Origin of the sequence: Psychrobacter urativorans (assembly GCF_904846675.1) — a bacterium.
In the GTDB taxonomy this organism is placed as follows: Bacteria; Pseudomonadota; Gammaproteobacteria; order Pseudomonadales; family Moraxellaceae; genus Psychrobacter; species Psychrobacter urativorans_B.
This window is the reverse complement of record NZ_CAJHBT010000018.1, coordinates 1-55,711: the sequence shown is the minus strand read 5'-3', so window position 1 is coordinate 55,711 and position 55,711 is coordinate 1. Positions and strand designations below refer to the sequence as shown.

Here is a 55,711-nt window from a genome sequence, read left to right as displayed (position 1 = left end):
CTCGGGAGTGTAGTTTCGTGTTTTCATTGTCGTATTCTCTCAGATTGTTGAGTCTCCGACAATACCGGGGCGGTTCAGAGTGATTCATAGGTCAGCTTATCTTTTCGAGGCTGAAGTTCATCTAAAATCTGGCAAATCGTTCTTACTACCTCAATATTCTGCTTCTCATTGTGCCCACCTATATTATAGGTCTCTCCAATAGTACCTTGGGTCACGACTTTATAAAGTGCTCTAGCGTGATCTTCGACATAGAGCCAATCCCGTATTTGGTTACCTTTACCATAGACTGGCAATTCCTTACCCTCTAAAGCATTGAGAATCACTAAAGGAATAAGTTTTTCAGGAAAGTGATAAGGGCCATAATTGTTTGAACAATTAGTGATAATAACTGGTAACTTGTAAGTTCGATACCAGGCGCGTACTAAGTGGTCTGAGCTGGCTTTTGATGCAGAGTAGGGAGAGCTTGGCGCATAAGGGGTGGATTCAGTAAATAAATCAGTAGTATTGTCCATATCCCCGTAAACCTCATCAGTTGAAATATGATGAAATCTAAACTGTGATCGTGCATTATCATCAAGACTTTGCCAGTAATGACGAGCAACCTCTAATAAAGTATATGTACCGACGATATTGGTATTGATGAATTCAGCTGGGCCATCAATTGAACGATCTACGTGAGACTCTGCAGCCAAATGCATAATTAAGTCTGGTTGGAAGCTGTAGAAAGCTCTCTCTAAGTCTTTAGCGTTACAAATATCTATTTGCCTAAAAGTATATCTGGGATTTTGATCGATATCAGCAAGTGACTCTAGGTTACCGGCATAGGTTAGCTTGTCAATATTAAAAACTTGATCCTTAGTGTTTTGTATAATGTGGCGTATAACGGCGGATCCTATGAATCCAGCACCACCGGCTACTAAAACTTTCATTGCCAAACCTGTTTATTTTGGTGGAATAGTGTGAAATAGTAATGATCTAACCTGCAAATCATTCTCAAAAAGAATATTACTCATCGTATCGAAAAAACGAAGGCTTGGGTAAAGAAAAAATATAGAGCAGCGCTTGGATTAGATTACTGTATTGTTATACATGTCCAATTAACATTGGGAACACCAGTAATAGTAACGATCGTCAAGCAGTAGTCAGTAAAATGCTACCTATTTAGGATACAATGAATAAACCTATAGATAATATCTTATCTATAGGTTTATTCAAAAAATAGTTGTTATCAGGAAATAATACCTCTAAATATCTGAATGCTATAGCATACATATTTTCAGATCATGAAAATAGTGAATACGCTAAGGCAGATAAAACGATTACAACAGTGCCGCCTATTGCTCTATTACGCCAGCGTATTTTTTGCCGTTTAAGCTTAGTTTGACTACGGCTGGCTTGATATTGCTCAATATAAACGTCACCATCATAGTCTTTATCGAAGATTTTTATATAACCGGGCTTGAGTGGTTCAACAGTCAAAGTGTCGCTAAGCTTATCCATAGCGGCATCAAGACTGTCTTGATCGACCTGTATGCGCTTGCCATTCACTTGCTCAATAATCCATTGGTTAACAAGGTTAACAGTATTAACGGTATTCTTAAAGAACATCGTACTTGCCAGATAGTCATGAGACATCTCTGCCATACCTTTGGTCTTATAAAATGCAACATCAGCAGTGATATGATTAAAATAATCTAATGGTTTTTTTACGAGGGCATCTGCGTCTAAATATAGGATGTTTTTGTCTGGAAACTGTTGTAAACACTCCAAAATAAAATGCGGCTTGATACGAGTATTTGCTTCCCAGTATCCCGCATCTTTGACCTGTTTAAAGTAATAGTTTAAGTTAAAATCATCAAGAGATTGTTTTAAAGATAAAGCCTGATTGCGATAGCTGTCGGTATAAAAACAACACACAATAAAGCTATCTGTGGCGCTCATGTTGGTAAAAGATAAAGGCTGCGCAGATGTCGTCATGGGTCACTCTATAAAAAATTGAATAGGAATAAGTTTTTCGAGAAACTCTAGAGGATATCAATCCACCATTTGGACTTATCATCTCTATGTAGTGCTCGCAAAGTAGAAAAAGCACTATTATTGGTTTGCAGTTTATCAAAAACAAATAGTAACATAGTAGCTGCCAGTTTATCAGCGTCATAGAAATTTTCGTAGCGGCTACGCATATGTTTTAGCGTATCATCGGTACCAATACGAAAATAGGTGAGACCTTCATATAAAGGAAGATCGCTGCGATAGAGCGCGTCAACTTTATCGGCAACCAGTGGCAGGGGTTCAGAATTAGGATTCTGTTGTAAAAACTGCTCGGTTTCATAGACCTTTAAGGTATTTATTAAGGTAGTGACATTCATCAAAATAGCGGCTCTGGTCGTATCAGTTGTGTGATCGATAAAAGTATCACAAGCAGAGATGACCCAACGTAACGATAAATTGTTCAATAAATAATCCGTTTCTGTTATCCATAACCTTTCAAATTCAGCAAAGGTTTCCTCAGGTTTGTAATTGCGACGAAGCAGTACAATAATTGTCGCATGATAAAAGCACAGCTCTGATTGGCCAATGAATTGATGCTTTAAGTTGTTTAAATGACCTTCTAAATCTTTGGTTCGAGGTTTGGGGGACAACGCCATAGAATCACACATTGTTATGGTGATAATTGACGCCTTCATCTCATCGGTACTTTTGTCATTAAAGGTCTTAACAACCTTACCTGCATTCAGTGTCTTTTCACTTTTGAACAGTGAAACGAGTTTACGCTGCCATCCTGAAGGTGCTGTCATCTCATTCGAGCCCTGCTAACGAATATAATAATATTGAATTGCTTGATAGGGATAGTTTGACAAATATTACGTCATTAATCCACTCATCCCTAGTATTTATCTTGAAAAACCTAAGCTATAATTAACCAATTAATTATCTGATTGATAAACCTGTTTAGTATACCAACTATAGCATCATATTAAGAAAATATATTAAGGCATCTATGAGCAAACCCATTATTCTACTAATATTAAAAGCGTTAGAAGGGCGCGGTGCCGAACGTATGGTAACAACATTGGCGCGTGCTTACGTAGAGATGGACTATTGCGTTCATGTGCTCTGCCTAGAAGATACGCAGGAGATGCCCCTAGATCCTCGTGTTCAACATCATGTTGTGCCCTACAATCAGCTACTTTTTGAGGAAGAGTCTGAGCCAGCAGCAGCATATAAGACAGTTGCGAAGCGCATAGACAATTATGTGCTTGAAAATATAGGAGTGCCGGATTTAATACTGGTTAATATTTACAAACTCAATTGGATTATGGCTTATAGTCAGCTACCAAGTATTGTGAATGTGTTGCATACGGCGCTATCCAAGCAATTCCAAGATAAGTTGGCAACCGAACCGGCACAAATCATTGCGCATTTAAAAACGATTTATAGTGCTCATCCTTGTAGCTGTGTCAGCGATGGTGCGCGTCAGGATTTGCTGGCACTTATAGGCAATCTGAATAGAACGACGACGCTTTATAATCCATGTGATGTCAATGAAATTAAAAAAGCAGCCGCGCAGCCGTTGGCTATCGAGCAGTTTGGTTTGACGGTTAAGGAATATATGATTCACGTCGGGTCATTCGATACGATGAAAAACCATCAAGATTTGTTGCAAGCATATGCTAAAACAGAGCGAAAGCAACCTTTGGTATTGGTGGGTAAAGGCAAACTTGAAAATGAGATTAAACAGTTGGCTATTCAACTTGATATCGACAACTGTGTTAAGTTTTTGGGGTTTCAGGCCAATCCTTATCCATTAATTGCCGACGCAGCTTTGCTGGTACTTACCTCTAAGTTTGAAGGGTTTGGCTATGTTATAGTCGAGGCGCAAGCGTTGGAGGTGGCAGTGATTAGTACGGATTGTCCGTTTGGCCCAAGAGAGTTATTACCTGAGAAAAACTTGGTTCCTGTAGGCGATATCGAGGCGTTAGCAACACTAATGAATCAGGCCATAACCAATCTAGATAACTATAAAGTAGCATTCAACCAGCAGCTGTTGCCTCACCATATCGCTCGTCAATATCTAGAGTTCGGTCAGGTTACAGAGTGAGAGAGACTCATATTTGTATTTAGGTTTAAGCCTAAAGAATAGTATTAATCAAGACTATCGAATAACGCTTTAGAAACAGGAGAGTGATTGATAATGGGGACGCCATGTTCTTTATAGACTTTACCTAACAAGTTAAATGATGGCACGATACGGTCACTGATGGCTTTATCAAGTTTGCTTGGGGCGCTATTGTCTTCGTTTTCATAAAACCGTGGTTGATTGCTGTTGAGCAAATCGATTCCATAAAGATGAATGGCCGAGGCATGGCGTGAGAATGCTAGCTGCGTCGCCACATAAGCGACGGTTCCCGCTTCTACGAAGCCATAAGTTATATTAAGAGAGACGCCGATAGCAGCAGAGTTAAGGCTATCGTCAATAATAAAATTGGGATGATTGGTGAAGTAAGTTAAAGGTTTTTTATTATTGAGCAGCTTCTTTCTAAACGCCAACTTACTAAATAATAGCTTATTTGATTTAACGCCCCACGGTCTGTCTACGGGGTATAATACGCGCATGGCATCATGGTAAGTGCGCATGATATCAGGATGAGTTACGGCCATTGCTTCGAACACGGCTAAGGTCGCGTACAAGGGCTGGCCAGTATAATATTTTTGTAAAATTTCAGGTTGATGGTTGATAAAGCGGGCATCACTAATCACATAACCTACGACATCGGTAAAGTTATGTTCCTGAATGAGACTGATACTACCGTTGACAAAAATAGTGGGCGTATCTTGCAGGCCTGAGAAGGCTATATTAGCTATAGAAGGGCCGGAGGCGATAATATTTACCGCTTGCTGATGTAGGTTTTGCTTTGACTCATCGGCATTAAAAGCCTTGATAGTGATAAGTTGGTTACCAATGTCAAACTCAACAGTAGGAGGTAGTCTCGAATTTAACGACATATTGTTTTCCGATAGTTGCTTTTAGCCGCTGCTTTCAACTGCTATTTTTAATTTAACTGTCTTGTTAAATTATATTTCCTAAATCATTAAGATGCTGATAGATTGAGACATGTGGACAATTCATTGCCAATACGGTGTGAGCCATGGACTGGGCTTTACATGGCGATACCATTTACCGCCACTACCAGCGATAGCATCAGGTGGATTAATCTCACCGTGAAAAATGATAATTTTGGCGCCATCAGGCAGTTTTGGCGCACGTATAATGTTAAAGGGAATGGGCGCGATACATTGGTATTTAAAGCTAACGCACCACGTTTTATCCCAATATTCTAAATGATGATGCTCACGTAAATAGTTGGATAAGTAAGCCTGCTCGTGGCGTACTTGCTGGCGAATAGTATCAAAGTTACGCTCAAAGTTAGCCAGTAAGTCAGGGTAGGTGTGCATGCCGATGTTAAAGCGATATACCGAACTGTTGCCAATCATCCGCCACGGTTTTTTCCAGTCACGAATGATGACCACGCTATCTTTATGCTCAGCCTCATAAGTAAAGAAACTGTCAATATTATCAACGATGACGATATCAATATCTAAAAATAGTGCCACGCCTTTGAGATCATAGAGCTCAGGCTGAAAGGTGGTGAGCTTTTTCCAACCGCGTTCGGGCAGACCTGAAGGTAGATTCAGCTCAGGTATTGGGTAGCACTGTACTGCAGGATCAATACCGGTACTGTCGTCAGTTAAACAAACCATTTGAAAGTCTAAGGTCAAATGGCGATTGACCATGTTGTATAGGCGGTTGACGTATTCAGAACCATACTTATCACCCCATTTCATACAGATAATATAGCGGCGCTCAGATGCTTTGTCATTAGCATCTTCGTGCTTATACGTTGTCGATGAGGTGGTGGTTGCGTCAATTGCCATGATGTACTCGTATTGATAGGGAGTGATTGAGATGAACAGAAGGCTAAAAAATATCTACCAACTTTAGCATAATTTATATGTTCGAACGTTTAAACACTGGTATCTTCATAGCGGTGCATTGTTATCATGATCATGTGCGTCATTTGTTTTGTTCGCTGTTGCTTGCGTCGTTATCCATAGGGGAATAGGCATCAGAGCGCGAGGTATGGGTGGCACGGACAAAATCTGTTAGTGCGCTTTCAGGGGCATTATAAGGATTGCCTAAGATGGGGATTTGTTTAAAGCGCCGATAGCCCCACATATAATGACTGCAGTTTTCTTTTATCATCATCTCCATCGCTTGGTTTAGAGCATAGGTAGAGATAGAGGCATTGCGATCATAAAGGTCAGGGTCATCGAGCTTATAACAATAAATATCAAAACCGCGACCATCAATACGGCGGATGCAAGATACACCGACTAGGGCGCACTTGGTTTTGCTAGCAAGTTTTGATGCAAGGGTACTGGTTAAGGTTTCAACACCGAAAAATGGCACCACCTCACCGCCTGAAGGATCAGGGACGTGGTCAGGTAAAACGATGCTAAAGCCGCCTTGTTTCAGGGTTTTAAATATGGCTTTGACGCCGCTACCGTCGGTTGGGACTAGGGTTGCGTTGAGGCGCGAGCGTCCTTGCAGTACAAAGCTATTGGTGAGTTCACCCTTAACGGGCTTGTACATAATAGTTGGCGCGCCAAATTGATTGAGCCAAGCGTTCATCATCTCCCACGTACCCAAATGTGGCACGATGGCGAGCATACCATTGGGACTGGCCAGTCCCTCTAGCAATATGTCTTGATTATGGATATCGCGAATTTGCGCAATACTCCATTTTGGTGCCATTGCCCAACTTTTAATGGACTCAACACTGCTGAGGCATTGGTTGCGAACAATATCTTTAATTAAAGTTTGTTGTTGATGACCAGATAAGTCCGGTGCGACCAGCGTCATATTAATCTTAATAGTACGCACAATACTTAAGTCCGGCAGCAACATCATGATCCAAGCAACAAAACGTGCCAACATCTGTAGGACAGATAGTGGCACGTATTTAAACACTTGATACGGATTCATGATCACTCACATTGTAGTAGATTATATGATGGAAAATAACAGAGCAACCTTTTACCCGCTAAAAAGTTGCACCGTAATATCAAGCATTGTCGCTGAAAATTAGACTGTAAAAAGTATTTGCGCATAATCCAACTATTTACTGAGCAGGTTTGCTAGCATCGGGCTGAGCTTTTTCACGCAGTCGGATACCGAGTTCGCGTAGCTGTTTGTTATCTACTTCAGCAGGCGCTTTAGTCAGCGGATCTTCAGCCGTTTTGGTTTTTGGGAAAGCGATTACATCACGGATAGAGCTTGCACCTACCATTAACATAATCAGTCGATCCAAACCAAAGGCTAAACCACCATGCGGCGGCGCACCGAATTTTAGCGCGTCAAGTAAGAAGCTGAATTTGTCTTCGGCTTCTTGCTCATCGATACCTAAGGCTTCAAATACGGCTTGCTGCATCTCAAGAGTATTGATACGTAAGCTACCGCCACCGATTTCAGTACCGTTTAATACCATATCATAAGCGATAGATAGGGCAGTCGCTGGGCTGTCTTTTAGCTCAGATACTGAGCCTTTAGGCTTAGTGAATGGATGGTGCATTGAGGTCCATTTACCATCGTCAGTCTCTTCAAACATTGGGAAGTCAGTGACCCAAAGTGGTGCCCACTCGCAAGTGGTCATCTCAAGATCCAAACCAATCTTCTGACGTAGTGCGCCCATTGCATCATTCACGACACTGGCTTTATCCGCGCCGAAGAAGATGATATCGCCGTCTTCAGCACCAGTGCGGTCAATTAAGCTAGCCAGCACGTCATCGGTCATATTTTTGATAATTGGTGATTGCAAACCAGATTCTTTATCGACACCGTTATTGATATTGCTGGCATCGTTGACTTTGATATAAGCCAAACCACGCGCACCATAAATACTAACAAACTTAGTGTATTCATCGATGTTTTTACGGCTTAATGAACTACCGTTAGGAATACGCAGTGCAGCAACGCGGCCTTTAGGATCGTTAGCAGGGCCTGCGAATACTTTAAAATCAACGCTTTGCATAAGGTCTGCAACATCGACTAATTTTAATGGAATACGTAAGTCAGGCTTGTCTGAAGCATAGTCACGCATTGCTTCGGCGTAAGTCATACGCGGAAACTTATCGAACTCAACGTCCATCATAGTTTTAAATACATGCTTAATAAGACCTTCGTTGACATTCATGATTTCTTCTTCATTCAGAAAAGAAGTCTCAATATCCACTTGGGTAAATTCAGGCTGACGATCCGCACGTAAATCTTCATCACGGAAGCATTTGGCAATTTGATAATAACGGTCAAAACCTGAAATCATCAATAATTGTTTAAACAGCTGTGGTGACTGCGGTAGGGCAAAAAAGTTACCTGGACGTGTGCGTGAAGGGACTAGATAGTCACGAGCGCCTTCAGGAGTCGCGCGAGTCAAGATAGGGGTCTCAACATCCAAGAAGCCATGATCGTCTAGATAACGGCGAATCGCTGAAGTGGCTTTGGCACGGAATACCATGCGATCTTGCATTTGCGGACGACGCATATCAAGGTAGCGATATTTTAGGCGTAAGTCTTCTGATACCGTCATATTCTCATCATTCAATGGGAATGGCGGGGTTTCAGACTTGGCCAATACTTCAATCTCTTTGCCTAGTAGCTCGATTTGACCACTGGTCATACTAGCGTTTTCAGTACCTTCATAACGGCGACGAACGCGACCCGTAATTTTAAGCACATACTCAGGACGTACCGCATCGGCAGTAGCAAAGGCTTCTGGGGTATCTGGATCGACAACCACTTGCAAAATACCAGCGCGGTCACGCATGTCTAAGAAAATCACGCCGCCATGATCGCGGCGACGATGTACCCAGCCGACGATACTAATGGTTTGCTCTAACAGGTTTTCGGTTACCGCGCCGCAATATTCATCGCGGTATTGGCTGTGCGTTGTCATTTCATGTTGCGTCATAATACTGTCCGTCATAATAATGGTTATCCAGTTGTCAGCCCAATTCAAAATTCGAATTATAATAATTTAAAGCATAATAATGCAGCCACTACTATTTGATTTCAACCAATGCTAACCCGTCACCATAAAATTAATAGTAATTAAACCTGCCCCTACCATAATGACGATCAGCGCCAATCGGCAAGCAAAGTTGATAATTTAAAAGCTGGCCTTAAGTAGGGTGGCTATTTTAATATCGCTATTTTAAAGTCAATAAACGTTATTTATAGACCATTAAAGCTATCATTAAAAAATAGCATACACAGCGCGATTAAGACCCATGGTCATCACGTTGACTGCAGAAAATTTGGTATAAACGCATATTATGCCTAAACTGCCTTTGTTATACAACTATACCGACACAATCAAGAGACAGGAATACGCTATAATCGGACTATTTATTCAATAATGTTAGCAATTGTTTAAATATTATCTTCGTGCTTGAAAACCCACTACTTTGCGCACATATCAAGCTACCCTGTATAAAAATCATTAACAAAAATACGGTCACTATTTTAATTATTAAAGGAATTATCTTTATGCTATTTCATCCAGCCAAAAATCCTGTTGAACTTAAAGTCATGCATCTTAATAAGACCCAAGCGCAGCGCCGTCAAGACTTAGTAGAGGCAACCCAAGGTAAGGCAGCACTCAAGCAATTCAAAAAACGGACGGCTAAAGAGAATAAGAAAGCACTAAAGAAAAAGGCTAAGGGAAAACATGACAGCCATCAAGTTTTTGTGCTCGACTTCGATGGTGATATTAAAGCCACAGCGGTCAAGCATTTGCGTGAAGAGATTAGCACTCTAATAAGTACTGCCAATGAAGGCGATGAAGTGGTCGTACGTCTTGAATCAGGTGGCGGCTTGGTACATGGTTATGGACTAGCAGCCGCACAGTTAGTACGTCTGAAAGATGCTGGACTGAAATTGACGGTATGTGTGGATAAAGTGGCCGCCAGCGGTGGTTATATGATGGCTTGTGTTGCTGATAATGTCATTGCAGCTCCTTTTGCCATAATTGGTTCAATCGGGGTGGTATCACAATTGCCTAACTTCCATAAATGGCTAAAAAATCACGATGTCGATTATGAGCAGTTCACGGCTGGCGACTATAAGCGCACAGTAACCATATTTGGCGAAAATGATGCCGAAGACCGTGCTAAGTATCAAGAAGAGCTGGAACAAACCCATCAGCTATTTAAACACTTCGTCAATCGCTATCGCGCCATGCTGGATTTGGATAAAGTTGCGACTGGCGAGCATTGGTATGGTGAAGATGCCGTGCATCTCAACTTAGTAGATAGCTTGCAAACGTCTGACAGCTATATTCTAGAGCTGATGGACGATAATGAAGTCTATGTGCTGCATTCACGCCAAAAGCCAACCTTGGCAGAAAAACTAGGTCTGTCGCAAGCGGCTGAAGCGGCGTTAAGCATCGCCGCTGATAAACTCCCAGAAACCTTGATGCGCTTTGATTATAACAGTCGTTTAAATATTTTAAAATAAGGGTGGTTGATACTAAATAGCTTCTAATATTAATTAACAATTATTCATATATCTTTTAATTATCTTAAAGGCGTGCCCTTGTCGGTCGCGCCTTTTTGCTGTTTGTTGATTGGGGTTATGCTATAAATAGTCAGAGTCAGTTTTATCTCAAAACTAAAACTAAAACTAAAACTAAAAGTGTCCAACAAGGAAGAGGAGTATAACTATGTCTACAGCATCTACATTAATGTTTACCGCCACCGAACACGGTCAGTTTATGCACGAGCAGATCAAGGACTTTATTGAAACCCATATTGAGCCAATAGAAGCGCAATTTTGGCAAGACTGTCATGAGCAAAACCCCGATGGCAATTGGCTGAATTGGAAGTGGCCAGAAGCGTATGAGACGTTGCGAGAACAAGCACGCACTGCAGGGCTTTGGAATATGTTTTTGCCGGATGATGAATTAGGTGCTGGGCTGTCAGTCACAGATTACGCGCCTATTGCTGAGCTGACTGGACGCAGTTTACTTGCGCCGTATGTTTTTAACTGCAATGCCCCCGATAGCGGTAATATGGAACTATTGTGGCGTTATGGTAGTTCTCAGCAGCAAGACCAATGGTTGACGCCGCTATTAGCAGGCTCAACGCGCTCAGTATTTTGTATGACTGAGCCGGATGTCGCCTCCAGCGATGCTACTAATATGCAGGCAACTGCTGTGGTCGAGGGTGATGAGATTGTCCTTAATGGCAGCAAATGGTGGTCATCTGGTCTTGGCGATCCGGCTGTTAATTTGCTGATTGTGATGGCCTATACGCCTGATGACAGCAAAGACCGCCATCATCAACACTCTATGGTATTGGTTCCGGCAAAAACAGCAGGGGTCAATATTGAGCGGATGCTAAAAGTATTTGGGGATTATGATGCGCCGCATGGTCATGGCGAAGTTAGCTTTACCGATGTACGTGTGCCTGTCAGCAGCTTTATTGGCGGGCCGGGGATGGGCTTTGAGATTGCGCAAGGTCGCCTAGGACCAGGACGTATTCATCACTGTATGCGCTGTGTTGGCGCGGCGGAGAAGTCATTAGAGCTGGCGATTCATCGCGGTATGAAGCGTACGGCCTTTGGCAAGCCCTTATTAGAGCTAGGCGGTAATTTAGAACGTATCGCAGAAGCGCGTATTAAAATTGACCAAGCGCGTCTACTGACTTTATATGCGGCACAAAAAATGGACAGCCAAGGAACAAAAGCGGCATTAACTGAAATCTCAGCTATTAAAGTGGTTGCGCCCACCGTACTTCAAGAAGTGGTCGATATGGCGATTCAGATTTATGGCGGGATGGGCGTTTGCCAAGATACGTTACTACCAAGCTTCTTTGCGCAGGCAAGAGCGCTACGTTTAGCCGATGGTCCTGATGAGGTGCACAAAACGATGATTGCCAAACTAGAGTTAAAACGTCATGGCTTTCGCCGTCCTTCTAAGCCTTAATTGATTAATGATTAAAATAGCCTAAGTAAATAACTAAATACTTGTAAAACAATAAAATATTTTATGCCCACATGATAAGGAACATCAAATGGCAACTAATAATGCTAATGTGACTGTTAAGAGTGATAAGCAGAGCGGTGATAATAAAACCACGACAAATGCTAAAGTCTTAGATAAAGGCGGCGCTGTCCGTGACGGCGAAGAACTCGATGCGCAAGCGGTGAGTAAATGGTTACGTGCGCAAGATATTGATGTCAAAGGCGCGCCTATCGTCACTCAGTTTTCAGGCGGCGCATCTAATTGGACCTATCGCCTGCAATATGAGAACCAAGATCTAATCTTACGCCGTCCACCGAAAGGCACTAAAGCTAAATCTGCCCATGATATGGTACGTGAATATACCGTTCAGCAGGCGTTGGCTGATGATTATCCGTATGTACCAAAGATGATCGGGTTATGTACTGATGAGGCAGTCATCGGCGCCGATTTCTATATTATGGAGCGCATGGAAGGCATTATCCCGCGTGCTAATTTACCTAAAGAGATTGAGCTTGATCCTGCGCAAACGCGTGATTTATGTACCAATGTCATTGATGCTTTGATTGAGCTACATCAAGTAGACTATAGCGACAACCCTGAACTGGTCGCGTTAGGTCGCGGTGACGGTTACTGCGAGCGGCAGGTCAGTGGTTGGGATAAGCGTTACGTCAAGGCCAAAACGCCTAATGTGCCCAGCTTTGCATTGGTGCGTCAATGGCTTGGCAAGCATACACCAGCCGATAGTAGAACCTGCGTGATTCATAATGATTGGCGCTTTGATAATGTCATTCTAGATGCCGATGATCCTACCAAAGTTATTGGCGTTCTCGACTGGGAAATGGCAACAATTGGCGATCCTTTAATGGATTTAGGCAGTGCGCTGGCCTACTGGATTGAAGCCGATGATAATATCATCATGCAACAATCACGCCGGCAGCCGACGCATCTAGAAGGTATGATGACCCGTGATGAAGTGGTTGATTATTACCTTGAAAAGACGGGTTTGCAGATTGATAACTGGACATTTTATGAAGTGTTTGGCTTATTCCGCTTAGCGGGTATTGTGCAGCAGATTTATTATCGCTACTATCATAAGCAGACTACCAATCCTGCCTTTAAAAACTTTTGGATTATTGTGCACGTTTTACACGCTAAATGTCTTAAGCTGATTGCTAAATATGAAGGCGATGCGCTGTTTACGACTCATGTACAGCCGCACTTACAAGATATGGGCATTGATGCCGCCACTATTGATAAGCTACCGAGCCCTGTACAAGCAGTTATTGAAGGCATTTTGCCAACAGGTTATTTTGAGGATAGCGCTAAGGAAGCTGAAGATCAAACTTCTAAACCGTCTAAAGATTGAACTATTTAAAGGCTAGACTGTTTAAAGGAATAGCGTTTTGAAGAAAGCCATCTAAACAAAAAAATAGGTAATACCGTTATGACCACCATCCTTTTGGCACGCCATGGCCAAGCATCATTTGGACAAGAGAACTACGATCAGCTCTCAGAGCTAGGCAGTATACAGGCGCGTCTGCTCGGTAAGCACTATGCAAATACACAGCGCCGCATTGATGCTATTTTTACTGGTAGCTTATCGCGTCAGCGTGACTCTGCACGCTATTTTTGGGAAACTTATCACCCATCAATAGTCGCTAGTGGCGAAGTACCCATACTTGATATTGAAACGCCGGATAGCTATGTGCTACCTATATTTGATGAGTTTAATCATAAAGATGTGTTTATGAAGTCTGACCCTATCTTTACCAGCCAAGCCGCTGTAGCCGCAGAGCTTGCCAAAGCGGATGCGCCAAAAATACGTTTGGCAGAATTGTTTGATCGAGCCATGCAGCGCTGGCATGGCGGTGACTATGATGATGACTATGTTGAGAGCTGGCCGCAGTTTAATGTCCGTGCGCAGCAAGCGCTTGAACAAATACGTACACAAATCACCCATCTCAATCATTTAGGAGACGATAGTACTGTATTGGTATTCACCTCAGGGGGTGTGATTGCCGCTATTACCGCCAAATTACTACAACAAGGTAGTCAAACTGCCTATCAGCTCAATAAAAGTCTAGTCAATACTGGCGTCACTGCGATTACGGTGCCCGATCAAATACCGCGCTTATTGTCCTTAAACGAATATAGCCATTTATTTGGGGATGGTAAACGTTTTATCAGTTGGCGCTAAGATTAAGAGGGATATTATCGGTAGTAGGGTTATTTTTGATACATAATCACCATTCATATCCTAAGTAATAACTACTATAATACGTTAATTTCAATCTTATATTTTTCGCCTTTTATACTGGTATTGAGACATCCAAAGGACTGCCCATGCAACATAAGTTAATAAACCTAGTGACAAGAACGGCCAAGCAAAGTAAGGATCAGGCGCTCAGTGCCATTCAGCCGTCACGTTATCTTAAAGGCTTAAATAAGCAGCAAGTGGGCCGTAACAAAACGGTTTTAATTACTGGAGCCAGCTCAGGTTTGGGTGAAGGAATGGCGCGACTCTTTGCTAAATTAGGCTATAATCTAGCAATTTGTGCCCGTCGTAGCGACCGTTTAGAGCAATTAAAAGCCGAGCTAATAGACCGTTATCCTGAGATTCATATTGAGTGTCGCGTATTGGATGTCAGTAACTATAATGCCATATTTGAAGTGTTTGATGCTTTTGCTGCCGACTTTGGACAGATTCATCGAGTCGTGGTTAACGCTGGGGTGGGAGAGAGCCGCCGTATCGGTAAAGGTCGTTTTGAGACCAATCGCCGTACTGCGGAGATTAACTTTATCTCCGCTTTGGCGCAGTGTGAAGCGGCTATGAGTATCTTCCGTGCCCAAAATAATGGGCACTTAGTGGTGATATCGAGCATGTCAGCAATGCGTGGACTACCAGCGCATATGACTACTTATGGCGCGAGTAAGGCCGGCTTGGCGCATTTAGCCGAAGGCATCCGTGCTGATATGTTGCTGACTAATCTGCCCATTAAAGTATCTACCATTTATCCCGGTTATATTCGTACTGAAATCAATACCAATGCCAAGCCGCTACCATTTCAAGTTGATGCGGAAACCGGTACTAAAGCGATGGTTGCCGCGATTGAGTCCGGTGCTGAAGAGGCGTGTGTGCCAAGCCTACCTTGGTCAATAGTGGGGCAAGCGATGAAGCATTTACCTTTAAATATGGTTAATAAAATGAGCTAATCGTAATTTATACGTTTAAATAATAAAAAGCGCTATGCATTTAATACATGGCGCTTTTTTAATGGTTCTTGTATGAGTTAAAATAAAGATTCAAGCAATCAAAGTTGAGGATGAGGATGGTCAGCCAAGTGTTTTTCACGTAGCTGTTGGCGCAATACTTTACCAACATTGGTTTTTGGTAGGGTATCGACAAATTCAATATGACGCGGACATTTATAACCGGTGAGGTTGTCCAGCGCAAACTCTTTAATTACCTCTTTAGTAACATGACTATCGGCACGCACCACATATATCTTTACTGACTCACCTTGGTTTTCATCAGGAATACCAATCACTGCACAGTCAATAACACCGTCACAGTCTAGCATTACTGATTCAATCTCATTCGGAAAGACGTTAAAGCCTGAGACCAAAATCATGTCTTTTTTACGGTCGAGCAAGGTGATGTAGCCTCGTTCATCCATACTAATAATATCGCCGGTACGGAAGTAACCGTCTTTAGTAAAGCAGACGAGGTTATTATGATTTAAATAACCAGCGGTAACGTTAGGGCCTTTCATACACATCTCGCCCGCTTGGTTTAGACCGACGCGCTCATCATTATCATCAATGACGATGATATCGACACTCGGTACAGGAATGCCAATGGTGCCATTAAATTTGCGGTCAGTGACCACGTTTGCTGTGCCTGCTGCCACGCCTTCAGTCATGCCCCAACCTTCAATCATCGGACAATCGGTAACGTCAAGCCAGCGCGCAGCAGTTTGTTCCGTTGCTGCCATACCACCTGCCTGCGTAATACGCAGAGCGCTAAAATCAAGCTGCTTGAAGTTAGGCTGGTCCAGCAATCCTTTAAACAAGGTATTAACGGCAGGGAAAATATGAAACGGTTGTTTGGATAAAGTTTTGACAAATCCGGGCATATCACGCGGATTGGGCACTAATATAAAGGTGTAGCCCGAGCGCATACCGAGTAGGCTGAGCATAAAGGCAAAAATATGATACAGCGGTAAAGCCATCACCATATTGATATAGACATCATTAATCTCTGATGTGATAGGGCGGTACCAAGCTTCAGATTGCATGGCGGCAGCGACAATATTGCGCTGAGACAAAATCGCACCTTTTGACAATCCCGTAGTACCACCGGTATATTGCAAAATGGCTCGTTGATCTAATGTCGTTTTGGGATCTTTAAACGGTAAATTCTTGCCTTTTTTGAGAACGTCAGGGAACTTGGTTACTTCATGTTTGGGGTCATTGAGTTTATATTTAGGAACCAGACGCTTAACTTGACGAACCACAGTATTGACCAAAACCCCTTTTAGTCCCATCATATCGCCCATTTTTGACAGTACGATACGCTTGATGGGCGTCTCATCGACCACTTGTTCAAGCGCTTGAGCAAAATTATCGACAATAAAAATAACCTTAGCACCAGAGTCGTTTAATTGATGTCGTAGTTCACGACCCGTATATAGCGGGTTAATGGGGGTACAGACATAGCCGGCACGCAAGATACCAATCATAATAGGTAGATACTGAGGCACATTGGGCATCATCAGCGCCACAATGCTACCTTTAGGCAGTCCTTGTGCTTGCAACCATGCGGCGACTGCGAGCGATGCGGTATCGACATCGCCATAAGTATGCGTAACGCCCATACAAATGCTAATAGGATGCATGCGAAAGCGCTCAAAACAATCCTCATACAACGCCACCAAGCTCTCGTAACGGTCAGGATTGATAGTCTTGGGTACACTCAGCGGATATTGTTCAAGCCAAGGTTTGTTCAATGTCATGATTAGCATCCTCAAAATATAATAGCAGTATGGCAACAAATACCGACAATATAGTAACATAACGGTAATGATAATTAATATCAATAATCAGGAACTTAATAGTATCTAAAAATAGATAGACAAATATAATTTAAGAGGGGTGAAGTAAATGATGAATAATAGTCAGACAGGTAAAATAAGCTGTTGGTAGCGATTAAAAAATCGACGATAAATAAGCAAAGCGCTTGAGGTACAGCCAAGGGTACTGCTCACGCATATCAAAAACATAGTGACAATTTGATAGCGTACGGCTTGGGTAGGTTCGGCGCCGGCGAGAATTTGACCCGTCATCATCCCCGGCAAACTGACGATACCGACCACCATCATAGAATTAAGCGTTGGCGTCATACCATTAATAATAGCCGCGCGAATGGGTGCATGGACTGCCTCATATGGCGTCGCTGATAGTGATAACATCATCTCAATACGCGCCTGCTGCTCATGAAAGGCATTAATAAGCTGATTACTAGTTAAGGAGATAGCAGTCAATGAGTTGCCCAATATTAGTCCTAGTATCGGAATAATAAACTGCGGGGTGTACCATGGCTGCACCCGTAAAATCAACCCAATGGCAATGATAGTAACCAGCACGGCTGAAGCGCTCACAGCAATAAAGGTATCCGTTAATAAACCTTTATAAGCACGTTTGACACGGTTTTTGGCAGCGCCAGCAGCAATCAAGGTCATGATAGTCAAGATAACAAGTACCTCGTACCAGTGTTCACGTGCAAATATCCATGCCAGTATCAGCCCAATAAAGCTTAGCTGTATTACGGTACGAACCGCCGCCATCAATAGCGTAGTTGTCAGCCGTAAGCGCAGTCGCCACGATATCAATATCACCAATAATATTAGGCTGCTGGCAAGCGCCACATCGCCGTAGGTCAGTAATATTTGCAGATTATCAGCGCTGATATCAGTAGGCATGGCGGTATAAACATCAGTCATTCAATATTCCTGCCTGCATATCCCAGTGCTTATCGGCTAACGGCATGATGGCTTGAGTGTCATGCGTAACCCACAGCATGGTGCGTCGTGGTTCAGCCTGTAACCAACTCATTAGCAATTGTATAAGGTTATTAGCGGTTTCGGCATCGAGTGCGGCAGTAGGTTCGTCTAACAACAATACTTGTGGTTGCAGCTGTAATAGCCTCAAGGTATTCACCAATTGCCGTTCGCCGCCTGATAGGTGGGCAGCAGACTGCTGCAAAAATGCCTTGCTACGCTGTAAAAAATCTAACTGCTGGATGTGCCAGTCGATGTTAAAGTAGCCGTGCCGATGCGCTTGCAAGCTATAAGGCAGTTGCAAGTTATCAAGGACACTGCCTTCTAATAGCTGCGGATGCTGCGCCAGTAGTGCCACTTGCGTACGCCACTTAATAGCAAGCGTATCATGAATATTAAGGCGATCATTGTGAGCATTGTGAAGCCAAATATCGCCTGTAGTCAGCGGCGATAATCCTGCTAATACTCGCAATAACACTGATTTGCCGCTACCGGAAGGCCCCGTTAGCACGGTCAGCTGTCCTTGGGAGAGTTGACCACTGGCAGCATTTATTAGGACTTGTTCATCAGTCACGTGACTATTATTAGTTCGATTAGTAGTTCTCTGAGTAAGCTTATGAATAAAGCCATTAGACGCACTTTTAGACGTGTTATCGGTAGCATTGTTAGTATGCATGGCTAGTGGGCGCTTGTTATGCACTCGCACATCGTCAAATACTAATAGCGCGCTATTATTGTTAGAGTCAGAAATCAGCAAGGCTTATTGCTCAGTTGTCTGCTGTGAGATAGCCTGTTGAATGCTATCATGGAGCTGCTTCGGTACCCGAATCGGGCGAATAGGGATGGCACTTGGCACGGTAATAGGTTTATTTGATTTATTATCTGCGTGCTCTGGTACTGAGCTAGGTTTGGTTTGATTTTGTACACAGGCAATGACAATTTTGCTACTACTTAACAAGGTGTCAGCTGGCTTGTCATTTACATTGACGTTTTCAGGAAAATGGCGATGAATACTTTGATAAAATATAATACTGGCAGGTTTCAATTCCACTTTATCAATACGTACACTTATCTCTTCATCTAAGAAAATCGCTTTTTGATATTTTAACTCTGCTTGACTGACCACAAAATGCTGAATTTGACCCTCATCTGTTTGTAAGAAATAAGTGTTCAGACCTAGCGTTGTAAACCAATCACGGCGGCAGTTTTCAAAAAATATCAAATGATTGGCGTGATAGACTATACCGCCGGCGTCTGTATGATTAATATAGACGTGATAATCGACTGCAAATAAGGGCTTCATAGCTGTATTTGCAGGGGCAGTATTTTTTGTGCTGGTTGTAGTAGTGATGATTGTAGACATAAGATAACTCGATAAAATGCTTAAGCATTATAATAATAAGGGTTATATAGTTTCGACTATAAAATAATGATTACATTAGTAGTATAGCTTGCCGATAAACTATAGCAAAATAAACGAACCAGTTTATTAGAAAACCAATTATAAATTCATGAAAATAGGATAACGCATGACCCGCTTTGTTTGTTTTAATATCAATGGTATCCGCGCCCGTCAACATCAGTTAGAGGCAGTACGTGACATAATCGATCCCGATGTGATGGGTCTGCAAGAAACTAAGGTGCATGACGAGCAGTTTCCGCTCGAAAATGTTGAAAGCCTGGGCTATCACGTCGAATATTTTGGCCAAAAGGCGCATTATGGCGTAGCGCTATTATCGAAAGTTGCGCCTATCTTTGTGCAAAAAGGCTTCCCTGATGAAGACGATGAGGCACAAAAGCGCTTTATTCATGCGCGTTATGAGTTGCAAGGTCGTGAGATTGATGTGCTCAATGGCTACTTTCCGCAAGGTGAAAGCCAAGACCATCCGACTAAATTTCCGATGAAGCGTGCTTATTATGCTGATTTGATGCTCTATATTGACACACTAAAAGCTGAAGGCCGCTCACTGATTATAATGGGTGATATGAACGTTGCGCCAGAAGATATCGATATCGGTATCGGTGAGGCCAATGCTAAGCGCTGGCTTAAAAATAGAAAGACTTCGTTCTTGCCTGAGGAGCGCGAATGGTATGAGGCGTTGATGTCACGCGAGCTTACCGATACTTATCGCTTGCATTATCCTACGAGCACTGAGCTATATAGCTGGTTTGATTACCGCAGTCGTGGCTTTAATGATGAGCCCAAGCGCGGTATGCGTATTGACCACATCTTATGCACTCCAGACTTAAAAGATAAATGTACGGACGCTGGCATTAGTTATGAGCTACGAGCGATGGAAAAACCATCAGATCATGCGCCGATTTGGTCTACATTTGACTTAAAATAACGGTCATTGGACAAACGTAATGTTAATAGTTATTGATGATTTTAATAAAAACCAAACAATAAGGATTTTTATATGGCTGTCGGAAATATTGCAATACCTGAAACTATTTATGCTATTGATGGCATCACACTTAGCGCCACCGCTGCAGGCGTGCGCTATAAAGACCGTGACGATTTAGTCATTATGGAAATTCCTGATAGCGCTGCTACAGCGGTTGTCACTACCAAAAATACATTTTGTGCCGCGCCCGTACGTGTCTTGCGTGAGCATTTTGCAAAAACCAGCCCGCGCTATTTAATTACCAATACTGGCAATGCTAATGCAGGTACCGGTGCTGATGGCAAACGCCGTGCTGAAGATATTTGTGCGGCATTAGCGATTAAAGCTGGCGTAGATACTAACGCGGTATTACCGTTCTCCACCGGTGTTATCGGCGAGCCACTCAATAGTGAGGCAATAATAGCAGGATTGGACGCAGCGTTGGCCAATCTAGCCGCTGATAATTGGTTAGCAGCGGCTAATGGTATTCGTACCACGGATACTATTCCTAAGCTTGCTAGCCAAAAAGTTGATATTGCTGAAGCTGTTTCTAATAATAGTACCAGTTACCATATTACCGGTATCTCAAAAGGTTCAGGGATGATTCGTCCCAATATGGCGACTATGTTGGGCTATGTCGCAACTGACGCCAATATTGCTGCTGACTTATTACAAAAGATGCTGAGTGCTATTAATGAGCTGTCCTTTAATCGTATTACTGTCGATGGTGATACCTCAACCAATGATTGCTGCGTATTGATAGCCACCGGTAAAGCCAGCACGCAAATTATTGATAGCCCTGAGCATCCCCATTATCAGCCATTATTTGAAGCTTTGACAGAAGTGTTTGTGCGCTTGGCACAGTTAATCGTGCGTGATGGAGAGGGCGCGACGAAATTTATGATAATAAAAGTAACCGGCGGAAAAACCAGTAGCGAGTGCTGCGATGTGGCTTATGCGGTTGCGCATTCACCTTTGGTTAAAACTGCGTTTTTTGCCAGTGATGCCAATTGGGGTCGGATTTTAGCGGCGGTTGGTTATGCTGGTATCGAAGATTTAGATACTGAGCAAGTGGATGTGTCGCTAAATGAAGTCATGATTTGCCAAAACGGTACTGTCGCTAGCGACTACACTGAAGCGGCCGGTAATGAAGTCATGAGCCGTCCGGAGATTACCATTCATATAGATTTAGCCCGTGGTACGGCAAGTGATACCGTTTATACCTGTGACTTGTCTTATGACTATATCAAAATTAATGCTGATTATCGTAGCTAATGCCTTTATTTGAAAAGTTATCATTATTGATGACTGCCGTTGCATAAGATCAGTTGCAAATACTGACGTTAACTTACAAAGCAGTCATAGAGCATAAGGTTTTATGCGGCTTATACTGAGTGCAGTACAACAATAAGTGGCGCTGTGTGGATACAGCGTCATTGTTAATGCCCAAATGTCAGTGCTCATGTACTTCTGATTATGTACTTCTGAACATACATCTATAACGTTAACGTCATTAACCTAGACGGTTTAAACAAGACAGTTGCGACAAGGCATTAATGATTTATTGGATAAGGCATTAACGATTTAATAGTAATTAACTGAGGAAAAACCAATGAAAAAATTAGCAATGGCAGCATTAGCGACAACTTTTGCATTAGCAGGTTGTTCTACAATGAATTTAGCCGACGAACGCGCTATGGTTGTTGAAGGTCAGACGGTCAACGTTAAAGTTGTAAACATTCCAAGCTTTAAAGTAGAGATTGCACCGCGTAAAGCTGTCTGTACCGTTATGAACACCGCAGGTGCTAGAGTTGAATCTGAATGCTTACAGTATCGTCAAACCTATCAGAAGAACTTCAATACATTAAACGGTAATATTCAAGGCTTTACTTACGAGCCAAACTATCGTTATATATTAGATGTGCGCCAAGAAGCCATTGCTGATACTGCATCAGGTGTGGTGAAGCCAGCTTGGTCTCTAAACGAAATCATCTCAAAGACTGCTGAATAAGGTCTAAAGTCTGTTTATCAAATATTGATGAATAAGTAGTAAATATTCACACAAAAAAGCCTCTAATTCGTTAGAGGCTTTTTTGTGTGAACTGATTTGTGTGAACCGATTACTAAATAGGCTATATTAGCACTGACTATATTTAACGCTAACGCCTTGGCTGGCAGTAGGTATGCGGTTATCAGCATAAATAGCAAGTCCGCCACGCGACGTTTCTTTATAACTGTCTAACATATCAGCGCCCGTTTGTTTCATGGTTTCAACAACTTTATCAAAAGGCACAAAGTGCTGCCCATCACCACGGCAGGCGAGACGCGCCGCATTAACAGCTTTTACCGCGCCCATGGCATTGCGCTCAATACAAGGCACTTGTACCAAGCCGCCAACAGGATCGCACGTAAGACCTAAGTTGTGCTCAATACCTATCTCAGCAGCATTGAGACATTTGGCAGGATCGCCGCCTAAGATTTCGGCTAGTGCAGAGGCTGCCATCGCGCAGGCAGAGCCAACTTCTCCTTGGCAACCGACTTCCGCACCAGAAATTGAAGCGTTTTGTTTGATTAAGCTACCGATAGCGGTGGCATTCAACAAAAACTTACGCGCCCCCTCAATGCTATAACCTGATAAAAAGTCGCGATAATAATGCATGACTGCAGGAATAATGCCAGCTGCGCCGTTGGTTGGGGCTGTCACCACGTTACCGCCATTGGCATTTTCCTCATTGACGGCTAGCGCATATAAGTTAATCCAATCCATTGCCACGAGCTTATCTTCTTTGCTACTAGGCTGATCTTTTTCAGCGCACAGCTGTAAATGTAAGGCTTGCGCACGACGCTTGACATCCAAACCGCCTGGCAATATGCCACTGTTTTGACAGCCGCGTGTCACGCAATCTTGCATTGACTCCCAAATAGCATCCAAGTAGGCAAAGACTTCTTCTTTATTACGGTAATGCAGTTCGTTCGCCAATACCAAGTCGCTGATACTCAGACCATACTCACGGCACTGTTCAAGCAGCTCTGAAGCACTATTGAAAGGGTAGGGAATGACATCAATAGTCGGGGTAGCATGATCCTCATCTGGATTGTTGGCATCTTCATCATTGATGACAAAACCGCCGCCTACTGAGTAATATGTTTGCTGATAGCGGCTACCGTCTCCTAATAGTGCACTAATAGTCATCGCATTGGGATGGTAGGGCAGAACGGTATCCCCATACCAGTGAATATTGCGTTCTGCATCGAAGGCAACACTATGTTTGCCTGATATATTCAGTTGCTTATCAGCAAAAATGGGTGAGAGGTATTGACTGGTAAGCCTAGTATCAATCGTGCTTGGCTGGTGGCCAAGTAATCCTAACAAGATGGCAGTATCAGTAGCGTGTCCTTTACCAGTCGCTGCTAGCGAGCCATATAGCTCAATCTCTAGACCAGTGACCTCAGTCAATTCCGTTTGCTGGAGTAGTGAGGCTAAGAATAAATTAGCTGCCACCATCGGGCCTACGGTATGAGAGCTTGATGGACCAATCCCGATTTTAAATAAATCAAATACACTAATCATAATAATACACCGAAAAAAAGTAAAATAGAGTGAATGCGACTTTTAGCTTATATGCATAGCTGATAGCATATCCTATAGTGCCTGCATAGGAAAAAGACCAGAATCCGCAGAGGGAATATGGTAGACAACAATAGGGAATAAGTAACGTTAGACAGTAAGCCTAGAGCATCAGCTATGAAAAATTTTAAACGTGGTGGTACGGATGACGGGTGAATAATAGCTGTTGTTTATTATTAATTTCCGTTATGATGCTTGGCATCAACGCTCGTGTAACATCCTGTAAGTTGGTTGTCGCTGTAGAATACATTAAGGTGCGAGCAACCGAAGCGGTGCATTTAGTAGAACATATCCGGCCTCATACATCTAGCAGAATATAACAATTTTATAAAAATAACCGCTCTTTTAACAATAAGCCTCCACGATGGCAAGCTGTTAGCATAACAAAGGTTGCAAGTGTAAGTTTAGAGTAGCGGCCGGTCATGATGCGATACGCTAAATAGGATGATACGAACGTTATAATGCTTCTATTTACCCTATATCCATTTCTAGTTATCATTTTCTAGCTATTGTGATCTTATTTTTTAAGACTTCATTAGTTTAGATTAATCAGGAACAGCGCGCATGACATCTGCCTCAGAGCACTCCTCTCAATCAAAGCAATCTTCTAAGTCAACCGAAGACTCTTCAGTGCCAGACGCTACTGGCAGCAATGCAGCAGTGATGAGCTTACCGCACAATCCCGACTTCGAAAATGGTCGTTGGTTCCCAACATGGCGACCCTTCCAAGGGGACTTGGATCGCAATCCTGTCGGGATCAATGAATATCTGCCGCCTACAAAAAGCGTTCTGCTTGGCGTCCAGCATACTTTTGCGATGTTTGGTTCGACGGTACTGGCTCCGTTATTAATGGGGTTTGACCCTAATTTAGCGATTTTGATGTCCGGTATTTGTACCATCATGTTCTTCATGATTACCGGTGGGCGTATGCCCAGCTATTTGGGCTCAAGTTTTGCGTTTATTGGTCCTGTTATTGCCGTTACTGCTTATGCTGGCGTAGGCTTTAATAGTAATCTCAATGTCGCTTTAGGTGGCATTATGGTGTGCGGCATCATTTATGCCTTGGTCGGTTTATTGGTTATCAAGACTGGCACGGGCTGGATTGAGCGTTTGATGCCGCCTATCGTTACGGGTGCGATTGTGATGATTATCGGTCTTAATTTGGCACCGGTGACCATTCAAGGGGTATCCGCCAATCAGTTCGATGCTTGGATGGCGGCGCTGACAGTATTACTTATCAGTGGGGTGGCGGTATTCACTCGCGGTATGCTTAGGCGCTTGCTGTTACTGGTCGGCTTGATATTATCCTATGTCGCCTACTTTGTTATGACTAATGTGCTAGGTTTTGGCATGCCTATCGACTTTAGTGGAATTCAAACAGCCTCTTGGTTTGGGCTGCCCGGTATCCATGCGCCGCGTTTTGAGATGAGCGCCATTATTTTAATTGCGCCTGTTGCTTTTATTTTGATTGCCGAAAACTTAGGGCATTTTAAAGCGGTAGAAGGCATGACCAAATTGCGTGTGACGCCTTATATGGGTCGAGCCTTCTTTGCTGATGGTTTGGCGACCACTTTTTCAGCCGGTTTTGGCGGTACAGGGGTGACCACGTATGCTGAGAATATCGGTGTCATGGCGGTAACAAAGGTCTATAGTACGACTATTTTTGTGATGGCGGGTATTGTGGCGGTCTTGCTCGGCTTATCACCAAAGTTTGGGGCGATTATTCAAACCATCCCACCGGCGTTATTGGGTGGTGCGTCCATCGTGGTGTTAGGCTTGATTGCAATTGCTGGCGCGAAAATCTGGATTGATAGTCATATCGACTTTAGCAAAAATAGCAATTTGATTATTGCAGCGGTTACCGTGATTATGGGCACGGGTAATTTTAGCTTGCATTTAGGAGGCTTTGATTTGGGCGGTATTGGTACGGCGACCTTAACGGCTATCGTGCTTAATACGCTATTTAACTGGCAAAAAAATAATTATCAAAAATAAGCAGTAGCTTACCTATTATAAAAATATGATATCGTTAATTAAGTTCATATTATAAATAGATTAAATATATTAGGGTGAATGTTATATGAAACGAAATATAAAGATGGTTTTATTTTCAGGTTTATTTGTAGTAATAGCAACTTTATTATCTGAGTTTTTAATACCTAAATCAAGCTCACTCACAACACCTATTATAGCTGCTCTATCAGTCTTAATTGTTTGGCCTTTAGCAAAGAAGCTATTTCCAAATAAATCATAAACGTGAATTTACTATAGTCTCATTATTAACTTTACTTATACCTACGCTTATAAAACCGTGCAAAAAACCGATAGCGTCGCAGGTCGCGCGGTTTGGGCTTTAGTGACCCCAAATAAATAGCGAATAAAGTCAGCAGGGCGCCGCTCCATTGTAAGGTGTTGATAGGTTTATCTAGCCAGCTATAATCAATCACTAATGCAGCAATCGGCTCGGTCAATAGCAACAGACCGGTCAACGCTAAGGACAGCTTGGGAATAGAGTAAGCAATTAGCCCCCAAGCTATACACTGCATCACTGCACCATAAACCAATATCCAACCAACCTCAGACCAAGTGTTGGGCAATATATGACCCATGTCAAAGACCAACATTGGTACAATCATCGCTAAGACACCGCCAATACTGATCAGCTGCATGAGCACAAATATCGGTGTCGGTTCGGTATCGTGAGTCTTACGGATAAAGGTCATTGATGCCGCCAGCATTGCCCCTGATACGATACCCGTTATAAAGCCCCATGTCGCATTGGTATTCTGCGCAAACTCAGGGCTACCAATCATCGCCACCCCGAGCATTGCTAAAAACAAACTTCCCAGCTGCAAAATTGACTGACGTTCACTAAAGTATAAAAACCCAATCGCAGCCAAAAAGAAAATCTGTAAGCTGTTAAGTAGGGTGGAGATACCAGGACCGACAGCATAAATACTCTCGTGCCAAAGCGCCAAGTCCAAGCCTAAAAATACCCCTGATAATAAACCAAATACGATGGCGCGTCTTGAGCGTGGTAAGCGTTGGCCCATGAATTTAGCCAGTAGCGTAAATACCACCCCCGAGATAGCAAGCCGCCAAAATGACATCGCCCAGCCGCCAATATCGACATGGGCAACAATCAGGCTGCCTAAGCCAAAAATAATACAACCGATGATTAGGCCGATGGATGCAGAACGTGAAGAGGCGACAGCCATAATTTGTCCTTGTCATTGCCCAACAAGCAATTTAAAAAAGCCTCAATTGTAAAGGTTTTAGAGTCAAACATAAATGCTATCAGCCAATGTTTAATGGAACAAATTGCTGACAAGGTTTATATATTACCGTCACACTCTTACAGGAATAGTATTGGCGTTAATGTCTCTATTTGTTAGCCTAACCACTTAAAATAGCGAGTAATATTACCGTTATTTCATACCTTATACGCCTGATATAAATTCTTAACTTAGGTTTTATTATGTCTCAAAGCCCAATAGGCTCAGCGTCAAAATCATCAAATAAACTATTATCAGTTAATCCATCACGTCTGATTATTGGTACGAGTGTTGTATTAAGTATGCTTTTTACCATGCCAACTGCACAAGCTGCTAGCTGTCAGCTGCCCAAAAGTTATTATAAAAATGTCACTTGTACTGCTAATAGCGGTTATTTTTTAGCATCGAAAGATTTTGGTGCACCTGTGGCGCTGATTGATAGCAGGGGTAAACCTGTCGTCGATTTATCACGCTATCAAAAGGTCGATGCCAATAAGATCGCTGGCGGTCTATTCCCTGTTCTACGCAATAGCCGAGTCGGTTATGTCAATATGCAAGGTCGTGAAGTTATTCCCACTGTCTATGATATGCTGAGTGGTGGACAAGGCTGGGCGCGACCGGTATCTGAGGGGCGAATTGTGGTCAAAAAAGCAGGTAAGTATGGCGTTATTAGTACTAGCAATCAAACTATCGTACCTTTCTCAGCGGCGATTAGTGATATCGATAATTATCGAGGGGGCGTGGCGCGCGTGCGTAAAAATAAGGCGATCAGCTTGCTGGACAAAAATGGCAATCTCATCACCAATCCTAACTCTAAAGGCACTAATCACAATGACAGCGCTCAAGCGTCTGCTACTAACAAAAAACTTGATAAGCCTGCATCTAGAGACAAGATATCCACATTAGCGCCGCCAAAACCTTCAGCTGGCTTTAACACATTGCAGCCCCATCAACAAGATGGTAAGTGGGGATTTGTGGACGAGAAAAATGTGATCATGATTACCTATTCATTTGATGAGGTTCGACCATTTTCTGAAGGATTGGCTGGTGTGCGTGTTGATGATAAGTGGGGTTTTTTGAATTTAGGCGGCGAGCTGGTCATACCTTTTGGCTTTGATGATAACGGTATTATAGCCAGTGATAGCGATAAAGATGCGCCATCGTTTGTATTTAAAAACGGTAAAGCTTGGGTGGGTAGCCTTAAGAATGGCGCAAAAATGTGTATTGATAAAGAAGGAGCGTATGTTAGCTGTAGATAAAATGATAATTAAGAGATAGTTATTATTAAAATGTCAGTGCAAGAAAAGGAGTTAAAGCATAGATTATTTATGTTTTAACTTCTTTTCTAAAACTATTTAATCTAATAAATGGTTGCGAATTAGATCGACTAGATACGGCTGATAATACGCTGGAATATCATGCGCCATGCCTTCGATTAAATAAAATGTCGCATTAGGAATGGTCTTGGCAACTACCCGTCCTTGTGAGGTGGGCAGTAGCCCATCGGCACTACCATGAATGACGATGGTCGGCGCTTTGACTTGCTTGCTAAAGCGACTGATAGAGCCTGACGATAAGATAGCATTGAGCTGCTGCACGGCACCGAGTGGATGAAAGTTGCGCTGATAACGTAGCTTGGCAATTTCACGGACGGTACGCACGTTGACATGCCCCGGCGTACCAACAGTTTTCATAAACCAGACACTATGGCGCACAATATCACGCTCAGAATGGCTCTCAGGGCGATTGATTAGAGTGTATAGCTGCCTAGCTTTTGGCGGTCTCAAAAACGCGCGATTGGTGGTAGTAAACATCAACACCATCCGCTTTACCAAACTTGGGTAGCGGGCAGCGACGATCTGGGCAATCATACCGCCCATAGAGGCCCCAAGCAGGTGGGTGCTACTCAGATGTAACGCCTTAATGAGACGCACGGTATCTTCAGCCATATCCGTCAGATTATAGGCAACCTGTTGGCTTTTATTAGACAGCCCCGTTTGTAGGCGCAGCATCATCTTCAGCTGACTGACGCGCGGTAGACCTTCAATCTGCACTTTGGACGACAGACCGATATCCCGATTATCAAAGCGAATCACAAAAAATCCGGCATCAATCAGGCGCTTGATAAAACCATCAGGCCAAAATACCATTTGTGAGCCAAGCCCCATTACCATCAATAATGGTGGATTATCAGGATTACCGCCAGCTTCAACGCATAAATTAATCCCATCGCCAATATCAAACATGGCTTGATAAAGATGGTCGCTAAGATCGGAGGCTCGCCAATCATGCACACCGAATTTTTGCCATGCCGGCGTCGGATAGCTGACGGCATTTTCAGATGCGTCGGTACCATTAGGATAACTTGAGTTCGTCATAAGCGCTCCTACTTAAAGTTCTACCATCTCAAAATCTAACTTACCTACGCCGCACTCAGGGCATGTCCAGTCGTCAGGGATGTCATCCCATTTAGTACCAGGGGCGATACCTTCTTCAGGGCAGCCAAGCTCTTCATCATAGATCCAACCACAGACGATACATTCATAACGGTTCATATATAATCCTATCAATTATTATCACTTTTACAGTCTGTCAATTTATAGTCAGTAAAGACCACAAAAACGCACGTAGTGTAGCATATAACCGCAATTTTCGTGATTAAGTTTACACTTGTATATTGAGATAAATAAGCAGTTATCAAGTCACTATTTATGATTTATTCTGTTTAAGTCATTGGCTTCTTGCTCGCTCAACCGCACGCACAAAGCCAATTATGTTATGATAACCGGCGTTAACTTTCCTATTTTAGACATTGTTTGTCGCTGTCATATTACTATTCAAGCCATTTAAGTTAAGGGTTATTATGAGTGCTACTGCCTCTACCACACAAGCCAATACATCATCTGTCGCTGCCAATGTGTTAAACACCGATCATCCATTTTGGCAAGTTATTCGTACCGTTCCTAACTTTCCGAAAGTGGGCGTTGATTTTTATGATATCACGCCTTTATTGCGCAGTCATATTAATGAAGTCGTTGATGCGCTGCTTGCGGTATTGCCTGCTGGATTGCTAGATGAGGTAGATTGCTTAGGAGCCGTTGAGGCACGTGGCTTTGTGTTTGCAAGTTTAATAGCAGGGCGTTTGGGTAAAGGCATGATTTTACTGCGTAAACCGGGTAAGCTGCCACCACCAGTTGCGAATAAGGCTTATGCGCTAGAATACGGAAAAGATACCCTTGAGATGCAAAATAATTTGCCACCTGAGCGTGTACTCTTGGTCGATGATATCTTAGCAACGGGCGGCACACTGACCACCGCTTATGAGTTGTGCCAGTCTGCCGCGCATACGGTAGTGGGCGCGCTAGTATTATTAGATTTGGTTGATTTGCATGGTGAGTTTCCGGTGCCGGTTTATACGGTACTGAAAGCTTAGAAAGTTGCTTTTTTTATGGGAAAATTAAACGAATTGATGATATCTTATAAAAAAGTATTGAACCTACAATCTGTATATTATTCATAAGCAAGCACAAGTTTAAAAAATCAATAATTTAGGTTGCTTTGTCATAGTTACTGTGTAGAATTTAAAAAAAGTCTATCTTAGGAGTGAGTTGTTATTATGAATATTTTATTTAAATCCGCCACCTTAACCCTAGCAATAGGATTAATCTCTGCTTGTACCTCGTACGTTCCAGAAGCGTCGTGGTATAAAGATGGGGTAAGTAAACAATCAGCTACAGACCAGTTGGGCTATTGTAGAACAGATGTGAATGCTGAAAATCTTCCAGAAGAGCAAGCAGAGAGGGTGATTGCTTATTGTATGAAGTCTGAAGGTTATTCCTACAAAACAGACTCTGAAAGAAAACAGTATGAAAAAACAAAATCTGAATTAAATCAAAATATTGTTTTCCTCGATAATTAATTCGTTAAAGGTATTTTGTTAAAAGTAGATTATAAAAAAAGGCATCCTCTTAAATTGAGTATGCCTTTTTTATTGTTGTAATTATTACTTTTAGGCTAAGCCCAATATTGAGCTTAGCCGTAAAAACACCTTACTCAATTCAGCTCTAATTGCGCATTGCCGCCAACGTCTGAGCAAGCTCATCGCGCGCCCCAATAAAGCCATCAATACCTTTGGGTAATAAATCTTGGGTTACTTTATCTTGCTGATAGGCTTGGCTAAATTCTTCATGAGTTAAGCTGACGCGCTTCATACTGTCCATTTCCATTGACATGCTCGGAGACATCTGGCGAGTAACGGTGGTATCCATCGCTGCTAACTCGTCAATAAGATTGGGAGCAATAGTCAATAAATCACAGCCTGCCAGCGCTAAAATCTGCTCGGTTGAGCGAAAGCTTGCGCCCATGACCTGTGTTTTATAACCGTGCTGTTTATAGTATTGGTAAATGAGTTTGACCGATTGCACGCCCATGTCATCAGATGCGGGGACGTTTTGGCGACTTTGTTGGTGCTTTTGCCAGTCTAAGATACGACCAACAAAAGGCGATATCAAAGTCACACCGGCATCGGCACAGGCAACTGCTTGATGCTGACCAAATAATAAGGTTAAATTACAATGAATGCCTTGGGTTTCAAGGTAGCGCGCCGCTTCAATGCCTTGCCATGTTGCCGCCATTTTAATCAGCACCCGTTCTGGGTCAACGCCTGCACTTGCATAAGCGTCCATAAATTCCAAAGCTTTATCAATCGTCGCTTGAGTATCGTAGGACAAGCGCGCATCGACCTCAGTTGATACCCGTCCTTCGATTAAGTCTAGAATATCGCAGCCTATCTGAATCGTTAGCGCGTCAATGACCGCATCTACGTTACCTTGATGATTGTTCATTGTATCTGAGAGCGTGGCTTGATTGTCAGGATGAATGAGCGCTTTGGTAATTAGGCTGGGATTGGTGGTCGCATCGATAGGTTTTAGGCGCGCAATGGCGGCCAGGTCGCCGGTATCAGCGACAATGGTAGTCATAGTGCGAAGCTGTTGTAATGCGCTCATCTTATATCCTTTTATAGTCAATTAACGTTTTTCTAAGAGGCTCGTAAATAGCCTTAAACTGTAACATAGTTTCGCATCTGGGTTGGCGCATAGTTTTACTGTACCTGAGCATTTATAGGGTTTACTCCAAGGTTTAGGACATTTCGCATATTTACAGCCATTTACAGATGGGCACTTTGCCTAGTTTTTGCTATAGTAGATGCGGTTAGCCATTTGACCATTAGCTTTGCGCAATTATCTTGGATTCAAATTCTTTACATAGCTGTTTTCGAGTAGTTTTATTTAAATGGCTATTTTTGTCTCATTTAAATAAAAATTCAGTTTGATAGATGTACAATATAAGTAGCTTATGGCGATAAATGGCGCTGTATTATACTAATAATAGGCCAAACAGCCCTATCATTTAACGTTATCACAGTGATACATAACAGATTTAAACAAGGATAAGCGGTTATGAGTGAGCAGTCACCAGAGCAACTAGCAGCCAATTTAAACCAAGCGAACACTGATAGCAGCGAGTCTACTACTGATCAAGAGTTTTTAAATCGCCTACGCCAAAATATTGATGCAGTAGACTGTGAGATTCATACGCTGATTAATAATCGTGCCAAGCTCGCGCAACAAGTAGCGATTGTTAAGAAAGACCATGCCGCCAGTAGCAATGCCGATGCTAGCGTCCGCAATCCTATTTTTTATCGCCCTGAACGTGAAGCGCAAGTATTAAAAGCAGTCATGGCCCGTAATACTGGCCCTATCGCTGATGAAAAAATGGCGAGACTGTTCCGTGAAATCATGTCGGTATGTTTGGATTTAGAAGCGCCGCAGCGCATTGCCTTTTTGGGGCCTTTGGGCACCTTTACGCATGCCGCTGCATTAAAGCATTTTGGTAAAGCTGCTGATACTTTGCCGCTAACGACTATCACTGATGTGTTCCGTGAAGTAGAAGCGGGTACTGCGATGTATGGTGTGGTGCCAGTAGAAAACTCTTCTGAAGGCGTAGTTAATCATACTCTTGACGGATTTTTATCTTCAACACTGAAAATTATTGGTGAAGTTGAGCTGCCTATTCATCAAAACTTTTTAGTGGCTGAGCATACCAAGCTTGACGGTCTTAGCCGTATCTATTCGCACCAACAGTCATTAGCACAGTGCCGTCATTGGCTCGATGTGAATTTCCCTAATATTGAGCGTGTCGCCGTATCAAGTAATGGTGAAGCCGCCCGTCGCCTCAAAAACGAATGGCACTCAGCGGCTATCGCTGGGGATGTGGCGGCTGCAGAATATGATTTGCATAAGCTCTATTCAAACATCGAAGACAATCCTAGTAACACCACACGTTTCTTGATTATTGGTCACGAGTCGATTGCACCATCAGGTCAAGATAAAACCTCTATTGTGGTTTCTGCTCATGATAAAGCCGGCGCGCTTATTGAGATATTAAAGCCGTTATCTAAGCATGGCGTATCCATGACCAGTATTGAGACTCGTCCTGAACGTCCTAATAAGTGGGCGTATGTTTTCTTCATTGATATGGATGGTCATATCCAAGATCCAAATGTCAGCGCTGCTATTGCTGATATCCGTCCTTTAGTTAAAGATGTGCGGATATTAGGCTCATACCCAAAAGCGGTACTATAGTTAGAGTAAATCAATCTTAGTAATGATAAATACCAATAATAGATGAGCAATTACATCTAAGGATAAACCATGCAGTCCACTGAATCGACGCAAACGACAGATTTGAACTCACCACAGCCAACGGTTGCTTATGACAGCATCTTAGATTTAGCACCGTATCAAACGGGCAAGCCAGTTGAAGAGCTAACCCGTGAATATGGCGTATCTGACGTGGTAAAGCTGGCGAGTAATGAGAATCCGATAGGCTGCTCACCTTCTGTGACTTTGGCAATTACTGAGCAGTTGGGGCAGTTGGCGCGTTATCCAGATGGCAATGGTTATTATCTTAAGCAAGGCATTGCTGATTTTACAGGTATAAAGTTAGACTGTATCACCCTCGGTAATGGTTCTAACGATTTGCTTGATATCTTGGCACGTACGTTTGTGGGTGCTGATGACGCGATAGTCTATAGCCAATATGCGTTTGTGGTTTATTCAATGCTGGCGAAGATGCAAGGGGCGACTGGTATTGAAGTGCCAGCGCAGTATTTTGGTCATGACCTTGATGCCATGCGTCAGGCAGTCGCAGACAATGCCAATACTAAGATTGTCTTTATTGCCAATCCTAATAATCCAACGGGCACTCAGCTTGAGCGCTCAGAATTGCGTCAGTTTGTTGCCAGTCTGCCAAGCTCAGTATTGGTGGTATTAGATGAAGCTTATACTGAATATAGCCCAGAAAGTAATAATCGGGCGCTATTAGATGAGTTTGATAATGTGGTCATTGTGCGCACTTTCTCTAAAGCGTACGGACTGGCAGGACTGCGTATTGGTTATGCACTCAGCTCAGCGTCAGTAGCTGGTTTGTTGAATCGTGTTCGCCAGCCATTTAATGTCAGCCGTATTGGATTGGCCGCCGCCGCCGCCGCTCTTGCTGACCAAGACTTTATCGAAACTGTCCGCCAAACCAATCAAGAGCAAATGCGCTGGTTAGAAAAGCAATTTGACGCGTTAGGACTTGGTTTTATTAAGTCATATGCCAACTTCATTATGGTTGAAATTGATGATGAAGATACAGCGACTATTAATCAGGCGCTGCTTGAGCAAGGCGTTATTGTGCGTCCACTTGTAGGCTATGGCTTGTCCGATTGGTTGCGGATAACGGTTGGCGTAGCTGAAGACAATATGCGCCTGATTGATACACTGCGCTCTATATTGACTAATGATTAAACTGCTACTCATATTAGGTAAGTCACTCAAGAGTCAGCAGCAAAATCAGTTCAGTCAAACAATAAATCAGAATGCCACCTAATTAGAAAACTATGCAAGAATTGAATCAAGTGACAATTAGGCAAGCACAATCAGATCCAGCCTTAACCAAGATGCAACCGCTATTCCAGCAGGTCTGTATTATTGGTTTAGGGCTGATTGGCGCCAGCTTGGCGCAAGCGATTAAAGACAATAACTTAAGCAGGCGTTTGGTGGCAGTCGATGGATATGTCCCAAGTATAGAGGCGGGCATTGAGCAAGGCTTGCTTGATGCGGGCGGCTCAATTCTTAGTGATGTGGTTAGCGGCAGTGATCTAATCGTCATTGCTGTCCCTGTGCAAGCAGTAGAGGCGGTATTTGCTGACATCGAAGCTGTCATGGATAGCGGTCAGCTTGCAAAAGATTGCATTATCACCGATGTTTGTAGTACCAAAGGTAATATCATTGCCGCCGCCAAAGCCATGTTTAGCACTTTGCCTGTCGGTCTAGTGCCAGCGCATCCGATTGCTGGTGCTGAAAATTCAGGCTATCATGCTCGCCGCGCCGAATTGTTTGTCAATCACAGTGTCATCATTTGTGAGCTGCCAACCACCAGTCCTGCTGCCATTAATAAGCTGCGGCAGTTATGGGAAGCTGTTGGCGCGACAGTAATGGCGATGGAGGCTGATCATCATGATTCGATATTGGCGCATACCAGTCATTTGCCGCACTTGCTCGCTTTTAACTTGGTTGAGCAATTGGCGAGTCACGATGATAATTTAGATATGTTTCGCTATGCTGCTGGCGGGTTTCGGGATTTTACCCGTATCGCTGCCAGTGATCCAAAAATGTGGCATGATATATTTTTTACCAACCAAAGCGCGATTGTGAGCGCCCTTGATGAGTACGGTATCTATTTACAGACGATGCGTCAGCTCATTATTGATAAAGATTCTACCGCCCTGATGGGACTTTTGGGCCGCGCGCAAGCCGCACGGCGACATTTTGGCCATATGTTAGCCAGCACTCCTTATACGGATATTTCTGCCATGTCAGCTTCTTATATTATTTCGCCTAGCACTACCGTTGCTGGCACTATCGCCATTCCGGGTGACAAGTCTATATCTCACCGTAGCATCATGCTTGGTAGTATTGCTGAAGGTATTACCCATGTCACTGGATTTTTAGAAGGGGAAGATGCTTTAGCAACCCTGCAAGCCTTTCGTGATATGGGCGTGACTATTGAAGGGCCTGATAAAGGCAAGTTGACTATTCATGGTGTTGGTATGAATGGGCTAAAACCGAGCAAAACGCCGCTATATATGGGCAACTCAGGCACTAGTATGCGTCTGTTATCCGGTATTTTAGCTGCGCAAGCATTCGATAGTGTTTTAACCGGTGATACCAGTCTCAATAAACGTCCGATGGAACGTGTTGCCGCGCCATTGCGTCAGATGGGTGCAGTCATTCAAAGTACTGGTACTAGCGGTACTTCACCTTTAAGTATTACGGGTCGTGATAATGTTGGCAAATCGCTACAAGGTATCCATTATGATATGCCAGTAGCGTCAGCACAGATTAAATCTTGTCTTTTATTAGCGGGATTATGGGCCGAGGGTACAACGACAGTCACTCAGCCGGAAGTGAGCCGCGACCATACGGAGCGTATGCTATCGGCCTTTGGCTATGAAGTAAAAGTAGATGGCAACCGTATTAGTGTTGAAGGTGGCGGTAAATTAACCGGCGGTGTTATTGCTGTGCCTGCCGATATCTCATCGGCGGCATTCTTTATGGTCGCTGCTGCTATTAGCCAAGATAGCGAGCTGACTTTAACCCAAGTAGGTATTAACCCGACGCGTACGGGTATTATCGATATCTTGAAGCTTATGAATGCTGATATCACTTCGAGTAATGAGACCCATGTTGGCGGTGAGCCTGTTGCTGATATCACTATCCGCAGCTCTAATCTAGTGGGTATTGAGATACCAGAGTCCTTAGTGCCGCTAGCGATTGATGAGTTCCCAGTGCTATTTATTGCTGCTAGCTGTGCAAAAGGCCGTACTGTCTTAACAGGTGCCAAAGAGCTGCGCGTAAAAGAGTCTGACCGCATCGCAGTGATGGCAGAAGGTTTGCAAACTCTTGGTGTTGATTGTACCGTCACTGATGATGGTCTTATCATTGAAGGAAAAAGTATTGAGGGTGACGGTGGCGATTTAAATACCAGTCAAATAAATAACCGCCAGCCGGTATTTGGGGGCGGTCATATCGTGTCGCATCATGATCACCGTATAGCGATGAGCTTTGCCATTTCCAGTCTACGTGCATCGAAGAAAATTACCATCGAAGGTATAGAAACCGTGAATACCAGCTTCCCAGGTTTTGCTGAACTTGCCAATCATATCGGTATGGCTATTGAAATTGATGCTGGTACGAATGAAGCTTAAAGTACAGCTATAAAACTGATAGTCTTAGTTTAAGAAATGTTTTAAGCGTATTAGTTTAAAAGTGAAAGTATCAGTTTAATATCTTCAATTTAGAAGTGACTGTTTTAATATCTTTAATTGAAAGTAACTGTTTAAAGCTATTAAGTGGTAATTAGTTTAATCAGCTGCCATCTTGAAAATCATTGTTTAGCAATGCGTCAGTATCGATAGGATGCCGATGCATTGCTTTTCTATTTTAATAATAGGGCGTATCATTATTTACCTCAATTTAAGTCTTATGATTGAATTGATGACACACTTTATTTAATTTCTAATCACTACTGTAGTGAACCTGACGTCTTTGCCACTTATTATTAATTCATTATTAAAAATAAGTAGGGGCGCACTTTGCTCTAAAAGAGTTGTTTTGTCTTATGACTACCCAAAACGTCGTTAAAAAATCAGTAACCCCTATCCAAACCACTAGGCGCGGTATTTTAACGGCGCTCGTTGCTTTTTCCATCTGGGGCATCTTTCCATTATATTTTAAACAATTAGCCGCCTACGATGCCACCGAGATCATTGGTCATCGTATCATTTGGACGTTTGCATGTTTGCTGGTGGTGCTGGTCGTTACGAAACGCTGGCAATGGATTGAGACCCTCAAGCAAAATCCAAGATGGATAGCATTTAGCTTTATATCAGGTTTGATTATCGCCACCAACTGGCTCACTTATGTCTGGGCAGTTAATCATGACCGTATCCTTGAGGCCAGTTTAGGATATTTCATCGGGCCATTGGTCGGGGTGGCGTTATCGATGATATTATTCAAAGAGCGCTTGCGCATGCTGCAATGGGTGGCGATTGGATTTGCGCTATTATCGGTGGTCATTCAAGTGGTTATGATTGGTAGCTTGCCGTGGATATCATTGATATTGGCATTTAGTTTTAGCACTTATGGTACCATTCAACGACAAACGCCACTGACCGCCGTTGATGCCATGTTTGTAGAAACCACGATGCTCGTGCCTATTTGTCTATGGTGGTTTTGGCAGTCGGATGTAGTGAGTAGCCAGTTAAGTTTTTGGTTTACGCCCTCTATTTGGTTGTTGATGATTGCAGGCCCAATTACCTTGATACCGCTACTATTATTTAATAAGTCTACTAAACTGGTTGCCTTTAGTATTTTAAGCTTTATGAACTATCTGACGCCGACCTTTATTTTTTTCCTAGCAGTATTTTATTATAACGAACCATTTGATTTACATCGCTTAGCGGTATTTGGTTTGATTTGGTTTGGTCTGTTATTATTCAGTATTGATTTATGGCGAAATCGTCCTAGTAAACAGCTAAAAGCAGCACGCTTGCGTGGTGATGCCTGATAGTAAATCCATGAGATTAAACTAATAACTCACATTAAAAAACAGTCAACAAGGATGAGAATATGTTTCATACCCAATCTGATATGGTATTTGTAAAAGCTCTAAAGGTCGAGGCAGTCATTGGGGTTTACGAATGGGAGCGCACCATTACCCAACCGTTATTGATTGATATTGCGCTTGAGACTGACATTAGTGAAGCTGCAGCGTCAGACGATGTGAATGACGCATTAAATTATAAAGCCGTCTGCGATGATGTCAGCGCATGGTGCAAAGAGATTAAAGCAAAGCTCCTTGAGCATTTAGCGGAGCAAATTACTGATAAGCTACTAGCGAATTATGCTTGTCAAACAGTGACCTTGAGTGTTGCTAAACCGACGGCTATAAAACAAGCAGATGCGGTCGGGGTACAAATTACTCGCCATGCTAAAGCAGCTGAAAATAAAAGCTCTGAAAATGAGTCTGTCGGTAACAAGCCAGTTGATAACCAGACTGCTGACAGAAAATCTGATGATGCATAAGACGATGCAAAAGTTACCATTAGAATTGGACGCTGCAAAGTTAAAAGAAATTGCGCCTGAACGGTTGCAAGGCCAATCAGTAGCGGCCGTATTATTAGCGTTGGGAAGTAATTATCAAGCTAAGTATTACTTCCCACGTGTTCATAAAAGCTTAGCTGCACTTGGTGAAATACAGATCACTACTGCTTTTCAAAATCCAGACTTTACTGCGACCTTAGAGCACCCAAAACCTGACTATACCAATCAATGTGTTTATTTATCTTTGACTGACAGTACGACGCTGCAGCAGCTACAAAAAATCTTTAAATCGTTTGAAGGCGATTGCAATAGGCAGCGTCCAATTGAGCCGGCGACCATAAGACAAGTCACGATGGATATTGATATTTTGTTGATAAAGCTAGATAGTAAGAATAACAACTGCAGTGACGAATGGATGATTATGGCGGATCGTTATCCTTTTAAAGCGCATGAGAGTGCAGGCATAGTAGAATTAGTTGAGTCTAGTTTATAGTAGCGCAGGCTTGGAAAAATAGTTAACCTGCTCATATTCATAGTATTGATATTGTTCTTTTGACTGAGCTGTGTCTTTAAAGTGCGGCGTTCAATGGCAACGAGGTCGAACCCTGAAACTGAGTTGAAGCTATAGGTGCAAATCCTAGCCGTTTGCCTGACGGTATAAAATGCCATTGTAGAAACACCATTTAAATTTCTAAAAAGAGCTGTGTATGTACGAAAATGTATTAGACTTTTGTTTTAAAGAGGTAGGCAGTCAAAAATGGTTCGAGAAGGATTTGGGGCTCGATCAACTTCTTAGAGAGCGCTTTAACAATGTATTTAAGCAAGCCGCAGCGGGAGAGTTTTATGCTTGGCGCACCAATCCCCAAGGCCGCTTAGCTGAAATCATTATATTAGACCAATTTTCACGCAATATTTACCGTAATACTCCAAACGCTTTTTCTCAAGATGCAATGGCGCTAACCTTAGCCCAAGAAGCGGTGGCAGCTGGTATATTACAAAAGTTAAAAATTTTAGATGAACGCCGATTTCTTCTGATGCCTTATATGCACAGCGAATCAAAGTTAATTCATCAACAAGCTGAACAATTATTTAAATAACATACCAACGAAGAGGTATACAGGTCTGAGATCAAACATAAAGTCATCGTGGATCGCTTTGGCCGTTACCCACACCGTAATGAAATTTTAAGACGGGCTTCTACTGTCGAAGAAATAGAGTTTTTAAAGCAACCGAATTCATCGTTTTAAGCAATACCTCGGTATGTAAATACCGAATTAAATCCCGTCTTTATTTAGTTTAATTCTATTAGCTTAGGTTTAATCGTTATTAATTAGTTATTAGCAGACAATACTATTTAATAAGCTGGTTAAGTTCTATGGTTTTTAAGAAATTACAAAAGTGTTTGAAGAGTCGGTAAGCGGCCTCGCCATCAAACCGGTTCTGAGAGTAGGTTGATAATACCAAAGAAGAGGCTGATAGCTGATACCAACCTTTTTTTAAGCTCACCCTAGGGATAATAGTCTAATCAGGCTTATGAGCTTCTTACTCTTTGTATGAGAGAGTTTGATATTATTAAGTCAGTCTTCTTACTATAGGTACAAAACTTACTAATAAATATAAAAGACCCAGAGTGACAGGCTATTATGTCTCTATATGCTTATTTCTGTTCAGCGCCTGCCTCGTTCATATCACCCTGACCGATTACATCCAAATCTTCTAAACATAACTTGTCATACTCTTTTTTGCAAAAATCAGGGTCAAGCTTGCACATAGCTTCTTGCAACTGATCAAGACGTTTCTCAGATTGTTGGATATGTTCCAGCATTTTAGCAAAGGCTTCAGCGACTGGATCTTGTGAAGTCTGATCAATACCATAAGCTTGAAAGGCCGTAGCCCGTGCTGAGCTTTGGCCGCTAGTATTCGACGAGTCTTTAGATCTGTCAGGTTTGATGTTTTGTGTGTTGTCTTGATTTTGCGGATTATTAGCTGCAGCATTTGCTAAATTTTCATGCTGTTTAGCATCGTCGACTTTCCTGACAATTGGATTGCCTTTTTCATCGTGGTGGTCTGAAATCATGCGAGCAGCGCTACCGATCATAGTTGCGCCTGCCGGTACAGGCTTGACGACTACTGCATTCGAGCCAATTTTAGCATTTTTACCGACGGTGAATGGTCCTAATACTTTGGCCCCCGCGCCAACAATCACACCATCTTCTAAGGTTGGATGGCGCTTACCATTATTCCATGAGACGCCGCCGAGGGTGACACCATGATATAAGGTGACATCATTACCAATCACAGCGGTCTCACCGATGACCACGCCGACACCATGATCAATAAAAAAACGCTTACCAATCTTGGCAGCCGGGTGAATTTCAATACCAGTAATAATACGTGAGCCGTAAGAGATAGTACGCGCGGCGAATTTCTGCTCGTTTTGCCACAGACAGTGAGCGCCGCGATGTAAAATAAGCGCGTGAATGCCTGGGTAGGTGAGTAGGACTTCCATGCTATTGCGCGCAGCAGGATCACGGGTGAATACCGCATCAATATCTTCTTTTAAGTCTTTTTTGATGCGGGTAAGCGATTTGAACAAGGCAGTTGGCGATGACATAAAGCGTCCTATCGTATTTTTGATTACAGTTTTTTAGTTATAGCAGCTTTGCATCATAAAATATAGCTATGAGTTATAAATAAAAAAAGATTGGAAATTAATATTAGCTTTTCATCTAAAGGCAGTCGTTTCTGCTCACAATACTGCCACATAGATTCCGCCTTCACTGCAACGTCTAGCTGTCACTGGTAGTATATTTTAGCAGCTCGACAACCTGTTCAGGCGTTTGCGCCCATGCCATTGCCGCCGCGTCAACTTCTTTCAGCGGATGAATGATATCATCAGCGTGCAGCGTGATATACGGCTTGCCCAGGGCAGAGCAATAGCCGGCATCGAATGCCGCGTTCCACTGCTTGTATTTATCACCAAAACGAATGATAGCTATATCGCATTTTTGTATCAGGTTTTTGGTACGAATCGAATTAACCTTCGACGACTTATGGTCACGCCAGAATGCATTCTTGTCTTTACCCAGCACATCACCGGCCGCGTCGCTGGCTTCGTGTTCAGTCACTGCTGATGTGAACTCAATAGGAAGGTCATATTCTTTAGCGCCTTGCATAATTTTCTGCCGCCAGTCGCTGTGGATCTCTCCGGATAAATAGACTGTCCAATTCATAGTTAACTCCGTTTTAGTATTAAATTATGTAAGTTTTAGTCTTTTAGAAGTTTAGCTACCAAGGCACTTAGCAGTTGATACTCTTTTTGATCAAGCTGAATACGGGAGCCTAAACGAGATAGCCGCGAGGGTAGTGATCTTAAATGATCGCTATCAGCAAGTCCACGTGCAATCATAAGTTCAGTTGTGCACTGAGTAAGCTGCTGCAATTGCTGTTGGGTAATTGCAGGCTCATCCCATTGTTGGCGTATATAAGTATGTAGCATTAGCTGTTCTGAGTTAGCGTCTATCTCATGTGTTTCAACATTAGAAGGAGTATCAGTCACGCCATTAGTAACATGACCTTGTATATAAGTAAAGATAAAGCTAGCAACTACTTGTACCGCTGAAGCGACATTGAGCACCGGATAATCAGGATTGGCATCGATTTGGATATGATAGTCTGCATAAGCCAATTCCTCATTGGTCAGACCACGATCTTCACGACCAAATAATATGGCAATATTAATCGGGCTGCCATTGTCATTAAGTATTTGTGTATCAGATGCTGCCTGCTGATTGATAACTGACTGACCATCAAAACCGTTCTGATTATCAATAAAATCTAACATGATTTTCGCCGCTTGGGTTGGTGTTACCACCGGACGCGGCAAATGACGGCTGCGGCTACTGGCAGCAAACACCAGCTGACAGTCCGCAATAGCTGCCTCTAATGTAGGCACAATTTGCGCTGCTGCTAAAATTTCACTGCCGCCGGCGGCATGTGAGATACTAGTCTCATCTATAGGATGTTTTGGGTCAACCACTGTCAGTCGCGACAAGCCCATGGTGTGCATTGCGCGTGCCGTTGAGCCAATATTGGCAGGCAAAGTAGTATTGACCATCACTATTTGTAGGTATGATAAATAATCACTGACGGTAAGTGCGTCACGAGCTGTGCTTGAGGACTTGGGCAATTCTGATTGCTCTGATGATTTTGATGATAAAAAATCGCTATTCATTATTGCCCCAAGCGTTGGTTGATTTCTTGTTCGACGTGCTGTAACGCCAAGGCTGTTTGCTCAATAATGTCAGCTTGTTGACTGATGTTACGTTCGCGGCAGGCTTCTTGTAATTGCCCGCTAAGGATTACTAGTTGGGTGGCGCCCAAGTTAGCACTGGCGCCCTTTAGTGCATGCGCCGCCTCAAAGCCATTGGCATTATCATCGGTTTTTTGTGCGCTATGCAATAAGCTAATACGTTGCTTGCTATCAGTAATAAAGGTTTGTACCAAGTCAGAAAAATCTTCTTCAAGCAGGTCACGCATCTCTTCAAACTGCTCACCGTTAATGACTTCCTTATCAGTACCGCTATCAATATTGTTATTCAGATTATGATTATTCAAATAGGTTTCGGTCATGATTCAATATCCAATAAGTTGAAAAATAGGGCAAGTATACTAAGGATAAAGGTATTGGCTATAATGCAAATGCTAGCTGTAATGAAAGTGTAAGTTGTCCTCGCTGATCATATTTTTCAATTGTTGCAGGTTATCATCATTGGGATAGACCCGCCAGTGCTCGGACAGTGCTACGTTAGCAATACCAAACTCTTCATAAACGCTAAGACCTAGCGGCGTACAATTGTCATTAATTGAAGCGTCTGTATTACTAAGCGTTTGATCATCATAACTTTGGTTCAAATTTTGATTTTGCGTCATTAAATCGTTACCATCTTCATCATATAAACTACCGCCGCCATTATTCATAGCAGCGTTATCATAATAGTCATGAGCGCCGTTATTACTTTGTTCATCCTGATCATTATCATAAGACAGACGTGGTGCTGGGATGATATTGGCTTGCGCAGATTTTAACAAAGGTTGTAGGCGCGTTAATAGAGTGATGTCACTACCGTGAACTTTAATGCTAATCTTTTTGAGCCAGCGCAGACGCGCATCGACCATACTCAGTGCGTTATCAAGACGGGCAAAAAGACGGCCATCACGCTCACGAATGCTACCTTTTATGATCACCACTTCATCCACTTTTAGCTGATCTTTGACACGGTTAAACCGCTCAGCATAACAGCTAACCTCTAACCTTGAAGTACCGTCATCTAAGGTAATAACATTACGATTACCAAAGTTTGCCATATCGATAACTAAACCGGCAAAGTAACAGCTACCGTTATAACCAGTATCGGTAAGCTTATCTAGTCGTGCGCCTGAAGTATAGCGCTTTAGCTCCTCGCGATATTCATCGATAGGATGACCCGTTAAGTACAATCCTAAAGTATTCTTTTCGGCTTTTAAGCGGTGTTTGTCACCCCAAATCAGCTCAGCAGTCATGAGTAATGGCGGTGCGGCAATTACTCCATCCATCTCACCGAATAAATCCATCATACCGATTTCTTTATTCTGTCGATCTTGCTCAGCGGCTTGGACTGCGCTTGGCAATTGACTCATCAGCGCCCCGCGAATTTCATAAGCTTCGTCGCTTGGTAAGTCAGGTCGTAGAGTAGCGGCAAAGTCATCAAAACACCCCGCGCTTACTAATGCCTCTAAAGTACGCTTATTGACCTTTTTGATATCGACGCGGCGACAAAAGTCGTAAAGGTCTTTGAAATATCCATCACGGCGGCGTGCTTCTACAATAGATTCAACAGCGCCTTCACCAACGCCTTTAAGCGCGCCAAGCCCATAAATAATATTGGTTGGAGTATCGGCGACGAAATGCCATTCACTGCGGTTAACCGATGGATTCACCACAGTTAAGCCGAAGTTTTCACGACAGTCATTAATAAAGAACACTACGTTATCGGTGTTGTTCATATCTGAGGTCAATACTGCTGCCATGAATTCAGCAGGGTAGTATTGCTTCAGGTAAGCCGTTTGATAAGCCAAAACCCCATAAGCAGCAGAATGCGAGCGGTTAAAACCGTAACCGGCGAACTTCTCCATCAAATCGAACACGCCGCCTGAGGTGACTTCATCAATACCTTGAGCAGTCGCACCCGTGACAAAAATATCGCGCTGCTTGGCCATCTCTTCTGGTTTTTTCTTACCCATAGCACGGCGTAACATATCCGCACCGCCCAAGCTATAACCTGCCATGACCTGTGATATCTGCATGACTTGTTCTTGATAAACAATAACGCCATTGGTATTTTCTAAAATAGGTTCAAGATTAGGGTGGTCATAAATGACTTCTTCGCGCCCATGCTTACGGTCAATATACATCTCAACCATGCCGGCATCGAGTGGTCCTGGGCGATAGAGCGCACACATAGCGATAACGTCTTCGATATTGGTTGGTTGCAGCTTAGCAAGATACTTCTTCATGCCCGAACTTTCTAGCTGGAATACGGCAGTGGTTTTAGCATCTTGTAATAGCTTATAAGCTTTACTGTCATCTAACGGTAAGTCTTCTAATACTAGTGCGTCGAAGCCTTCTTTAGCACGGCGCTTATTAATATTTTCGACGGCGGCGCTAATCACGGTTAAGTTACGTAAACCCAAAAAGTCAAACTTCACCAGCCCAACCGCTTCAACATCATCCTTATCGAATTGGCTCACCCGGTGACCATCATCATCACAATAAATGGCGCTAAAATCGGTGATTTTATTGGGCGCAATCAGTACGCCACCAGCATGTTTACCGACGTTCCGGCAAACGCCCTCTAACTTAATGGCCATCTCCCAAATTTCATTAGCATCTTCATAATCCATGTTATCCGGATTGGCGATTAAGTCTTTGAGTTGTGGCTCTTGCTCCAGCGCTTGGCTAAGGGTGATTCCCGGAGTTTTGGGGATAAATTTAGATATTTTACTGGCAAGAAAGTACGATTTACCTTGTACTCGCGCCACGTCACGCACTACCGCTTTTGCTGCCATCGTACCAAAGGTGATGATTTGCGAAACCGCTTCGCGACCGTAGGTTTGCGCGACATAATCAATGACTCGATCGCGACCGTCAATACAAAAGTCGATATCGAAATCGGGCATGGAGACCCGTTCAGGGTTTAAGAAACGCTCAAACAATAAGTCATAATGGAGCGGGTCAAGGTCGGTAATGTTTAGTGCATAGGCAACCAGCGAGCCGGCACCGGAGCCACGACCAGGACCGACGGGGACGCCATTGGCTTTTGCCCAGCGGATAAAATCCATCACGATTAGGAAATAACCGGGGAAGCCCATCGATAGGATAATATTCAGCTCATACTCTAAACGCTCATCATACTTCTGCTGGATATCGTTCCAGTTATCGCTGCGCGCCTCAACTGGAAATAGCTTGTTTAAACGATACTCAAGGCCGCGCTGTGATTCTGCTCGAAAGAAGGATTCAGTCGTTTCGCCTTCTGGTACTGGAAAGTCAGGTAATACGTTAATGCCCAGCGTCAAGGTCACGTTACAGCGGGTGGCCAGTCGCAAAGTATTGTCAACCACCTGTGGAATATCAGCGAATAACTGCTGCATTTGCTCTTGGGTTTTAAGGTATTGCTCATCTGAATAGGGCTGTGGACGATTAGGATCTGCCAACACGTAGGAACCGGCGATACAAACACGCGCTTCGTGGGCATCAAAGTCGTCTTGTTTTAAAAAACGCACATCATTATGGGCAATAATAGGAATATTGTATTTGGCACCCGCATGAATAGCGGTTTTAATAAAGGCGTCTTCACCGTTGCGGTTGGTACGTTTAATGGCAAAATATAAACGATCTTCAAACTGTGCCTGCCACTCGAGAAGCAACTCGTCGGCCTTTTCGGGCATAGAACTAACTAGCGCTTGACCCACATCTGACTTTTCGGTAAACAGCACAATCACGCCAGCTGCATACTCAAGAATATGGCTGCGCTTGACAATAGGTACCCCATGATTGGCATCGTCTGCGCGGCCTTCGGTGAAACCAAGCGACACGATACGAGTGATATTTTGATAGCCTTCATTATTCATCGCCAATAGCACCAAGCGCGAGTCTTCATTGTCCATGATGACTTCACTACCGATAATCGGTTTAATACCAGCACCTAGGCAGGCACGATAAAACTTAACGGTGGCGTATAAATTAGATAAATCAGTCAAAGCTAAAGCGCGCTGATTGTCCGCTGCCGCCGCTTTAACCAGAGGCTTGATACGCACGATAGAATCGGTAATCGAATATTCGCTGTGAATGCCAAGGTGTACAAATGCCATAGAGGACTCTTACTGATGCAAGCAAAAAGGAGGGTATGCTGATAATTTTTAAAGATAAAAGGACGAAACCATAGATAGCGCCAGTTAAATAAAACCTGACATATCAAATATTTATGCGGTGGTCTAAATAAAAATAAGGCACCAATAGCCTTTACTTTATTCTTCATCTTAGCCGGTAATAATAGCATTATTTGTGGATAACAGCCACTTATTCAAGCGTGTCAGTCTGACTGAGTCAGTGTAAAGATAACCTTTGACGGTGATAAAACACCTCTAATTAATATAGATATTATTTAAACAGCTGCCATTTATACAGCCATCACTCATACAGTTACCCGTTAAGCAAACGGCTTTAACGCATCGAAAAAATAACAATGACCATCCAAACCATACTAATGGCACGGCTAACGGTCGAATAACCTTGTCTAAGGGTGAACCATGCAAAAATAATGGGTACCAACAAGATGCCAATACCTAGCAGGATGCTAACTCGCCTTTGCGCGTGCGCGGTAACAGTATCAATATCGTGTATTGAAGGAGGAGGCGAGCGAGTTGAAGTGCTATTATTTTGCGCAAGTGATTGCGGCGGTTGGCGTTTGGAGTCACTATGTGATTTATAAGAAGAATAAGACAGTCCGCTACCAGGAATACCGACCGTACCACGCGTGCCCTTTTTGCCTATATTTACTCGCGCGCCGCGTTTACCCACTGATAGGCTGGAGACGCCTTTTTTGGTCAGATTGATACGCACACCGGGTACAATTTTAATGCTTTTTCTAAGTCTAAAGCCCATTTTTTTTTCACTTGTTTAGGATAATTAAATTAAGGCGTGTTGAATATTCATAATTTCAGCCAGATAAAAGCACAAGTTAGTGCCACCGTATTCTCATAACTTTGCTTGAGCTTATCGTATCTAGTGGCTACGGTTCGGAACCGTTTTAAGTGAGCAAACGCATTCTCAACTAAGTGGCGCACTTTGTACAAGTCCCAGTCCATATGGTCATTGTCTGTTTTTGTATTCTTCTTTCTAGGAATATTGTCACAGCCCCCTGCTTGCTTAATATGTTCTCGTAGTGTCTCAGAATCATAGCCTTTATCGGCGCATAGAACGTCTGTATTGCTTAAATCTATCTTATCAATTAAGTCTGGTGCCACCTTCACATAGTGAGTCGTGCCATCTGATAAGAGGAAAGTAATCGGATCACCCTGCGCATCGACCGCTAAGTGAATTTTAGTAGCACGACCTGCCACACTCTTATTGATGGCTTGGTCGCTTTCATTACCACCATTGCTGTGCTGATGCGCTTTAATGTGAGTGCCATCTATAAACACCCACTCAAGGTCTGAATCTTTGATTAATAAAGCAAACAGCTGAATCAACTTATTACTGCGAAACCAGCGTTGATAGGCTTTATAGACAGTATTGGGTTCAGTAAGCCGGTAAATCACGCCAAGGATAGCCGACACGCATACGGTATAGCACACCCTCAACGGTACGTCTAAGATTTCCTTTGTCATACATATTAAGTTCTAGTAAGATAGGTCTTAGTCTGGTCCAGTGTTCATCTTTGAGCATAGTGCGAGGCATAGCGAACGGTGTCTTTGTTGTGTGAGAACTCAAAGGTTACCGCTTCGCTATTTTTTTTGCCATCAATTTATTGCAATGTTCAACAGACCCTAATATTAAATTAACTTAATTATGTTTTTATAGTAGAGATTTACTAAGCTTGTTTAGAGATATAGCAAATTAAGTCGCTATGAGTATGAGATTTAAGATTGACTATAAGTTATAGAAAATATTAAAAAGGCGTTCTACATCACAATGATACAGAGCGCTTTTTTAATGACTAGATAAAGACAGTTTTAATCTAATACCCAACCACTGCCGCATCCACAATACGTGGATCTGATGCGCCATAGATACCATTTGGGGTAATCATAATCGACTGAGTTGAGCCCATTGCTGCTTGTGGGTTGACGGTATGACCCATTGACTCTAACTTTTTAATGGTATCCACATTCAATGCTTTTTCAATACGAATCTCATCAGGTAGCCATTGGTCATGAATACGCGGGGCATGGGTAGCCTCAGCGATGTTCATATCGTGGTCGATGACGTTAGAGATAATTTGGGTGACCGTAGTAATAATACGGCTACCACCCGGACTACCAGTGACTATATAGGGTTTGCTGTCTTTAAATACTAAGGTTGGACTCATAGAAGATAAGGGACGTTTGTCTGCCTCAACGGCGTTAGCTTCACCGCCAAGTAGACCATAACCGTTAGGAACCCCCGGCTTAGCAGAGAAATCATCCATCTCATTATTCAATAAAATACCCGTACCTTCGGCGACCATTCCCGTGCCATAAGAAAAGTTCAATGTATAAGTATTTGCCACCGCATTGCCATCTTTATCGACAATAGAGAAATGCGTGGTTTGATCGCTCTCGTATGGTAGCGGGTTATTGGCTTTAACCGTTGCAGCTGGCGTGGCTTTATTTGGATTAATCAAGCTGCGAAGTTTATCTGCATAAGGCCGGGCGGTCAGACCACTGGTAGGCACATCAACGAAGTCCGCATCGCCTAAGTATTCTGCGCGGTCAGCATAGGCCAGCTGCATGGCTTCAGCCATTAAGTGAATGGTTTGCGCACTGTTCTGCCCATAATTATGCAGTGGATAGCCTTCTAGAATATTTAAAATCTGGACGATATGAATGCCACCAGAGGAGGGCGGTGGCATAGAGACAATCTCATAACCGCGATAGTTGCCTTTGACTGGTTCGCGAGCAATAGCTTTATAATTGGCTAAGTCTTGTAGATTCATATTGCCACCCGCTTCGTTAACGGCTTTGACCAACTTACGAGCCGTTTCGCCTTTATAAAACCCGTCGGTACCTTGAGCAGCGATTAACTTAAGTGATTGCGCAAGTTCTGGTTGCTTTAAACGCTCACCGGGTTGATACGCACTGCCATCAGGCTTAAAGAATATTTTTTTAGTACTTGGCCACTTTTGTATGCGCTCGCTAAGCGCCTCTAACGACTCGGTCAACCCTGCCGTGACTTCTATACCATTCTCTGCTAACGAAATCGCCGGTGCCATGACTTGCCCTCGACTCATAGTGCCATGGTCTTCTAGAGCTTTTAGCATGCCGGCCACGGTTCCCGGTACCCCAACGGCTAGCCCATGATAGCGGGATAAATCGCTGACCGCATTGCCGTCGGCATCGAGATACATATCGCGAGAGGCACTACTTGGCGCTTTTTCACGATAATCAAGCGCGACAGTTTTGTCTTGTTTGGCATCATAAATCATCATAAAGCCACCACCGCCAATATTGCCGGCGCGTGGTAGGGTGACCGCCAGCGCAAAGCCAACGGCAATACTAGCATCGACAGCATTACCGCCTTGCTTAAGAATCTGTAAGCCGATATCAGAGGCGATGGCTTCTTGAGTGGCAACCATGCCGTTCTTGGCCCATAGCGGATGCTGAATAGCATCATTTGAGTAGATAGCTTGGTCGATTTTAGCGGTGGTTGCGGCTATTTTTGTACTAGGTGTTTTCTTGAGAGGGTTAGGTGCAGCAAGGGTAATGCGCTGAGTCTCAGACAATATCGTTGGTTCAGCAGTCATAATAGCGAGGTTAATTGCGCTAGTATTTATGTCAGTTGTGTTTATGGTCGGCTCAAGGGCATGAGCAGGTACGGATACTAAGAAGGTGCTACTAATAAGTAAAATGGCAGCTCTAATGGCTGTTTTGCTTTGAAGATTAGGGCGGTGAGTCTCTTGCTGAATTTTTGATGTTGAGTTTTGCATCGCAAAATCCTTTTTACGAGTGGGAATGGCAAGCCAAGTTAAATGGCGGCACAATAAATAGATAACCCCTGAATAGTAACGAAAATAAGGGCTGGCAGGAAGGCATTTAACAACTTTTGCTGTAAGTGATGGGAATGTCCTAGTAATTGTGCTACGTTTCTTTCTAAAATAATATCAAACAACACAATAAAAGAGCGCACCTTAGCTGATGCGCTCTTTTAATTTTTGAGTATTTATTCTTTAGTAGCAAGCAGTCTCATTGATAGCTAGCCTTATTAGTTTTTACGCATACCTTGCTGACCTGATGCCATTCTATCAGCCATTAATTGGCTCATCTTTTCACGCTGTTCAGGGGTTAGTATCTGCATCATAGCTTCACGGTTTTGCATGTGCTTACCACGATTGTTTTCTCTGAGTGCTTGCATTTGTGCTTTTTGGGTAGCAGTCAGGTTCAGCTGAGATAGTGGATTGCTTGCAGCCGATCTAGCTCCTTTATTGTGCTTTTGCATATGGCCTTTGGAACCTTGTTTTCCTTTTGCGCCTTGCTGACCTGCTGCCATTCTATCAGCCATTAATTGACTCATTTTTTCACGTTGTTCTGGTGTTAGTATCTGCATCATAGCTTCGCGGTTTTGCATGTGCTTACCACGATTATTTTCTCTAAGCGCTTGCATTTGTGCCTGTTGGGTAGCCGTGAGATTAAGCTCAGATAATGGGTTTTTCATACCGCCTTTATGCTGTTTTTGCATTTGAGTAGAGGCGTTGGTATCGGTTGCTGCGTTCACACCTGCACACGCGGTAAGGGCAAACAAGCTAGATGTCGCTAGTATTGAACTTATCAATAATTTTTTCATTATCGTATCCTTAATTGGTTGTCTTAATCATTATTTACTATTTTTAAATGTGTCATGTTTGCAGGGCGATGGCTAAAGGCTCTAAATAATAACTGGTTAAATAGTAACTACATTCGATAGAATTTATACTAGAGCATATAGACGTTACAAACATTGATGAAATATTAAGAAAGGTAACGTTTGTAGCGCAATGGCAAGCGCCTGTTTGATAATGTGAAAATAAAGTCATTTGAAAGCTATTTATAACTAAGGGAGTTAATATGGTAAATATTTTGCTTGGTGATGATGACGAGGAGTTGACCCAGTTATTACAAGAGTATCTACATAATCATGGTATCAGTTGCGACTGCGTTCACGATGGTGAGGCGGTTATGCAGCGGCTTAAACAGGATGCTTCTTCGCATGATGGTTCTTCTTATGATTTATTGGTACTTGATATCATGATGCCAAAGATGGATGGATTAAGCGTGCTACGCCAGTTGCCAGCTATCAGTGATATTCCAGTGATTATGCTGACTGCAAAAGGCGATGAGATTGATCGTATTATTGGGCTAGAGCTTGGCGCTGATGACTATATCACCAAACCCTGCAATCCACGCGAGCTGCTGGCACGTATTAATGCGGTGATTAAGCGTACCAATGCGGCATCCTCAGAGCATACCCCGCTACCAGACAGCCGCTTGCATCTTGACCAAACCCAGCGTATTTGTCAGATAGATAATGTAGAGCTACAAGTAACCGGTACAGAGTTTGACCTATTGGTTGCCTTATTAAGACAAAAGGGTGAAGTGGTGAGTAAAGCCTGGCTGTCGCAACATGTCTTGCAACGTGAGCTGCAACCGTTCGATCGTAGCCTTGATGTGCATGTTTCGAGCCTTCGCAAAAAACTGCAACCTTTTCATAATGAACCGATTAAAGCCATTCGTGGTAAAGGCTATCAGTTGGTACTGTAATGACTGATTCATCGATAAAAAAACCGCGCTTCAAAGGACATCTAACTTTATTCTGGCGATTGTTTTTAAGTTTGCTGTTTATGATTCTTATCACCTCTACTTTATCGATTGTGGTGGAGCGCTGGCTCAATGAGCAAGAGCTGGCAACGCGTATGGATAGCCAAATTGAGAAATTATTGGCCAAGCGCGAACTGTTAGTTGTAGCCTTGCAAGCAGGTGACATGGACGCCGTCAAGCAAATGTATGATGATGACCGACGACTAATGAATCAGATAAGAATATATGATGAGCAAGGCTCAATAATTTATCCTAGATATCGTTATCGGCAAGGGCGCGGTGAGGAAGTCCAGCCCACAAATCGTCAAGAACGGGCGTTATCAGGTAGCCGTGATTTTGATAGCAATAGTTCTGATAATAATAGCTCTGATAATAACGGTTTTGATAAAAAAGGCTTCGATAAAAATGAATCGGACTATAGCAAATTTGGTAATAAGCAGCGTTCCAGTAAAAATCCTTATGACAACTATAGTTTAAGCGGCTACAACTCAAAAGAGGAAGACTCGAGTGATAAGTCTATTCTTAATGATATTTTGCAGCCGATGCCGCCGCATAAAGCCATTGCCGATGTAGATAGCCGCCCCGAATTGGCTGAAGTATTGGTTGTCATGCCAAATGAGCAAACTGCTATTATTCAACTGCGGCCGCATTTGATTTTTAAAGACGTCTTAGAGCTACAACGTGGTAATTTTACCGTACGTTTGGGGCTAATCATTCTTTTTAGTGTTTTGGTATGTTTTTGGCTCAGTCGTACCATGACCCAGCGCATTCTTCGCGTGCAACACACCATCCACCGGATGCTAGTTGGTGATTATCAAGCCAATCCCAATTTGTCAAATTTGGGCGGAGATGAGCTGGGGTTACTGGCAAAAGACGTTGCGCAATTATCAGAGCGCTTGACTGATAGTGAGCTGGCACGTAAGCAAATGCTGAATGATATTTCTCACGAATTACGTTCACCGCTTGCGCGTCTTGATGTTGCGACTGAGCTGACTCGAGATTTTGCTCCTAATACCAGCCGTTATCTTGACCGTATTGATAAAGAATCAGCACGCATGAATGAGCTGATTGAACAAATCATTCGTATTCAGTCATTACAGATGCAGCAATACACTATTAGTGACTTAGAAAGTGAAAGCGTAAATATTTCTGAGATTATTACTGAAATTGGGCAAGATGTCTGCTTTGAATTTCAACATAAACATGTTCACTGGGTGTGGCAGCCTCCAACATCGGTCTATTTAGTACGTGGGAATCAAGATCAGCTGCATAGTGCGTTTGAAAATGTCATTCGTAATGCCTTTATGCATACGCCGCCAAATTCAACGGTTACTGCTACGATATTGATGATTCGGATAGATAAAGCGACAGAAGGTATTCAAATTAGTATTACAGATGAGGGTGGCGGCGTAGAAGAAAAAGATTTAGAACGTATATTCCAACCCTTTGTTCGGCTTGATTCGGCTCGCCATCGGCAAACAGGCGGCTATGGTCTAGGATTAGCGATTGTCCATGCAGTGGTTATGGCACATAAAGGCCAGCTTAATGTACACAATAAGCAAGCCAATGTTCAAGACAGCATTCAAGGTTTGGTGGTGCAGATTATTTTGCCAGTTAAGTAATTAAAATGCTACTGTATCGCTTTGTCTATGGAGTGTAAGGTGTCTTTGTAGATACTGATATAAAAGCTTTGGGTTTCAATTATTTTGACAATCTAAGATCTATAAGAAATACTTAAAACGTAAATAGTGAGTCATCACATAATAACTCTAATCTTTTTAATAGACTCATTAGAAGTTTTTAATTATATAATTATTAACCTTCGTATCAAAAAATTAGCATAATTTAATAAAATTATAATTATTCCGAAATATTGTCGGTTATTTTGACATCGTACATAAAAATCGGACCAACGGTAGGGAATGACTGTCGAGCGACATTGTTACTATATGTATATTTGGTATTATGAATGTATAGAA

45 protein-coding genes and 3 pseudogenes are annotated in these 55,711 nt (G+C 42.9%); 23 read left to right on the top strand and 25 right to left on the bottom strand.

Annotation, left to right across the window (positions count from 1 at the left end; translation table 11 throughout):
* Positions 1-77: 77 nt before the first annotated feature.
* The 3 genes and pseudogenes from rfbB to JMY06_RS09110 all read right to left on the bottom strand — a co-directional run.
* A pseudogene (gene rfbB, locus JMY06_RS09120) lies at positions 78-929 on the bottom strand (dTDP-glucose 4,6-dehydratase); the annotation flags it as partial.
* 352 nt (positions 930-1,281) lie between these two features.
* Positions 1,282-1,977 carry a hypothetical protein gene (locus tag JMY06_RS09115; protein ID WP_201617985.1) on the bottom strand — a complete coding sequence of 232 codons (696 nt, stop codon included), beginning with the start codon at positions 1,975-1,977 and terminating at the stop codon, positions 1,282-1,284.
* Positions 1,978-2,024: 47 nt separating this feature from the next.
* A complete protein-coding gene (locus JMY06_RS09110; protein WP_201617984.1) occupies positions 2,025-2,798 on the bottom strand; it encodes a hypothetical protein in 774 nt (257 codons plus the stop codon).
* A gap of 203 nt (positions 2,799-3,001) precedes the next feature.
* On the opposite strand from JMY06_RS09110, the gene JMY06_RS09105 reads away from it, so the two are divergent.
* A complete protein-coding gene (locus JMY06_RS09105) occupies positions 3,002-4,102 on the top strand; it encodes a glycosyltransferase (RefSeq protein WP_201617983.1) in 1,101 nt (366 codons plus the stop codon).
* A 44-nt stretch (positions 4,103-4,146) separates the two neighbouring features.
* Here JMY06_RS09105 and JMY06_RS09100 read toward each other — a convergent pair whose 3' ends face one another.
* From JMY06_RS09100 to aspS, 4 genes are all read right to left on the bottom strand, one after another.
* Positions 4,147-5,007, bottom strand: coding sequence for a hypothetical protein (locus JMY06_RS09100; protein WP_201617982.1), 861 nt, complete (start codon positions 5,005-5,007; stop codon positions 4,147-4,149).
* A 120-nt stretch (positions 5,008-5,127) separates the two neighbouring features.
* Complete coding sequence (locus JMY06_RS09095) at positions 5,128-5,847, bottom strand: glycosyltransferase (protein WP_201617992.1); 720 nt, start codon at positions 5,845-5,847, stop codon at positions 5,128-5,130.
* Positions 5,848-6,076: 229 nt separating this feature from the next.
* On the bottom strand, positions 6,077-7,048 hold the full coding sequence (locus tag JMY06_RS09090; RefSeq protein ID WP_201617981.1) for a lysophospholipid acyltransferase family protein: 972 nt from the start codon (positions 7,046-7,048) through the stop codon (positions 6,077-6,079).
* Between the two features lie 136 nt (positions 7,049-7,184).
* The gene (gene aspS / locus JMY06_RS09085) at positions 7,185-9,029 is read right to left on the bottom strand and encodes an aspartate--tRNA ligase (RefSeq protein WP_227672263.1); all 1,845 of its coding nucleotides are present in this window, start codon (positions 9,027-9,029) and stop codon (positions 7,185-7,187) included.
* Between the two features lie 557 nt (positions 9,030-9,586).
* Here aspS and sohB point away from each other — a divergent pair.
* The 5 genes from sohB to JMY06_RS09060 all read left to right on the top strand — a co-directional run bounded on the left by sohB (position 9,587) and on the right by JMY06_RS09060 (position 15,296).
* On the top strand, positions 9,587-10,576 hold the full coding sequence (gene sohB / locus JMY06_RS09080) for a protease SohB (RefSeq protein ID WP_265087889.1): 990 nt from the start codon (positions 9,587-9,589) through the stop codon (positions 10,574-10,576).
* A 226-nt stretch (positions 10,577-10,802) separates the two neighbouring features.
* Positions 10,803-12,044, top strand: coding sequence for an acyl-CoA dehydrogenase family protein (locus JMY06_RS09075; RefSeq protein ID WP_201617990.1), 1,242 nt, complete (start codon positions 10,803-10,805; stop codon positions 12,042-12,044).
* Between the two features lie 88 nt (positions 12,045-12,132).
* Positions 12,133-13,449 (top strand): phosphotransferase family protein, encoded by a 1,317-nt coding sequence (locus tag JMY06_RS09070; RefSeq protein ID WP_201617979.1) that lies wholly within the window; start codon positions 12,133-12,135, stop codon positions 13,447-13,449.
* Between the two features lie 78 nt (positions 13,450-13,527).
* Positions 13,528-14,280: a histidine phosphatase family protein gene (locus JMY06_RS09065; RefSeq protein WP_201526084.1), complete on the top strand. Its 753-nt coding sequence runs from the start codon at positions 13,528-13,530 to the stop codon at positions 14,278-14,280.
* Positions 14,281-14,426: 146 nt separating this feature from the next.
* Positions 14,427-15,296 carry an SDR family oxidoreductase gene (locus JMY06_RS09060; protein ID WP_201526085.1) on the top strand — a complete coding sequence of 290 codons (870 nt, stop codon included), beginning with the start codon at positions 14,427-14,429 and terminating at the stop codon, positions 15,294-15,296.
* A gap of 98 nt (positions 15,297-15,394) precedes the next feature.
* On the opposite strand, the gene JMY06_RS09055 is transcribed toward JMY06_RS09060, so the two are convergent.
* From JMY06_RS09055 to JMY06_RS09040, 4 genes are all read right to left on the bottom strand, one after another.
* Positions 15,395-17,098, bottom strand: a complete 1,704-nt coding sequence (locus JMY06_RS09055) for an AMP-binding protein (RefSeq protein ID WP_201617978.1) — start codon at positions 17,096-17,098, stop codon at positions 15,395-15,397.
* Positions 17,099-17,260: 162 nt separating this feature from the next.
* Positions 17,261-18,085: an ABC transporter permease gene (locus tag JMY06_RS09050; protein ID WP_227672262.1), complete on the bottom strand. Its 825-nt coding sequence runs from the start codon at positions 18,083-18,085 to the stop codon at positions 17,261-17,263.
* Complete coding sequence (locus JMY06_RS09045) at positions 18,078-18,899, bottom strand: ATP-binding cassette domain-containing protein (RefSeq protein ID WP_201617977.1); 822 nt, start codon at positions 18,897-18,899, stop codon at positions 18,078-18,080. The genes JMY06_RS09050 and JMY06_RS09045 overlap by 8 nt, the downstream gene beginning before the upstream one ends.
* A 3-nt stretch (positions 18,900-18,902) precedes the next feature.
* Complete coding sequence (locus tag JMY06_RS09040) at positions 18,903-19,505, bottom strand: thioesterase family protein (RefSeq protein WP_227672261.1); 603 nt, start codon at positions 19,503-19,505, stop codon at positions 18,903-18,905.
* Positions 19,506-19,671: 166 nt separating this feature from the next.
* Here JMY06_RS09040 and xthA point away from each other — a divergent pair, with 166 nt between their 5' ends.
* The 3 genes from xthA (at position 19,672) to JMY06_RS09025 (ending at position 22,540) form a co-directional block, all read left to right on the top strand.
* A complete protein-coding gene (gene xthA / locus JMY06_RS09035) occupies positions 19,672-20,490 on the top strand; it encodes an exodeoxyribonuclease III (protein ID WP_201526088.1) in 819 nt (272 codons plus the stop codon).
* Between the two features lie 72 nt (positions 20,491-20,562).
* Complete coding sequence (gene argJ / locus JMY06_RS09030; protein ID WP_201617976.1) at positions 20,563-21,804, top strand: bifunctional glutamate N-acetyltransferase/amino-acid acetyltransferase ArgJ; 1,242 nt, start codon at positions 20,563-20,565, stop codon at positions 21,802-21,804.
* A gap of 337 nt (positions 21,805-22,141) precedes the next feature.
* Positions 22,142-22,540 (top strand): DUF4377 domain-containing protein, encoded by a 399-nt coding sequence (locus tag JMY06_RS09025; protein WP_201526090.1) that lies wholly within the window; start codon positions 22,142-22,144, stop codon positions 22,538-22,540.
* Positions 22,541-22,666: 126 nt separating this feature from the next.
* Here JMY06_RS09025 and JMY06_RS09020 read toward each other — a convergent pair whose 3' ends face one another.
* Positions 22,667-24,100 (bottom strand): L-serine ammonia-lyase, encoded by a 1,434-nt coding sequence (locus JMY06_RS09020; RefSeq protein ID WP_201617975.1) that lies wholly within the window; start codon positions 24,098-24,100, stop codon positions 22,667-22,669.
* A 720-nt stretch (positions 24,101-24,820) separates the two neighbouring features.
* On the opposite strand from JMY06_RS09020, the gene JMY06_RS09015 reads away from it, so the two are divergent.
* Both JMY06_RS09015 and JMY06_RS09010 read left to right on the top strand, forming a co-directional pair.
* Positions 24,821-26,152 carry a solute carrier family 23 protein gene (locus tag JMY06_RS09015; protein WP_413786911.1) on the top strand — a complete coding sequence of 444 codons (1,332 nt, stop codon included), beginning with the start codon at positions 24,821-24,823 and terminating at the stop codon, positions 26,150-26,152.
* An 85-nt stretch (positions 26,153-26,237) separates the two neighbouring features.
* The gene (locus JMY06_RS09010; protein WP_201526093.1) at positions 26,238-26,411 is read left to right on the top strand and encodes a hypothetical protein; all 174 of its coding nucleotides are present in this window, start codon (positions 26,238-26,240) and stop codon (positions 26,409-26,411) included.
* A gap of 31 nt (positions 26,412-26,442) precedes the next feature.
* On the opposite strand, the gene JMY06_RS09005 is transcribed toward JMY06_RS09010, so the two are convergent.
* Positions 26,443-27,375: a DMT family transporter gene (locus tag JMY06_RS09005; RefSeq protein ID WP_201526094.1), complete on the bottom strand. Its 933-nt coding sequence runs from the start codon at positions 27,373-27,375 to the stop codon at positions 26,443-26,445.
* Between the two features lie 260 nt (positions 27,376-27,635).
* On the opposite strand from JMY06_RS09005, the gene JMY06_RS09000 reads away from it, so the two are divergent.
* Complete coding sequence (locus JMY06_RS09000) at positions 27,636-28,691, top strand: WG repeat-containing protein (protein ID WP_201617973.1); 1,056 nt, start codon at positions 27,636-27,638, stop codon at positions 28,689-28,691.
* Between the two features lie 96 nt (positions 28,692-28,787).
* Here JMY06_RS09000 and JMY06_RS08995 read toward each other — a convergent pair whose 3' ends face one another.
* Both JMY06_RS08995 and JMY06_RS08990 read right to left on the bottom strand, forming a co-directional pair.
* Positions 28,788-29,810, bottom strand: a complete 1,023-nt coding sequence (locus JMY06_RS08995) for an alpha/beta fold hydrolase (RefSeq protein ID WP_201526096.1) — start codon at positions 29,808-29,810, stop codon at positions 28,788-28,790.
* 12 nt (positions 29,811-29,822) lie between these two features.
* Positions 29,823-29,987: a rubredoxin gene (locus JMY06_RS08990; protein WP_201526097.1), complete on the bottom strand. Its 165-nt coding sequence runs from the start codon at positions 29,985-29,987 to the stop codon at positions 29,823-29,825.
* A gap of 308 nt (positions 29,988-30,295) precedes the next feature.
* Between JMY06_RS08990 and JMY06_RS08985 the strand changes: the two genes are divergently transcribed.
* Positions 30,296-30,865 carry an adenine phosphoribosyltransferase gene (locus JMY06_RS08985; RefSeq protein ID WP_201526098.1) on the top strand — a complete coding sequence of 190 codons (570 nt, stop codon included), beginning with the start codon at positions 30,296-30,298 and terminating at the stop codon, positions 30,863-30,865.
* 183 nt (positions 30,866-31,048) lie between these two features.
* Positions 31,049-31,351 (top strand): hypothetical protein, encoded by a 303-nt coding sequence (locus JMY06_RS08980; protein WP_201617972.1) that lies wholly within the window; start codon positions 31,049-31,051, stop codon positions 31,349-31,351.
* 145 nt (positions 31,352-31,496) lie between these two features.
* Here the strand turns inward: JMY06_RS08980 and JMY06_RS08975 are convergent, their stop codons facing one another.
* Positions 31,497-32,438 carry a transaldolase gene (locus JMY06_RS08975; protein WP_201617971.1) on the bottom strand — a complete coding sequence of 314 codons (942 nt, stop codon included), beginning with the start codon at positions 32,436-32,438 and terminating at the stop codon, positions 31,497-31,499.
* Positions 32,439-32,891: 453 nt separating this feature from the next.
* Between JMY06_RS08975 and pheA the strand changes: the two genes are divergently transcribed.
* From pheA to JMY06_RS08940, 7 genes and pseudogenes are all read left to right on the top strand, one after another.
* Positions 32,892-34,076 (top strand): prephenate dehydratase, encoded by a 1,185-nt coding sequence (gene pheA / locus JMY06_RS08970; protein ID WP_201617970.1) that lies wholly within the window; start codon positions 32,892-32,894, stop codon positions 34,074-34,076.
* 69 nt (positions 34,077-34,145) lie between these two features.
* The gene (hisC, locus tag JMY06_RS08965; protein ID WP_201617969.1) at positions 34,146-35,285 is read left to right on the top strand and encodes a histidinol-phosphate transaminase; all 1,140 of its coding nucleotides are present in this window, start codon (positions 34,146-34,148) and stop codon (positions 35,283-35,285) included.
* Between the two features lie 152 nt (positions 35,286-35,437).
* A complete protein-coding gene (locus tag JMY06_RS08960) occupies positions 35,438-37,747 on the top strand; it encodes a bifunctional prephenate dehydrogenase/3-phosphoshikimate 1-carboxyvinyltransferase (RefSeq protein WP_201617987.1) in 2,310 nt (769 codons plus the stop codon).
* Between the two features lie 413 nt (positions 37,748-38,160).
* Positions 38,161-39,108: an EamA family transporter RarD gene (rarD, locus tag JMY06_RS08955; protein ID WP_201526104.1), complete on the top strand. Its 948-nt coding sequence runs from the start codon at positions 38,161-38,163 to the stop codon at positions 39,106-39,108.
* Positions 39,109-39,170: 62 nt separating this feature from the next.
* Positions 39,171-39,626: a dihydroneopterin aldolase gene (gene folB, locus JMY06_RS08950; protein WP_201617968.1), complete on the top strand. Its 456-nt coding sequence runs from the start codon at positions 39,171-39,173 to the stop codon at positions 39,624-39,626.
* Positions 39,616-40,137, top strand: a complete 522-nt coding sequence (locus tag JMY06_RS08945; RefSeq protein WP_227672260.1) for a 2-amino-4-hydroxy-6-hydroxymethyldihydropteridine diphosphokinase — start codon at positions 39,616-39,618, stop codon at positions 40,135-40,137. Before folB ends, JMY06_RS08945 begins: the two co-directional genes overlap by 11 nt.
* Positions 40,138-40,351: 214 nt before the next feature.
* A pseudogene (locus JMY06_RS08940) lies at positions 40,352-40,891 on the top strand (DUF924 family protein).
* A 410-nt stretch (positions 40,892-41,301) separates the two neighbouring features.
* Here the strand turns inward: JMY06_RS08940 and cysE are convergent.
* From cysE to JMY06_RS08895, 9 genes and pseudogenes are all read right to left on the bottom strand, one after another.
* Positions 41,302-42,219, bottom strand: a complete 918-nt coding sequence (gene cysE / locus JMY06_RS08935; protein WP_413786910.1) for a serine O-acetyltransferase — start codon at positions 42,217-42,219, stop codon at positions 41,302-41,304.
* 214 nt (positions 42,220-42,433) lie between these two features.
* Positions 42,434-42,877: a YtoQ family protein gene (locus JMY06_RS08930; RefSeq protein WP_201617966.1), complete on the bottom strand. Its 444-nt coding sequence runs from the start codon at positions 42,875-42,877 to the stop codon at positions 42,434-42,436.
* A gap of 35 nt (positions 42,878-42,912) precedes the next feature.
* On the bottom strand, positions 42,913-43,761 hold the full coding sequence (locus JMY06_RS08925) for an RNA methyltransferase (protein WP_227672264.1): 849 nt from the start codon (positions 43,759-43,761) through the stop codon (positions 42,913-42,915).
* 116 nt (positions 43,762-43,877) lie between these two features.
* Positions 43,878-44,276, bottom strand: a complete 399-nt coding sequence (locus tag JMY06_RS08920) for an Hpt domain-containing protein (RefSeq protein ID WP_201526109.1) — start codon at positions 44,274-44,276, stop codon at positions 43,878-43,880.
* A 72-nt stretch (positions 44,277-44,348) separates the two neighbouring features.
* Positions 44,349-48,053 carry a DNA polymerase III subunit alpha gene (dnaE, locus tag JMY06_RS08915; RefSeq protein ID WP_201617964.1) on the bottom strand — a complete coding sequence of 1,235 codons (3,705 nt, stop codon included), beginning with the start codon at positions 48,051-48,053 and terminating at the stop codon, positions 44,349-44,351.
* 352 nt (positions 48,054-48,405) lie between these two features.
* The gene (locus JMY06_RS11970) at positions 48,406-48,846 is read right to left on the bottom strand and encodes a DUF4236 domain-containing protein (protein ID WP_201526111.1); all 441 of its coding nucleotides are present in this window, start codon (positions 48,844-48,846) and stop codon (positions 48,406-48,408) included.
* A gap of 47 nt (positions 48,847-48,893) precedes the next feature.
* Positions 48,894-49,641, bottom strand: a pseudogene (locus JMY06_RS08905) (IS5 family transposase).
* 280 nt (positions 49,642-49,921) lie between these two features.
* On the bottom strand, positions 49,922-51,868 hold the full coding sequence (gene ggt / locus JMY06_RS08900; RefSeq protein ID WP_201617963.1) for a gamma-glutamyltransferase: 1,947 nt from the start codon (positions 51,866-51,868) through the stop codon (positions 49,922-49,924).
* Between the two features lie 275 nt (positions 51,869-52,143).
* Positions 52,144-52,722, bottom strand: a complete 579-nt coding sequence (locus JMY06_RS08895) for a hypothetical protein (protein WP_201617962.1) — start codon at positions 52,720-52,722, stop codon at positions 52,144-52,146.
* Positions 52,723-52,982: 260 nt separating this feature from the next.
* On the opposite strand from JMY06_RS08895, the gene JMY06_RS08890 reads away from it, so the two are divergent.
* Together JMY06_RS08890 and JMY06_RS08885 are read left to right on the top strand one after the other, a co-directional pair.
* A complete protein-coding gene (locus tag JMY06_RS08890; RefSeq protein WP_201617961.1) occupies positions 52,983-53,675 on the top strand; it encodes a response regulator transcription factor in 693 nt (230 codons plus the stop codon).
* On the top strand, positions 53,675-55,354 hold the full coding sequence (locus JMY06_RS08885; protein WP_201617960.1) for a sensor histidine kinase: 1,680 nt from the start codon (positions 53,675-53,677) through the stop codon (positions 55,352-55,354). The genes JMY06_RS08890 and JMY06_RS08885 overlap by 1 nt, the downstream gene beginning before the upstream one ends.
* Positions 55,355-55,711: the final 357 nt, after the last annotated feature.

Excerpts from the sequence above, each read along its gene's own strand:
- JMY06_RS09115 (WP_201617985.1), bottom strand. The coding sequence starts at position 1,977 with ATGACGACATCTGCGCAGCCTTTATCTTTTACCAACATGAGCGCCACA.
- JMY06_RS09110 (WP_201617984.1), bottom strand. The coding sequence starts at position 2,798 with ATGACAGCACCTTCAGGATGGCAGCGTAAACTCGTTTCACTGTTCAAA.
- JMY06_RS09105 (WP_201617983.1), top strand. The coding sequence starts at position 3,002 with ATGAGCAAACCCATTATTCTACTAATATTAAAAGCGTTAGAAGGGCGC.
- JMY06_RS09100 (WP_201617982.1), bottom strand. The coding sequence starts at position 5,007 with ATGTCGTTAAATTCGAGACTACCTCCTACTGTTGAGTTTGACATTGGT.
- JMY06_RS09095 (WP_201617992.1), bottom strand. The coding sequence starts at position 5,847 with ATGAAATGGGGTGATAAGTATGGTTCTGAATACGTCAACCGCCTATAC.
- JMY06_RS09090 (WP_201617981.1), bottom strand. The coding sequence starts at position 7,048 with ATGAATCCGTATCAAGTGTTTAAATACGTGCCACTATCTGTCCTACAG.
- aspS (WP_227672263.1), bottom strand. The coding sequence starts at position 9,029 with ATGACGCAACATGAAATGACAACGCACAGCCAATACCGCGATGAATAT.
- JMY06_RS09075 (WP_201617990.1), top strand. The coding sequence starts at position 10,803 with ATGTTTACCGCCACCGAACACGGTCAGTTTATGCACGAGCAGATCAAG.
- JMY06_RS09070 (WP_201617979.1), top strand. The coding sequence starts at position 12,133 with ATGGCAACTAATAATGCTAATGTGACTGTTAAGAGTGATAAGCAGAGC.
- JMY06_RS09065 (WP_201526084.1), top strand. The coding sequence starts at position 13,528 with ATGACCACCATCCTTTTGGCACGCCATGGCCAAGCATCATTTGGACAA.
- JMY06_RS09060 (WP_201526085.1), top strand. The coding sequence starts at position 14,427 with ATGCAACATAAGTTAATAAACCTAGTGACAAGAACGGCCAAGCAAAGT.
- JMY06_RS09055 (WP_201617978.1), bottom strand. The coding sequence starts at position 17,098 with ATGACATTGAACAAACCTTGGCTTGAACAATATCCGCTGAGTGTACCC.
- JMY06_RS09050 (WP_227672262.1), bottom strand. The coding sequence starts at position 18,085 with ATGACTGATGTTTATACCGCCATGCCTACTGATATCAGCGCTGATAAT.
- JMY06_RS09040 (WP_227672261.1), bottom strand. The coding sequence starts at position 19,505 with ATGTCTACAATCATCACTACTACAACCAGCACAAAAAATACTGCCCCT.
- xthA (WP_201526088.1), top strand. The coding sequence starts at position 19,672 with ATGACCCGCTTTGTTTGTTTTAATATCAATGGTATCCGCGCCCGTCAA.
- argJ (WP_201617976.1), top strand. The coding sequence starts at position 20,563 with ATGGCTGTCGGAAATATTGCAATACCTGAAACTATTTATGCTATTGAT.
- JMY06_RS09025 (WP_201526090.1), top strand. The coding sequence starts at position 22,142 with ATGAAAAAATTAGCAATGGCAGCATTAGCGACAACTTTTGCATTAGCA.
- JMY06_RS09020 (WP_201617975.1), bottom strand. The coding sequence starts at position 24,100 with ATGATTAGTGTATTTGATTTATTTAAAATCGGGATTGGTCCATCAAGC.
- JMY06_RS09015 (WP_413786911.1), top strand. The coding sequence starts at position 24,821 with ATGAGCTTACCGCACAATCCCGACTTCGAAAATGGTCGTTGGTTCCCA.
- JMY06_RS09010 (WP_201526093.1), top strand. The coding sequence starts at position 26,238 with ATGAAACGAAATATAAAGATGGTTTTATTTTCAGGTTTATTTGTAGTA.
- JMY06_RS09005 (WP_201526094.1), bottom strand. The coding sequence starts at position 27,375 with ATGGCTGTCGCCTCTTCACGTTCTGCATCCATCGGCCTAATCATCGGT.
- JMY06_RS09000 (WP_201617973.1), top strand. The coding sequence starts at position 27,636 with ATGTCTCAAAGCCCAATAGGCTCAGCGTCAAAATCATCAAATAAACTA.
- JMY06_RS08995 (WP_201526096.1), bottom strand. The coding sequence starts at position 29,810 with ATGACGAACTCAAGTTATCCTAATGGTACCGACGCATCTGAAAATGCC.
- JMY06_RS08990 (WP_201526097.1), bottom strand. The coding sequence starts at position 29,987 with ATGAACCGTTATGAATGTATCGTCTGTGGTTGGATCTATGATGAAGAG.
- JMY06_RS08985 (WP_201526098.1), top strand. The coding sequence starts at position 30,296 with ATGAGTGCTACTGCCTCTACCACACAAGCCAATACATCATCTGTCGCT.
- JMY06_RS08980 (WP_201617972.1), top strand. The coding sequence starts at position 31,049 with ATGAATATTTTATTTAAATCCGCCACCTTAACCCTAGCAATAGGATTA.
- JMY06_RS08975 (WP_201617971.1), bottom strand. The coding sequence starts at position 32,438 with ATGAGCGCATTACAACAGCTTCGCACTATGACTACCATTGTCGCTGAT.
- pheA (WP_201617970.1), top strand. The coding sequence starts at position 32,892 with ATGAGTGAGCAGTCACCAGAGCAACTAGCAGCCAATTTAAACCAAGCG.
- hisC (WP_201617969.1), top strand. The coding sequence starts at position 34,146 with ATGCAGTCCACTGAATCGACGCAAACGACAGATTTGAACTCACCACAG.
- JMY06_RS08960 (WP_201617987.1), top strand. The coding sequence starts at position 35,438 with ATGCAACCGCTATTCCAGCAGGTCTGTATTATTGGTTTAGGGCTGATT.
- rarD (WP_201526104.1), top strand. The coding sequence starts at position 38,161 with ATGACTACCCAAAACGTCGTTAAAAAATCAGTAACCCCTATCCAAACC.
- folB (WP_201617968.1), top strand. The coding sequence starts at position 39,171 with ATGTTTCATACCCAATCTGATATGGTATTTGTAAAAGCTCTAAAGGTC.
- JMY06_RS08945 (WP_227672260.1), top strand. The coding sequence starts at position 39,616 with ATGATGCATAAGACGATGCAAAAGTTACCATTAGAATTGGACGCTGCA.
- JMY06_RS08930 (WP_201617966.1), bottom strand. The coding sequence starts at position 42,877 with ATGAATTGGACAGTCTATTTATCCGGAGAGATCCACAGCGACTGGCGG.
- JMY06_RS08925 (WP_227672264.1), bottom strand. The coding sequence starts at position 43,761 with ATGGTCAATACTACTTTGCCTGCCAATATTGGCTCAACGGCACGCGCA.
- JMY06_RS08920 (WP_201526109.1), bottom strand. The coding sequence starts at position 44,276 with ATGACCGAAACCTATTTGAATAATCATAATCTGAATAACAATATTGAT.
- dnaE (WP_201617964.1), bottom strand. The coding sequence starts at position 48,053 with ATGGCATTTGTACACCTTGGCATTCACAGCGAATATTCGATTACCGAT.
- JMY06_RS11970 (WP_201526111.1), bottom strand. The coding sequence starts at position 48,846 with ATGGGCTTTAGACTTAGAAAAAGCATTAAAATTGTACCCGGTGTGCGT.
- ggt (WP_201617963.1), bottom strand. The coding sequence starts at position 51,868 with ATGCAAAACTCAACATCAAAAATTCAGCAAGAGACTCACCGCCCTAAT.
- JMY06_RS08895 (WP_201617962.1), bottom strand. The coding sequence starts at position 52,722 with ATGAAAAAATTATTGATAAGTTCAATACTAGCGACATCTAGCTTGTTT.
- JMY06_RS08890 (WP_201617961.1), top strand. The coding sequence starts at position 52,983 with ATGGTAAATATTTTGCTTGGTGATGATGACGAGGAGTTGACCCAGTTA.
- JMY06_RS08885 (WP_201617960.1), top strand. The coding sequence starts at position 53,675 with ATGACTGATTCATCGATAAAAAAACCGCGCTTCAAAGGACATCTAACT.